Source organism: Kitasatospora sp. NPDC032757 (assembly GCF_055579305.1).
In genome coordinates this window covers 101239-156657 of record NZ_JBVINN010000013.1, presented here as the reverse complement: position 1 = coordinate 156657, position 55419 = coordinate 101239, and the positions used below count along the sequence as shown (strand labels likewise).

At 73.3% G+C, this 55419-nt stretch carries 50 protein-coding genes and 1 pseudogene (1 of these 51 only partly in view); 30 read left to right on the top strand and 21 right to left on the bottom strand.

From position 1 onward, the window contains the following. Nucleotides 1-181 carry the 3' end of a GTP 3',8-cyclase MoaA gene (gene moaA, locus ACZ5WK_RS17745; RefSeq protein ID WP_465548341.1) on the top strand. Its footprint begins 848 nt before the window's first position, so the window shows 181 of its 1029 coding nt (coding positions 849-1029); the start codon falls outside the window, past its left edge; its stop codon occupies nt 179-181. On the opposite strand, the gene ACZ5WK_RS17740 is transcribed toward moaA, so the two are convergent. After that, complete coding sequence (locus ACZ5WK_RS17740) at nt 182-1240, bottom strand: GlxA family transcriptional regulator (protein ID WP_465548340.1); 1059 nt, start codon at nt 1238-1240, stop codon at nt 182-184. 124 nt (nt 1241-1364) lie between these two features. On the opposite strand from ACZ5WK_RS17740, the gene ACZ5WK_RS17735 reads away from it, so the two are divergent. The 3 genes from ACZ5WK_RS17735 (at nt 1365) to ACZ5WK_RS17725 (ending at nt 4887) form a co-directional block, all read left to right on the top strand. Then, nucleotides 1365-2285 (top strand): NAD-dependent epimerase/dehydratase family protein, encoded by a 921-nt coding sequence (locus ACZ5WK_RS17735; protein WP_465548339.1) that lies wholly within the window; start codon nt 1365-1367, stop codon nt 2283-2285. Between the two features lie 118 nt (nt 2286-2403). Beyond that, on the top strand, nt 2404-3150 hold the full coding sequence (locus ACZ5WK_RS17730) for an HNH endonuclease family protein (protein ID WP_465548338.1): 747 nt from the start codon (nt 2404-2406) through the stop codon (nt 3148-3150). Between the two features lie 99 nt (nt 3151-3249). Beyond that, nucleotides 3250-4887, top strand: a complete 1638-nt coding sequence (locus tag ACZ5WK_RS17725; RefSeq protein WP_465548337.1) for an alpha/beta hydrolase — start codon at nt 3250-3252, stop codon at nt 4885-4887. 78 nt (nt 4888-4965) lie between these two features. Here ACZ5WK_RS17725 and ACZ5WK_RS17720 read toward each other — a convergent pair whose 3' ends face one another. Beyond that, nucleotides 4966-7290 (bottom strand): ArnT family glycosyltransferase, encoded by a 2325-nt coding sequence (locus tag ACZ5WK_RS17720; RefSeq protein WP_465548336.1) that lies wholly within the window; start codon nt 7288-7290, stop codon nt 4966-4968. Between the two features lie 235 nt (nt 7291-7525). Beyond that, the gene (locus ACZ5WK_RS17715; RefSeq protein WP_465548335.1) at nt 7526-8644 is read right to left on the bottom strand and encodes an alpha/beta hydrolase; all 1119 of its coding nucleotides are present in this window, start codon (nt 8642-8644) and stop codon (nt 7526-7528) included. 207 nt (nt 8645-8851) lie between these two features. Here ACZ5WK_RS17715 and ACZ5WK_RS17710 point away from each other — a divergent pair, with 207 nt between their 5' ends. Continuing rightward, nucleotides 8852-9805, top strand: coding sequence for a hypothetical protein (locus ACZ5WK_RS17710; protein ID WP_465548334.1), 954 nt, complete (start codon nt 8852-8854; stop codon nt 9803-9805). Between the two features lie 202 nt (nt 9806-10007). Here the strand turns inward: ACZ5WK_RS17710 and ACZ5WK_RS17705 are convergent, their stop codons facing one another. Next, a complete protein-coding gene (locus ACZ5WK_RS17705; RefSeq protein WP_465548333.1) occupies nt 10008-10652 on the bottom strand; it encodes a TetR/AcrR family transcriptional regulator in 645 nt (214 codons plus the stop codon). A 119-nt stretch (nt 10653-10771) separates the two neighbouring features. Here ACZ5WK_RS17705 and ACZ5WK_RS17700 point away from each other — a divergent pair, with 119 nt between their 5' ends. Beyond that, nucleotides 10772-11182, top strand: coding sequence for an ester cyclase (locus ACZ5WK_RS17700; RefSeq protein WP_396319213.1), 411 nt, complete (start codon nt 10772-10774; stop codon nt 11180-11182). Between the two features lie 253 nt (nt 11183-11435). On the opposite strand, the gene ACZ5WK_RS17695 is transcribed toward ACZ5WK_RS17700, so the two are convergent. The 3 genes from ACZ5WK_RS17695 to ACZ5WK_RS17685 form a co-directional block, all read right to left on the bottom strand. Then, nucleotides 11436-11846 (bottom strand): winged helix-turn-helix domain-containing protein, encoded by a 411-nt coding sequence (locus ACZ5WK_RS17695; protein WP_465548332.1) that lies wholly within the window; start codon nt 11844-11846, stop codon nt 11436-11438. After that, a complete protein-coding gene (locus ACZ5WK_RS17690) occupies nt 11843-12676 on the bottom strand; it encodes a hypothetical protein (protein ID WP_465548331.1) in 834 nt (277 codons plus the stop codon). The genes ACZ5WK_RS17695 and ACZ5WK_RS17690 overlap by 4 nt, the downstream gene beginning before the upstream one ends. Before the next feature lie 277 nt (nt 12677-12953). Then, nucleotides 12954-13688, bottom strand: a complete 735-nt coding sequence (locus tag ACZ5WK_RS17685) for a dienelactone hydrolase family protein (protein WP_465548330.1) — start codon at nt 13686-13688, stop codon at nt 12954-12956. Between the two features lie 275 nt (nt 13689-13963). Between ACZ5WK_RS17685 and ACZ5WK_RS17680 the strand changes: the two genes are divergently transcribed. Then, nucleotides 13964-15508, top strand: coding sequence for a putative Ig domain-containing protein (locus ACZ5WK_RS17680; protein ID WP_465548329.1), 1545 nt, complete (start codon nt 13964-13966; stop codon nt 15506-15508). A 250-nt stretch (nt 15509-15758) separates the two neighbouring features. Here the strand turns inward: ACZ5WK_RS17680 and ACZ5WK_RS17675 are convergent, their stop codons facing one another. Continuing rightward, entirely contained in the window at nt 15759-16376 is a 618-nt protein-coding gene (locus ACZ5WK_RS17675) for a hypothetical protein (protein ID WP_465548328.1), read from the bottom strand. Between the two features lie 225 nt (nt 16377-16601). On the opposite strand from ACZ5WK_RS17675, the gene ACZ5WK_RS17670 reads away from it, so the two are divergent. Beyond that, on the top strand, nt 16602-16859 hold the full coding sequence (locus ACZ5WK_RS17670; RefSeq protein ID WP_465548327.1) for a hypothetical protein: 258 nt from the start codon (nt 16602-16604) through the stop codon (nt 16857-16859). A gap of 378 nt (nt 16860-17237) precedes the next feature. Here the strand turns inward: ACZ5WK_RS17670 and ACZ5WK_RS17665 are convergent, their stop codons facing one another. Together ACZ5WK_RS17665 and ACZ5WK_RS17660 are read right to left on the bottom strand one after the other, a co-directional pair. After that, on the bottom strand, nt 17238-17822 hold the full coding sequence (locus ACZ5WK_RS17665; protein WP_465548326.1) for a DUF3885 domain-containing protein: 585 nt from the start codon (nt 17820-17822) through the stop codon (nt 17238-17240). Continuing rightward, the gene (locus tag ACZ5WK_RS17660) at nt 17819-18028 is read right to left on the bottom strand and encodes a hypothetical protein (protein ID WP_465548325.1); all 210 of its coding nucleotides are present in this window, start codon (nt 18026-18028) and stop codon (nt 17819-17821) included. Before ACZ5WK_RS17660 ends, ACZ5WK_RS17665 begins: the two co-directional genes overlap by 4 nt. A gap of 225 nt (nt 18029-18253) precedes the next feature. Here ACZ5WK_RS17660 and ACZ5WK_RS17655 point away from each other — a divergent pair, with 225 nt between their 5' ends. Beyond that, complete coding sequence (locus tag ACZ5WK_RS17655) at nt 18254-18835, top strand: SigE family RNA polymerase sigma factor (protein ID WP_465548324.1); 582 nt, start codon at nt 18254-18256, stop codon at nt 18833-18835. Then, nucleotides 18825-20054, top strand: coding sequence for a hypothetical protein (locus ACZ5WK_RS17650; protein ID WP_465548323.1), 1230 nt, complete (start codon nt 18825-18827; stop codon nt 20052-20054). The genes ACZ5WK_RS17655 and ACZ5WK_RS17650 overlap by 11 nt, the downstream gene beginning before the upstream one ends. A 46-nt stretch (nt 20055-20100) precedes the next feature. On the opposite strand, the gene ACZ5WK_RS17645 is transcribed toward ACZ5WK_RS17650, so the two are convergent. From ACZ5WK_RS17645 to ACZ5WK_RS17635, 3 genes are all read right to left on the bottom strand, one after another. Further along, complete coding sequence (locus ACZ5WK_RS17645; protein ID WP_465548322.1) at nt 20101-20811, bottom strand: aspartate/glutamate racemase family protein; 711 nt, start codon at nt 20809-20811, stop codon at nt 20101-20103. Nucleotides 20812-20943: 132 nt separating this feature from the next. Continuing rightward, entirely contained in the window at nt 20944-22806 is a 1863-nt protein-coding gene (locus ACZ5WK_RS17640) for a CocE/NonD family hydrolase (RefSeq protein WP_465548321.1), read from the bottom strand. A 253-nt stretch (nt 22807-23059) separates the two neighbouring features. Continuing rightward, nucleotides 23060-24022, bottom strand: a complete 963-nt coding sequence (locus tag ACZ5WK_RS17635) for a hydrolase (RefSeq protein ID WP_465548320.1) — start codon at nt 24020-24022, stop codon at nt 23060-23062. Between the two features lie 303 nt (nt 24023-24325). On the opposite strand from ACZ5WK_RS17635, the gene nicT reads away from it, so the two are divergent. Continuing rightward, nucleotides 24326-25447, top strand: a complete 1122-nt coding sequence (gene nicT, locus ACZ5WK_RS17630; protein WP_396319197.1) for a Nickel transporter NicT — start codon at nt 24326-24328, stop codon at nt 25445-25447. A gap of 183 nt (nt 25448-25630) precedes the next feature. Here nicT and ACZ5WK_RS17625 read toward each other — a convergent pair whose 3' ends face one another. Continuing rightward, nucleotides 25631-26617, bottom strand: coding sequence for a TrmB family transcriptional regulator (locus tag ACZ5WK_RS17625; protein ID WP_465548319.1), 987 nt, complete (start codon nt 26615-26617; stop codon nt 25631-25633). 359 nt (nt 26618-26976) lie between these two features. Here ACZ5WK_RS17625 and ACZ5WK_RS17620 point away from each other — a divergent pair, with 359 nt between their 5' ends. The 3 genes from ACZ5WK_RS17620 to ACZ5WK_RS17610 all read left to right on the top strand — a co-directional run bounded on the left by ACZ5WK_RS17620 (nt 26977) and on the right by ACZ5WK_RS17610 (nt 30586). Next, nucleotides 26977-27159, top strand: coding sequence for a hypothetical protein (locus ACZ5WK_RS17620; protein ID WP_465548318.1), 183 nt, complete (start codon nt 26977-26979; stop codon nt 27157-27159). A 37-nt stretch (nt 27160-27196) separates the two neighbouring features. Continuing rightward, entirely contained in the window at nt 27197-27472 is a 276-nt protein-coding gene (locus tag ACZ5WK_RS17615) for a hypothetical protein (RefSeq protein ID WP_465548317.1), read from the top strand. A 684-nt stretch (nt 27473-28156) separates the two neighbouring features. Then, nucleotides 28157-30586 (top strand): endonuclease/exonuclease/phosphatase family protein, encoded by a 2430-nt coding sequence (locus tag ACZ5WK_RS17610; RefSeq protein WP_465548316.1) that lies wholly within the window; start codon nt 28157-28159, stop codon nt 30584-30586. Nucleotides 30587-30658: 72 nt separating this feature from the next. Here the strand turns inward: ACZ5WK_RS17610 and ACZ5WK_RS17605 are convergent, their stop codons facing one another. Beyond that, nucleotides 30659-31612 (bottom strand): SGNH/GDSL hydrolase family protein, encoded by a 954-nt coding sequence (locus ACZ5WK_RS17605; RefSeq protein ID WP_465548315.1) that lies wholly within the window; start codon nt 31610-31612, stop codon nt 30659-30661. 323 nt (nt 31613-31935) lie between these two features. On the opposite strand from ACZ5WK_RS17605, the gene ACZ5WK_RS17600 reads away from it, so the two are divergent. From ACZ5WK_RS17600 to ACZ5WK_RS17570, 7 genes are all read left to right on the top strand, one after another. Beyond that, nucleotides 31936-33591 (top strand): FAD-binding dehydrogenase, encoded by a 1656-nt coding sequence (locus tag ACZ5WK_RS17600; RefSeq protein ID WP_465548314.1) that lies wholly within the window; start codon nt 31936-31938, stop codon nt 33589-33591. 135 nt (nt 33592-33726) lie between these two features. Then, nucleotides 33727-34368 carry a TetR/AcrR family transcriptional regulator gene (locus tag ACZ5WK_RS17595; RefSeq protein ID WP_465548313.1) on the top strand — a complete coding sequence of 214 codons (642 nt, stop codon included), beginning with the start codon at nt 33727-33729 and terminating at the stop codon, nt 34366-34368. 19 nt (nt 34369-34387) lie between these two features. Then, nucleotides 34388-36427, top strand: a complete 2040-nt coding sequence (locus ACZ5WK_RS17590; RefSeq protein WP_465548312.1) for a serine/threonine protein kinase — start codon at nt 34388-34390, stop codon at nt 36425-36427. A gap of 59 nt (nt 36428-36486) precedes the next feature. After that, nucleotides 36487-36660, top strand: coding sequence for a hypothetical protein (locus ACZ5WK_RS17585; protein ID WP_465548311.1), 174 nt, complete (start codon nt 36487-36489; stop codon nt 36658-36660). A 6-nt stretch (nt 36661-36666) separates the two neighbouring features. Continuing rightward, nucleotides 36667-37077: a (2Fe-2S) ferredoxin domain-containing protein gene (locus tag ACZ5WK_RS17580; protein ID WP_396319187.1), complete on the top strand. Its 411-nt coding sequence runs from the start codon at nt 36667-36669 to the stop codon at nt 37075-37077. Between the two features lie 198 nt (nt 37078-37275). Further along, the gene (locus ACZ5WK_RS17575) at nt 37276-37527 is read left to right on the top strand and encodes a hypothetical protein (RefSeq protein WP_148645711.1); all 252 of its coding nucleotides are present in this window, start codon (nt 37276-37278) and stop codon (nt 37525-37527) included. A 230-nt stretch (nt 37528-37757) separates the two neighbouring features. Continuing rightward, a complete protein-coding gene (locus ACZ5WK_RS17570) occupies nt 37758-39425 on the top strand; it encodes a purple acid phosphatase family protein (protein WP_465548310.1) in 1668 nt (555 codons plus the stop codon). A 172-nt stretch (nt 39426-39597) separates the two neighbouring features. Here ACZ5WK_RS17570 and ACZ5WK_RS17565 read toward each other — a convergent pair whose 3' ends face one another. Beyond that, complete coding sequence (locus ACZ5WK_RS17565; protein ID WP_405359475.1) at nt 39598-40080, bottom strand: peroxiredoxin; 483 nt, start codon at nt 40078-40080, stop codon at nt 39598-39600. Nucleotides 40081-40407: 327 nt separating this feature from the next. Between ACZ5WK_RS17565 and ACZ5WK_RS17560 the strand changes: the two genes are divergently transcribed. Next, nucleotides 40408-41496 (top strand): sugar ABC transporter substrate-binding protein, encoded by a 1089-nt coding sequence (locus ACZ5WK_RS17560; protein WP_465548309.1) that lies wholly within the window; start codon nt 40408-40410, stop codon nt 41494-41496. Nucleotides 41497-41590: 94 nt separating this feature from the next. On the opposite strand, the gene ACZ5WK_RS17555 is transcribed toward ACZ5WK_RS17560, so the two are convergent. Then, nucleotides 41591-41923 carry a YnfA family protein gene (locus tag ACZ5WK_RS17555; RefSeq protein WP_465548308.1) on the bottom strand — a complete coding sequence of 111 codons (333 nt, stop codon included), beginning with the start codon at nt 41921-41923 and terminating at the stop codon, nt 41591-41593. Between the two features lie 58 nt (nt 41924-41981). Further along, nucleotides 41982-43196 carry a pyridoxal phosphate-dependent aminotransferase gene (locus tag ACZ5WK_RS17550; RefSeq protein ID WP_465548307.1) on the bottom strand — a complete coding sequence of 405 codons (1215 nt, stop codon included), beginning with the start codon at nt 43194-43196 and terminating at the stop codon, nt 41982-41984. A 97-nt stretch (nt 43197-43293) separates the two neighbouring features. Here ACZ5WK_RS17550 and ACZ5WK_RS17545 point away from each other — a divergent pair. The 3 genes and pseudogenes from ACZ5WK_RS17545 to ACZ5WK_RS17535 form a co-directional block, all read left to right on the top strand. Then, nucleotides 43294-43710 (top strand): annotated as a pseudogene (locus tag ACZ5WK_RS17545) (winged helix-turn-helix transcriptional regulator); the annotation flags it as partial. A 331-nt stretch (nt 43711-44041) separates the two neighbouring features. Then, a complete protein-coding gene (locus ACZ5WK_RS17540) occupies nt 44042-44770 on the top strand; it encodes an SGNH/GDSL hydrolase family protein (protein ID WP_465548352.1) in 729 nt (242 codons plus the stop codon). A gap of 198 nt (nt 44771-44968) precedes the next feature. After that, nucleotides 44969-45280, top strand: coding sequence for a hypothetical protein (locus tag ACZ5WK_RS17535; protein WP_465548306.1), 312 nt, complete (start codon nt 44969-44971; stop codon nt 45278-45280). Nucleotides 45281-45340: 60 nt separating this feature from the next. On the opposite strand, the gene ACZ5WK_RS17530 is transcribed toward ACZ5WK_RS17535, so the two are convergent. Then, nucleotides 45341-46954 (bottom strand): DUF2079 domain-containing protein, encoded by a 1614-nt coding sequence (locus tag ACZ5WK_RS17530; protein ID WP_465548305.1) that lies wholly within the window; start codon nt 46952-46954, stop codon nt 45341-45343. A gap of 312 nt (nt 46955-47266) precedes the next feature. On the opposite strand from ACZ5WK_RS17530, the gene ACZ5WK_RS17525 reads away from it, so the two are divergent. After that, a complete protein-coding gene (locus ACZ5WK_RS17525; protein ID WP_465548304.1) occupies nt 47267-48163 on the top strand; it encodes a pentapeptide repeat-containing protein in 897 nt (298 codons plus the stop codon). Nucleotides 48164-48217: 54 nt separating this feature from the next. Here ACZ5WK_RS17525 and ACZ5WK_RS17520 read toward each other — a convergent pair whose 3' ends face one another. Then, the gene (locus ACZ5WK_RS17520) at nt 48218-48949 is read right to left on the bottom strand and encodes a tyrosine-protein phosphatase (protein ID WP_465548303.1); all 732 of its coding nucleotides are present in this window, start codon (nt 48947-48949) and stop codon (nt 48218-48220) included. A 282-nt stretch (nt 48950-49231) separates the two neighbouring features. Between ACZ5WK_RS17520 and ACZ5WK_RS17515 the strand changes: the two genes are divergently transcribed. Both ACZ5WK_RS17515 and ACZ5WK_RS17510 read left to right on the top strand, forming a co-directional pair. Further along, a complete protein-coding gene (locus ACZ5WK_RS17515; protein ID WP_465548302.1) occupies nt 49232-50083 on the top strand; it encodes an LLM class flavin-dependent oxidoreductase in 852 nt (283 codons plus the stop codon). A gap of 329 nt (nt 50084-50412) precedes the next feature. After that, nucleotides 50413-51051 (top strand): tetratricopeptide repeat protein, encoded by a 639-nt coding sequence (locus tag ACZ5WK_RS17510; protein WP_465548301.1) that lies wholly within the window; start codon nt 50413-50415, stop codon nt 51049-51051. Nucleotides 51052-51097: 46 nt separating this feature from the next. On the opposite strand, the gene ACZ5WK_RS17505 is transcribed toward ACZ5WK_RS17510, so the two are convergent. Further along, on the bottom strand, nt 51098-52006 hold the full coding sequence (locus ACZ5WK_RS17505) for an aminoglycoside phosphotransferase family protein (protein WP_465548300.1): 909 nt from the start codon (nt 52004-52006) through the stop codon (nt 51098-51100). A 63-nt stretch (nt 52007-52069) separates the two neighbouring features. Between ACZ5WK_RS17505 and ACZ5WK_RS17500 the strand changes: the two genes are divergently transcribed. Then, the gene (locus tag ACZ5WK_RS17500) at nt 52070-52660 is read left to right on the top strand and encodes a hypothetical protein (protein WP_465548299.1); all 591 of its coding nucleotides are present in this window, start codon (nt 52070-52072) and stop codon (nt 52658-52660) included. 128 nt (nt 52661-52788) lie between these two features. After that, nucleotides 52789-55272 (top strand): Tex family protein, encoded by a 2484-nt coding sequence (locus tag ACZ5WK_RS17495; protein ID WP_465548298.1) that lies wholly within the window; start codon nt 52789-52791, stop codon nt 55270-55272. Nucleotides 55273-55419: the final 147 nt, after the last annotated feature.

The following is a 55419-nucleotide window of genomic DNA, read 5'->3' as shown; positions in this document are numbered from 1 at the left end:
GCGCAACTGCCTCTTCGCCACCGAGGAGTCCGACCTGCGCGTCCTGCTGCGCGGCGGGGCCGACGACGACCGGATCGAGCGGGCCTGGCGCAACACCATCGCCCGCAAGGGCCCCGGACACGCCATCGACTCGGCCGACTTCGTCCGGCCCGACCGGCCGATGTCGGCCATCGGAGGCTAGCTAGGAGGTGCCCGGCCACTCGCTTCGCGTCAGCGCGCGGCGGGAACGGCCGGACGACCCCTGGTCCGCCGGCCCGGCGGGCCGCCGCCCCGGGCGGGCGAAGTGGGTGCGGTAGGCGCGCGGGGTCATGCCGACCCGCTGGAGCAGGTGGCGGCGGAGCGAGTCCGCCGTGCCGAAGCCGGTGCGGTCGGCGACCAGCTCGACCGGGAGACCGGTGGACTCCAGCAACTCACGGGCCCGCTCGATCCGTTGGGTCAGCAGCCACTGGAGCGGGGTGGTGCCGGCCTCGGCCAGGAAGCGGCGGTTGAGGGTGCGGACGCTGACGCCGGCGTGCGCGGCCAGGGCGGCCAGCGTCAGCGGCTCGTCCAGCCGCTCCAGCGCCCAGGCCCGGGTGCCGGCCAGCGAGCTGCCGTCCGCGGCCGTCACCGGGGCGGGCAGGGCCTGCTCCTGCCCGCCGTCGCGGACCGCCGAGACCACCGCGAGCCGGGCCACCGCGTTGGCCACCGAGGCGCCGTGGTCGGTGCGGACCATGTGCAGGCAGAGATCGATGCCGGCGGTCAGCCCGGCCGAGGTCAGCACCGGGCCGTCCTCGACGAACAGTGCCCGCGGACGGACCCGGACCGACGGGAAGCGATGGCCGAGCGCGCCCGCCTGCACCCAGTACGTGGTGGCGCTGCGCCCGTCCAGCAGGCCGGCCTGGGCGAGGACGAAGGCGCCGGTGCAGATGGAAGCGATCCGCGCGCCCCTGCCGGCGGCGGCGCGCAGGGCGGCCAGCACCCGTTCGTCCGCCTCGGCGCGGGCGCCGGAGCCGGTCACCATCACGGTGTCCGCCTCCGCCAGCGCGTCCAGGCCGTGCGGGACGACCATCTGGAGGCTGCCGGTGGAGGCCACCGGCCCGGGGTCGGCGGTGCAGACCCTCACCTCGTAGGCGGGCCGGCCGTCCAGTTCGGCGGCGCCGAAGACGAGTTCGGGGATCGAGAGGTCGAAGGCGGTCACCGGTGGCACGGCGACCACCGCGATCCGGTGCGCGTGCGTCCGCGTGGTCTTCGGTGACGGCATGGCCAGAACCTCCGGAAGCTTGGCAGCCGGGTTCCTGTTTCCCCACCGCGCCCGGCCGCAGAGTGGATCACGGCGGCGCGCCCCTGACGCCGCGACGCCACCCCTGGCAACTCCGGAGCATCCCATGGACTTCCACGTCGTCGTCGGCGCGGGCCCCACCGGCACCGCGACCGCCCGCAGGCTCGCCGATTCGGGCGAGGCCGTCCGCCTGGTCACCCGGCGCGGCACCGGCCCCGAGCACCCCGGCATCGAGCGGATCGCCGCCGACGCCACCGACGCCGACCGGCTCACCGTGCTCACCGAGGGCGCGGCCACCCTGGTCAACTGCGCGGCGCCGCCGTACCACCGCTGGCTGGAGGAGTTCCCGCCGCTGGCGGCCGCCCTGCTCGCCGCCGCCGAACGCACCGGCGCAGGCTACGTGCTGCTGAGCAACGTCTACGGCTACGGCCCGGTGGAGGGCCGGATCACGGAGGACCGGCCGGCCGCACCGACCGGCGGCAAGGGCGCGCTGCGGGCCGGTCTCTGGGCGGACGCGCTGGCCGCGCACCGGGACGGCCGGGTGCGCGCCACCGAGGTCCGGGCCAGCGACTTCCTCGGCGCGGGAGCCGGGTCCCTCTTCCAGTTCGCGGCCGCACCCGCCGTCGTGGCCGGCGAACCGGCCTCCTACCCGGCCGACCTGGACGCGCCGCACAGCTGGAGCTACCTCGGCGACGTGGCCGCCACCCTGGTCGCCGCCGGCCGCAACGAGGCCGCCTGGGGCCGGGCCTGGCACGTGCCCAGCACCAGCGAGGCGTCCGCCCGCACGCTCGCCGGACAGTTGGCGAAGGCGGCGAGCGCGCCCGAGCCACGGCTGACCGCGATGCCGGAGGCGGAACTGGCACGGCTGGCCGAGAACGACGAGATCCTGGCCGCGGTGATCGAGACGAACTACCTGCGCTACCGCCCACTGCTGCTCGACTCGGCCCGGACGGAGCAGGTGCTGGGCGTGTCGGCGACGCCCCCGGACACCGTTCTCGCCGAGACGGCGCGCTCGCTGCGGCGGTGACCCGCGCCGGGTGTGAGCTCCGCCATGCCCGAACGCTCCGCGCTGCGCCGCCTTGACGGGCTGTGGGGTGGCTGGTCTGCTGGTTCGCCGTCACCCACCCCCATCCCGGGAGCCCTCCGTGCCCGCCCGTCGCTCCGCCGTGTCGGCCGCCGCCGTCTTCCTGATACCCGTCCTGGCGCTGGCCGGCTGCTCCGGCACCGAGAAGCCCGACGCCGCCGCGCCGGCCGGTGGTGCGGGCACCAGCCCGCTGCGCAACCCCGACGGCACCAAGCCCGGCCTGGCGCCGCTCACCTCGCCGGAGGACCGGAAGGCCGGCCGGGACATCATCGCCGGGGTCACCACCGCCGCCGCCGGCCCCAAGGACGGCTACGACCGCAACGAGTTCGGCCCGGCCTGGACCGACAACGTGGACGGCGTCCCCGGCGGCCACAACAACTGCGACACCCGCAACGACCTGCTGGCTCGCGACGGCCGGGCGGTGGAGCGCAAGGACGGCTCGAACTGCGTCGTCACCGCGATGACCATCGACGACCCGTACACCGGAAAGACGGTCCGGTGGACCAGGCAGCAGGCCACGAAGATCCAGATCGACCACGTGATGCCGCTCTCCTACGACTGGCAGATGGGCGCGGCCACGTGGGACAAGGCCAAGCGGGTCCAGATCGCCAACGACCCGCTCAACCTCATCCCGGCCGACGGCTCGCAGAACGCCTCCAAGGGGGACTCCGGCCCGGCCACCTGGCTGCCCGCCGACACGACGATCCGCTGCGCGTACGCGGTCCGCTTCGCCCAGGTGTCGCGGAAGTACCAACTGCCGGTCACCGAGGCGGACAAGAGGACGATGCTCCAGCAGTGCGGCGGGTGAGGAAACGTTTCGCTGCCCTTTGTCCGCATTGGGCTTCCGGGCCGCGGCGAGAAGGTGACCGGTGTGATGAGAGGGTGATATTCGTGTGCGGTGTACTCGATGATCATCCGGTTCTCACGGCGCACGCTTCCCGCCGCCGTCGCCGCCGCCCTCCTGGCCGGCTGCACCAGTTCGGCCGGCTCCACCGGCGCCGCCTCCGGCACGCCGTCCCCGGCGGCCACCACGGGCACGCCCACCGCGCCGCCGACCACGTCGCCGGCCCCGACCGCCACGCCCACCCCGACGACCAGGCCCACCGGCGCGGCGGACCCGGCGCTCAAGCCGTTCTACGGCCAGCAGATCGCCTGGGCGCCGTGCGCCGACGACCCGACGACCGGCAAGGCCGACGAGTCGGCCGTGCAGTGCGGCACGCTCAAGGTGCCGCTGGACTACACGAGCCCGGCCGGTGAGACGATCGACGTCGCCGTCGTCCGCGTCCCCGCCGCCAAGCAGGACCAGCGGGTCGGCTCGCTGCTGGTCAACCCCGGCGGGCCCGGCGGCTCCGGCGTCGGCATGGTCAAGCGCAACCCGTCGCAGTTCGACGGTCCGCTCCACGACCGGTTCGACACGATCGGCTTCGACCCGCGCGGCGTCGGCCTCACCACTCCGTTGAACTGCCTGGACGACGGCACCCGGGACGACTGGGTCGTCACCGACACCCCCGGCCCCGACCACGGCAAGGTCCTCGCCGACGCCTGCCAGGCCAAGTTCGGCAAGCTGCTGCCCTTCGTCGGCACCCGCAACACCGCCCGCGACATGGACGTGCTGCGTGCGGCCCTCGGTGACCAGAAGCTCAACTACCTCGGCATGTCGTACGGCACCTACCTCGGCAGCCTCTACGCCGAGGAGTTCCCGGACCGGGTCGGCCGGCTGGTCCTCGACGGCGCGGTCGACCCGTCCGTCCCGCTGGTCCAGAACAACATCGCGCAGTACGCGGCGTTCGAGCGCTCGCTGGAGGCCTTCGCCGCCAACTGCACCACCAAGAGCGGCTGCCCGCTCGGCAAGGACCGGGACAAGGCCGCCGGGAACCTCGCCGACTTCCTCGACGGGCTCAAGGAGAAGCCGCTGACCACCGCGAGCGGGCGCAAGCTCACCGCCAACGCGGCCTGGACCGCCATGGTCGACGCCCTCTACGGCGACGAGCAGGGCTGGGAGTCCCTGCGCAACGACATCGGCTGGGCCATGGTCCGGGGCAAGGGCGACTACCTGCTCGCGCGTGCGGACAGCTCGAACCGCCGCGACAAGGACGGCCACTACAGCGTCTCCGCCGACGCCTACACCGCCATCCACTGCGCCGACGGCGCCACCGGGGTGCCGGTCGGCGACGACCTGCAGGCCGCGTACGCGGAGATCGCGGCGAAGGCCCCGCTGTTCACCCGGCACGAGCCGAGCTTCGAGCTGTTCGACCCCGACTGCCGTTCCTGGCCGTTCCGTTCCGCCGAGAAGCCCCACCCGATCACGTCCAGGAGCGACGCCACGATCGTCGTGGTCGGCTCGACCGGCGACACGGCGACGCCCTACGCCTGGGCCGAGAAGCTCACCGCCCAGCTCGGCAACGCCGTCCTGCTCACCCGCGAGGGCGAGGGTCACACCGGCTACGGCTGGAGCACGTGCATCCGCACCTCGGTGGACGCCTTCCTGGTCGGCGGGAGCCTCCCCGCCGCCGGAACGCGCTGTGCGAGCGACGCGGCCGAGTGACCGGCTGACAACACGAAGGGGGCGCACCGCCCGGAAGCGGCGCGCCCCCTTCGGCGTCTTCAGGACCTGGGGCCCGCGTCAGGAACCGGGGGCCTTCGTCAGGTCGTAGAACGTCGAGCCGCCCACCGTCTCGGCGGTGTAGTGGCTCTCCACCCAGTTCTCGATCAGGGCGGTCTGCGACTCCTGGGCCTCGCCGGTGGCGCCGCCGCCGACCGCCCGGCGGGAGCCGCTGCCGATGAACCAGTGGATCCTGCCCTCCTGCACGTACTGCCGGAAGGCGCTCAGGCTGAGCGAGGGGTCGGTGCCGTTGAAGCCGCCGAGGGCCATCACCGGGACGCCGGAGGCGAGTTGGTAGCTTGCGGCGTTCTGCGAGCCGCTGGTCGCGGCGGCCCAGGTGTAGTGGTCGGCGTCCCGGGCGAGCGCCGCGGCGGCCTCGTCGCTCACCTTGGCGCCGTTCAGCAGCCCGCCCATGCCGCCCATGCCGCCGGGTGCGCCGCCCGTCGTGCCGCCGAACGCGCCGCGCTCGCCACGGCCGTCGGTGCCGGGCCGGCCGCCCTGGCCGCCGCCTTGGCCGCCCGGCACCATGCCGGGTGCTCCGCCGGGCACGCCGCCCTGGCCGGGCGTGAACTGGCGGCCGTTGATGGCAGGTTGGCCACCGGGTGGCAGGCCGCGCATCCCGCCCGGGCCCATGCCCCTGCCGCCCGCGACCGCCGGGCCGGCCGTCACGATCGACCCGGTGTGCGGCGTGTTCACGGTGTCGACCGCGTATGCGGCCGGGCCGCCGAGCGCCGCCGCCAGGCCCACCGCTCCCGCCACCGTGGCGAGCCGGCCGGGAACGCGGCCGGGGAGGCGGCGCGCCAGCGGCCCGGTCAGCAGCAGCGCCGCCGCGGCCAGGAGCCCGCCGGCCGGCACCGCCCAGCGCAGCCACGGCAGGAAGTGTGCGCTGCGCCCGAGCAGCACGTGCGCCCAGACCGCCGTCACCGCCAGGGTGACCGCCAGCACCGCCGCGTACGGCAGCCGGTGCCGGGCCCGCCAGAGACCGTCCGCGCCCATGCCGACCAGTGCCGCGACCGCCGGGGCCAGCGCCACGGTGTAGTACTGGTGGAAGATGCCGGACATGAAGCTGAAGGTCAGCGCGGTGCAGAGCAGCCAGCCGCCCCAGACCAGGAACGCCGCGCGGGCGGTGTCCGTCCGGGCGTGACGGCGGGTCGCCCAGAGGCCGGCCAGCAGCAGGATCAGTGCGGCCGGGATCAGCCAGGCGATCTGGCCGCCGATGTCCCCGTCGAACATCCGGGTGATGCCGGTCTCGCCCCAGCCGCCCATGGCCCTTCCGCCGCCGGGTGGGGCGTCCGTTCCGGCGGGGAGCCTGCCGCCGCCGCCCACGCTGCCGGTCTCGTTGCCGTTGAGGCGGCCGAGCCCGTTGTAGCCGAAGGTCAGCGAGAGGAAGCTGTTGTCCTGCGAGCCGCCGACGTAGGGCCGGGCCGAGGCCGGCACCAGCTCGACGACGGCGACCCACCAGCCGCCCGCGGCCACCATGGCCAGCCCGGCGGCCAGCAGCTGGCGCACCCGGCGCCAGAGGCCGGCGGGCGCGACCACCAGGTAGACCAGCGCGAAGGCGGGCAGGACGAGGAAGGCCTGGAGCGTCTTGGTGAGGAAGGCCAGCCCGAACATCACCCCGGTGAACACCAGCCACCGGGTGCCGGCCGCCTCGACCGCCCGCACCAGCCCGTACGCGGCGAGCGTCAGCAGCAGCACCAGCAGTGCGTCCGGGTTGTTGAAGCGGAACATCAGCGCCGCCACCGGGGTCAGCGCCAGGGCGGCGCCCGCCAGCAGGCCGCCGAGCGGGGCGAAGCGGCGGCGCACCGTCGCGTACAGGGTGCCCACGGTGGCGACCGCCATCAGCGCCTGCGGGGCCAGCACCGACCAGGAGGAGAGGCCGAAGACCCGGGCGGCCAGTGCCATCGGCCAGAGCGAGAGCGGCGGCTTGTCGACGGTGATGAAGTTTCCGGCGTCGGAGGAACCGTAGAAGAACGCCTTCCAGCTCTGGCTGCCGGCCTGGACGGCCGCCGAGTAGAAGGAGTTGGCCCAGCCGGAGGCGCTCAGGCCCCAGAGGTAGAGGACGGCGGTCGCGGCCAGCAGCGCCAACAGCGCGGGCCGCGCCCAGCGCGGGTCGTCCGCGCGGCCGCGCCAGACGCGGGCCGGCAGCGTGCGCAGCCGCCCGGCCCAGGAGGCAGGGCCCTTGGGGCCGGCGGGCGGCAGCGGGAACTCCGGGAAGAGCGGTCCGGCCGGCGGGTCTGCGTCCGCGGGGGCGTCAGTGGCCGGCTGCGGCACCTCCGGCGGCGGGTGGTTCGCGGCCTCGGGCCACGGTTCGCCGGCCGGAGGGGAGAAGCTGGTCGTGGTCATGGACGCTACGCTCGGCCGCGCGACTGAGAGGACCGTGAGACCTGACTATGAGGGGTCTGTGATCCCTGCGGAACCACTCGGAGGGGCTACCGGAGGGGCCGCCGGGAGGGCACTCGGGGGCGCTCGGGGCATCGGAGGGGCTGCCGGCGGGGCACCGGGGCCGCTGACGGGCACGGGGGCCGCGGGGCGGGCGGGACACCGGGCCGCCCCGGGGTGCCGGGGCGCGGGGCCGGGCTCAGGCCGCCTGGGGCATCGTCAGGTGCTTGCCCAGCCACTCCAGCGCGGGCGGGATCTCCCGGGTCCAGGTGTGGAAGTTGTGCCCGCCGGTGTCCAGGGTGATGGTGGAGAGCTTGGTCGGCGCCTTGAACGACTTCACCATCTCCTGGGTGGCGGCGTAGTTGTTCTCGTCGTAGGCGGTGCCCAGCAGCAGCGACACGGGTGCGGCCGGCTTGTTGTGCAGCCGCCACAGCAGGTCGTTCTCCTGCTTCAGCTGCCCGTTGCCGGCGAAGAGGTCGCCGGTGGTCTCGTCGATCGGAGCGGTGTAGTAGCCGGAGAGCGAGACGGCGGCCGGGTACGAGTCGGGCTTGCGCAGGGCGAACTTGAGCGCGCAGTAGCCGCCGGTCGAGTTGCCGATGACGGCCCGGTTGGACGGGTCGGTGCCGAGCCGGTAGGCGGTGGCGAGTGCCTTGGGCAGGTCGCTGGTGAAGAAGGTCTCCACCTGAGGGCCGTTGGGGACGTCCACGCACTCGGTGTCCCGGTTGCTGACGAGGGTCGGGCGCAGCATCACGAGGACGGTCGGCGGGAGCTTCTTCTGGTCGATCGCCTCCAGGGTGGAGGCGGGGTACTGCATCAGCGAGATCAGCTTCTCCGGCGTGCCGGGGTAGCCGGCCAGGACCAGCGCCATCGGGAACTTCCGCTGCGCGTACTCCGGCTGGAAGTACTGCGGCGGCAGATAGACGAAGCCGTCGGTGCTCAGGCCGCTGACGGCTCCTTTGACGGCGACCTGGTGGATCAGGCCGACGCGCTCCGGGTTGGAGCCCTGCTCCGCGTAGAACTTCTGCTCGCCGGTGATGGCGACGGCGGCGTTCGGCTGGTGGTCCACCACCGTGCCGGGCCCGCCGTTGGTGCCGAGCAGGTCGGTCCAGGAGCTGTAGAAACCGAAGTAGCTGTTGGCGATCAGGCCCATCGCGACCAGCACCGCGAGCTGGGTGGCGAGGAAGGCGCCGATCCGCCCGAGCCAGGCCTTCCAGCTCCGTCCGCCGAATCTCGGCCAGAGCCACATCGTGGCGGCGAACACGCAGATCGCGACGACGGAGGCGATGATCTGGAGCGGGAGTCCCGTGAGGCTGAACACGAGCCCGATCGTAGTTGACCGCGTCCCCCGCTCTGCGCGCCCCCATGTGCGCCGGTCCCGCGCTTCTGTGCGCCTCTTGTGCGCCCTGTTGACCGCGTCCCCCCGGCTCGGGATCATGTCGGCGGGGATTGCACGGAGCGTGCATGAGAGCTCACAGGGCCCGGGTCACGGGACCGACGGGCCAAGGGACCACACCGGGGGAGCGGCATGAAGTCCTTCACCAAGGCCGGCCTGGCGGCCGGCGCCGCGCTGCTGCTGGCAGCGTGCTCCAGCGGGGGATCAGGGGGTACCGACGGGATCGGCCCGGGGCCGGGGAAGACCGACGCGCCCTCCGCGAGCGCCACCCCGACACCCACGCCGACCCCGACCCCGACCAGGCCGCCGTACGGGCCGGTGCTGACGGGCTACATCGACCCGGTCAGCACCGCGCTCGGCAAGCTCAACGCGTCCGCGAGCCTCGACGCCTTCTCCACGGCCCTCCAGGAGGCCGCCGCCGCGGCCTCCAAGGCCGGCAGCGGGCTCGGCCTCGCCGACGAGCCGGCCACCGTCACCACCGCCCAGCGCCAGCTGGTGGTGGCCCTCGGCCAGCTCTCCACGGACCTGACCAAGGTGCGCAGCGACATCAAGGCGAAGAACGTCTGCGCCACCACCTCCGCCTTCGCCGAGGTCGGCCAGTCCGAGGGCCTCAAGGGGGTGCCCGCCGCGCTCGCCCAGATGACCGCGGCCGGCTACCCCGCCACCTTCAACGTCCCGCAGGCGCCGCAGCTCCAGACCCGCACCCTGGAGAACGGCACCCTGGTCCGCCAGGGCCGCCTCAAGGGCGAGGGCGTCCTCAACGTCGACAACGGCGGCAGCTCCGACGCGGTGGTCTCGCTCGCCCAGAACGGCAAGTCGATCCACTCGGTGTACGTCGGCAAGGGCAAGAAGGCGTCCATCGAGGGCGTCGAGGACGGCACCTACGACGTGTACTTCGCCGGCGGCGTCGACTGGGACCCGTCGCTCAAGGCGTTCACGCAGAGCTGCGACTTCAGCAAGTTCGACGACACCATGGCCTTCGAGACCGGTCGTACCTACACCTCGTGGTCGATCACCCTCCAGCCGACGGTCGGTGGCAACGCCAAGACCAGCGACGTGGACGAGGGCCAGTTCCCGCAGCCGTAGGCCGTGTGAGGTCGCGTCGGTGGCGCCGTCGGCCGGACAGGCCGGCGGCGCCACTGTGCCGGGTGCGCCCCCTCCGGCGCTGCGGTTCCCGGGGCGGGCGGTTCCGGTTTCGGACGGGTCGCGTGTCCGGGGGGTTCCGGCCCCGGATGGTTCCCGGATCGGTGGATCCGGGAGCGGGTGGTCCGGCGCCGGATGGTCCGGGCTATCCGAAGGCCGGGGCGAGGGTGCGGGCGACCGTCTCCACCGGGGGGAGGTGACGGACCGCGGCCTCGCCGAGCAGGTGGGTGTGGAGGGCGCGCTGGTGGGCCGCGCCGACGAGGAGGAGGGCGGCGGCCGCCGGGTCGAGCGCGGCCGGGAGCCGGCCGGCGGCCTGGCGGGTGCGGAGGGCGTCGGCGACGGCCCCGAGGGCGAGGTGCGGGCCGATCTCGCCGCCGCGCTCGGCGAGCAGCCCACGCAGCTGGGCGTCGGACTGGACGGCGCCGAGGATCGGCATGATCCGGCGGTAGAACTGTTCGAGCCGGGTGAGCAGGGCGGTGAGGTCGGCCTGGAGGTCGCCGCCGGACCCGTTCTCCGAGCCGCTCCCGGGACCGCCCCCGGGGCCGTCCTCGAAGGTGCCCAGCACGGCCGTCGCGTCGGCGAAGGCCGGCAGGTGCAGCCCGACGACGGCCTGGAGCAGGCCGAGCCGGTCACCGAAATGGTAGAAGATGCTCGACTCCGCGACGCCCGCCCGGCGCGCGATCTCCTTGGTGGACAGCGCCAGTCCCGCGTCCCCGAGCACCTCCTCGGTCGCCTTGAGCACCGCTTCCCGTACCCCGGTCGAGGGTCGACCCCGTCGTGCCTGGGCCATGCCCGGCCTCCGTCTCTCCGTGCCGTCCCGACTACTTGAGTAATCGCTCAGGAAGAGGTTAACTTACTGATGGATCACTCAGTAATCAGCTCGGTCATCCACCTCGGGAGGGAACCCGCATGACCACCGTCGAGTACCGCAAGAACGCGATCCGCCGCCTCTACAAGGCACTTGAGGCCGGTGACGTGGACGTCGCCGACGAGCTGTTCACCGCCGACTTCGTCACCAGCGAAGGCCGGCACCAGAACGTCCGCGGCCCGCAGGGCTTCAAGGACGCCATACGCGAGGTGCACGCCACCCACGCCGACCCGTCGTTCGAGATCCTCGACCTGCTGGGCGAGGGCGACGACGTCGCCGTCCGCTGGCGCATGACGGCCACCCACTCCGGCCCGCTGATGGGCATCCCGGCCACCGGCAGGCGCGTCAGCATGGAGGCGTTCGCCCTGTTCCGCTTCGTCGGCGACCGCATCAGCGAGCGGCACGCCGTCATCGACCGGCTCGGCCTGGTGCAGCAGCTCAAGGGCGAGTGACCGGCGCCGGGCGTGCGACCACGCCCGTCGCTGCCCGCCGGGCGTTGCCGACTGTGGGTGCTACCCGCGGAGCACCAGCGGCAGCGGCCTCATGAACCGTCTCCGTCCCCGTGCGCCATCCGGTCGGCGGTGCCGGCGACCGGCCGACTCCCTTGGGGTGGCGGCCGGTTGGTGATCACGGTGGCGGGGGCGGGCGCGGGGGTGGCGACCGGCCGGCTCCGGTCGGACGATGACCGGAGCCGGCCCCGCACGGTCATGCCTCGGTCGGTTCCGGCCACGGGCGGGAGGAGTCCAGTCGCTGGACGAGTTCGCGCAGAGCCCTCAGCTCGCGTTCCAGTGCCTCGGCCCCCCGTGCGGTCAGGGTGACCCAGGTCCGCGGGCGGCGGCCGGCGTAGCCCTTCGCGACCTCGATCAGGCCCGAGTCCTCCAGTACCTTGAGATGCCGGGACAGGTTGCCGTCGGTGACGCCGAGCTGACCCTTCAGGTAGCCGAACTCGACGCGGTCGGCCTCGCGGCTGATGGTCAGGACCCCGAGCCGCACGCGCTGATGGACGGTGTCATCCAGGTCCTGGGTCGGGTGGGGGCCCTCGGGTTCGCCGGCTTCCCGGCCCTGGTCCCCGGCTTCATCCTGGCCCCGGCCCCCGGGCGCGTCGGCAATGCTCATGAGGCGACCGTACTCGACGCGTCCGAGCCCGCCGTGGCCCGACCGCGGGCCACCGCCCGCTGCGCCAGCCAGGCCGTCAGCAGCACGGCGGCCAGCAGGAACGCCTTCAGCTGCGGGTCGTCGGCCCAGCCGGTGCCGTCCGACTGCACCCACGGGATCCAGCTGCTGCCCCAGGACGCCCCGAGGTAGGCGGAGAGCAGCGCGATGTGGGCGAGGGCCGCGCCCACGACGATACGGCTGCGCTCGGCCAGGCCGAGGACGAGCAGTCCGACCCCGACGGCGTACCACGGCGAGGTGTAGCTGTTCTCCAGCACGGAGAGGGTGAAGGGCTGGTTCCGGAGGAACAGCAGGGCGAGCAGGACGGAGGCGACCAGACCGGTGGCACCGAGACCCCCGACGGCCCAGGCGGCACGGCGGGGCACGATCCCGCGCTCCTCGCCGCGCAGCCGGTACCAGCGCGCGAGGACGAGCCACGCCAGCGGAAGCACCGCGAACCAGATGCCCCAGGCGACGAAGCGGAGCACGGATCCGTCGAACTCGCCCGCCTGGCAAGGGGCGTCGGGCGCGTGGGACACGCAGAGGCCGGTCAGCTCCGCGTAGGCGAAGGCCGGGTAGGAGCTGACGTCGCGGGCGTTGGAAGCGAAGTTGAACGCCTGCCGGGCGACCGGCACGGCCGCCAGCGAGAGCAGGCCGAAGGCCAGCAGCGGCACGCCCGAGCCGTGGAGCCGGGTGCGGGCGCGAGCCCGGAGCGCTTCCGTTCCCGCCAGTAACTCGGCGGCCCTCACCGGGTCTTGCGGACCGACTGCGGCGATCTGATCGGGTGTTGTCATGGCCTACCCCCTGGTTGTCGCGCCGTGCCGGCGCGGAGCGGACGGCGAGCGCTCCGTGCTCGCCGTCTGCGTCAACTTTGCAGTGCAAAGTAGATGGCAGTCAAGAGCTGATGGCATGACAAACTACTGTGCACAGCGGTGAGATGAGGCGGCCGATGTGATGGCGAGGGCCGGTTCCCGCCGGGAGCCGGGGACAGGAAAGGCCCCGACGGTGATCCGTCGGGGCCTTCCGGGGCGACTCCGCGGGGGTGGCACAGCACCCCCACGGCGAGTCCGCCTACAGGTACGTCTGCAGCGCCGCGTACACCCGGCGCCAGGCGTCCGCGCCGGCCTCCGGGTCGTAGTCGGCGGGGCGGTCGGAGCAGGCGAAGCCGTGGTTGGCGGCGGGGTAGGTGACGAGGTCGTGCGGGACCTTGGCCTCGGTGAGGCGCTCACCGGCCTGCTCCCACTCCTCGGCGGGGATGATGTGGTCCAGTTCGCCGCGGAAGCCGAGCAGGAACACGCCGTTGGCGGCGATCCGCTCGCTCGTCTCCAGCGGCGGGACCGGGCCGACCAGCGGGAAGCCGCTGTTGAGGAGCCAGCCGGGGTAGAAGACGGCGGCGAGTTCGAAGCGCAGCTCGGTGGCCGCGCGCACCGCGATGTGCCCGCCCATGCTGAGCCCCAGGAAGGCGACGCCCCGGCCGCCGGCCTCGGTGCGGGCGGTCGCGAGGGCGGCCGCGGCGTCCGCGACCAGCTCGTCGCGGTCGAGCGCGCGCATCAGCACCAGGCCGGACTCGCGTTCCTCGGCCGTGTAGCCGAGTTCGGTACGCCGGGCGTTGCGCCAGTAGTAGTCGGGTGCGATGGCGACGTACCCGGCCGCCGCCAGTTCGGCGCAGGTGTCGCGGACGTAGGCGTTCACGCCGTACAGCTCGGAGCAGACGACGACCGCGCCCCGGGCCTCGCCCTCCTGCGGGCGGTGGATGTAGGCCTCGACGCCGTCCGGTTCGCCGAGCGCTTCCCACTGACCGGTCATCAGTTCCCCCGTGTTGCTTGTCGATAAGTGCCGCCCAGCATCCTAGACGGTGCCCGTGGGCGGCTGGGGGAGTGAGTGGGGGCCGGTGGGCGGCCGGGCGGCCGGGCGGGCGGCGGTCGAGCGGCCGCAGGGTGGCCGGCGAGCGGCCGGGCGAGTGGAATTCCGGTGGCGAGTTCTGCAGGCATGGTTGACGCATTGAAGTGGTCATGGCACTTTCGTGCGGCGCGGGCGTCCGCAACCGGTCGTACGCCCCGCAATCCCCCACAAGGAGAGCCATGTTCAGAAGATTTGCCGCCCTCGTCGGCGCGGGCGCAGTTGTCGCGGGTGGGCTCACCCTGGCCGCCACCCCCGCGCAGGCGGTCCAGGCAGGCGACCTGACGTCCACCATCGCGCTGAGCAACTGCTCCGCCTCGCTGGTGCGTTACCCCTCATCGGTCGACACCGACCGGGCCATGATGCTCACCAACGGCCACTGCCTGCCGACGATGCCGGCGGCCGGGGTGGTCATCCAGAACCAGAGCGCCAGCCGGAGCGGCACGCTGCTCAGCTCGTCCGGCTCGTCACTCGGCACCGTCCAGGCGGACAAGGTGCTGTACGCGACGATGACCGGCACCGACGTCGCCCTGTACCAACTGACCGACACCTTCGGTTCGGTCACCAGCAAGTACGGCGCCACCGCCCTCACCATCAGCGACACGCACCCGGCCGACGGCTCGGCGATGTACATTCCCTCGTCGTACTGGAAGCAGGTGTGGAACTGCTCGATCAACGGGTTCGTCCCCACCCTGCGCGAGGACGCGTGGACCTGGCACGACTCGATCCGCTACAGCACCGGCTGCAACACCACGCACGGCACCTCCGGTTCGCCGATCGTCGACGCCGCGACCAAGAAGATCGTCGGCATCAACAACACCGGCAACGACGACGGCGAGATGTGCACGCTCAACAACCCGTGCGAGGTGGCGGCCGACGGCACCACCAAGGTCACCAAGGGCCAGAGCTACGGCGAGGAGACGTACTGGTTCACCACCTGCCTCGGCAACGGCCGCGTCATCGACCTCAACGTCAGCGGCTGCCTGCTCACCAAGCCGGCCGGCAGCGGCGCCGTCTCGGTCGCCAACCCGGGCAACCAGACCAGCGCACTGAACGTTCCGGTCAACCTCCAGATCGCGGCGAGCGGCGGCACCGCACCGCTCACCTACTCGGCCGCCGGGCTGCCGGCCGGGCTCTCGATCAACGCGTCCACCGGCCTGATCACCGGCACCGCGACGACGGCGGGCACGTCCACCGTGACGGTCACGGTCAAGGACGCGGCGGGCAAGACCGCCACGGCGACCTTCAGTTGGACGGTCAGCCGGGTCGACGGCTGCACCCCGGCCCAGCTGCTCGGCAACGCCGGCTTCGAGACCGGCGGCGCCGCCCCGTGGACCGCCACCAGCGGCGTCGTGGACAACAGCGCCTCGCAGGCCGCCCACGCCGGCTCCTGGAAGTCCTGGCTGAACGGCTACGGCTCGACCCACTCGGACAACCTCTCGCAGACGGTCACCATCCCGCCCTTCTGCAGGGCGTCGCTCAGCTTCTACCTGCACGTCGACACGGCCGAGACCGGCACGACGGCGTACGACAAGCTGACCGTCACGGTCAACGGCACCGCGCTGAAGACCTACTCCAACGTGGACGCGGCCGCCGGCTACCAGCTGCGGACCTTCGACCTCTCGTCCTACGCGGGCCAGTCGGTGACGGTCAAGTTCGCCGGCACCGAGGACTCCTCGCTGCAGACCAGCTTCGTGATCGACGACACCTCGATCCAGACCAGCTGACGCCTTCGCGGTAACCCCTCGTGGCCGCCCGGTCCTTGACTGGGCGGCCACTCGCGCTCGACGGCCGGGCGCGCGGCTTCGGGGGCGACCGGCTGGGCCGGGCGCCGCATCCGAGCCTTCGGGCCGGCCACCACTCGTGGTAGCTCGCGGGAACGACGCCGTCCGCACACTGACATCACATCATCGAGCCTCAAGAACCGCTCAACTTCCGCGTGAACAGGTCGAGTCCATGACAGCTCCCGGGGGGCTGCTACTCCGTGACCTTCAGGGCCAGCGTCCGGGCGCCGTACTCGACCCCCGAGACCTGGTAGCCCACCCGCGTGTCGCCGAGCGGCGCGTACGCGGCCACCACGTAGAAGGCCTGGTTGAGGCCCTCCCCGTTCACGGTGATGGTCCGCTCGACCTCGCAGCGCGCGTCGTCGTCCCCCTCCCACACGACCTGGAGCACGCTCCCCGCCTTCAGTACCCCCATCGCCGGGACCACCACCGTGACCTGGGCCATGCGCCCCAGTGCGAGCGCGCCCTCCCACGCCCCCTCGACCAGCGGCGCCGGCATGAGGAGTTCCGCGGCGCTCACGGTGAGGCGGAACGCCGTGAGGTCGTCGCCCCAGGCGGCGGTGACCTCCACCTCGCCGGGCGCCTCCCCGGCGACCAGCTCCACGGCGGCGAACCCGTCCTCGTCGGCCTTGACCGTGACCGTCGCCCCCGCCGCGCCGCCGAGCGAGGCGGCTCCGGAGACCGTAAACGTCACCTCGGCCTCCGGCGCCGGCATCTCGTCGGTGAAGGCCCGCACCCTCAGCGCGTCCGGGAACCGCGACCCGACCGGCGCCGTCCAGCCGTCCCCGCCAACGATCTGAACCCTGTCCACGGTCGTCACCCTGCGCCACCCCATTCTGCTGCTGCCGGCTCCTGCTCTTGCGGACGGATCATTTCATCCGGCGAGTCTCGGACTGGCCGTCAGAACCGAATCCCGACCGGCCGAGCGAAGCGGAGGCGGAGGGTTTCGGCCACCCTGACCGTCCGGAGGTCCGGCGAGCCGATCACCTTCCGGGGCCGGGGGGATCAGCAAGTCCACGTTGCACGGCCGGCTTACGTGGGCGGCGTCCCGGCCGGGGCGACCGCCGCGGCCGTCAACCTGACCGCGACCGGGACCACGGTGCCCACCCACCTCACCGCCTGGGCCGGCGGCGGCGCCCGACCCGGCACCAGCAACCTCAACGCCACCCCCGGGCTGGACGTCCCCAACCACACCACGATCCCGGTCGATGCGCAGGGCCGGTTCGACCTCGCCAACAACGCCGGGACGACGCACGTCGTCGCGGACCTCTTCGGCTACTACCGGAACCAGTAGCGCGCGCACGGGTGTTCCCGCCGTCGCGGGCCCCGGGGAAACCGCCCGGAGGAACTCTCGGACCGACCTGCAACCCGGACCGGGGCCGGACGTCCAAGGAACAGCGGTGCATCCGGAACCACCGGACCACCGGACTTACTTGGGGGGAACCAAGCATGCCCGTCCGCAACACGACCACCCTCGCCCCTCACGGCGCTCGCCCTGACCGTGCCCGTCCTGGCCGTCTCGCCGGCCGTCGGCGCCCCGCCGGCGGCGTCGGGCTGGTCCGACGGCGTCACCGACCCGGCTGGCTTCGTGGGCATGGCCCCGACCCGGATGCTGGACACCCGCACCGACAACACGCCGTGGCAGTCCCGGCCGGCCGGGACTGTCACACCGTCAGAGCCCCTGCGGGTGGCGGGAGAGCCAGCCGGCGTGGCGCTCGCGGAGCCGGTCGCGCTCCTCGGTGCTCGCGAGCAGGACGTCGGCGCCGCCGTCGTACGGGTGGTGGATGCGCTCCGACTGCGTGTCGGTGATCAGCACGTCGGCGGCCGCGTCGTCGGCGACGTCGCGCAGCAGCCGGTCCAGGCGGCCGGGTCGCCAGGCGTGCCGGGTGACGTAGAGGTGCTGGTGGGTGCGGAACCCCGGGTCGGGATCGTCCGTCACGAGCAGCGTCTGCCAGTGGTCGGCGGGCGGCCGGTGCCGTGGTGCGTCCGGCCCGGTCGTCCACGTGGAGGTGACGACGTGGACCTCCCGCCCGGCGAACAGCTCGTCCAGGACGGTGTTGTACCGCTCCAGGACGACGGCGTACTCGCCCTCGTCGTCGGGGTAGCGCTTCGACTCCGGGAGGCTGTGGAAACGCACCCAGAGCTCCGGGTACGGGTCGCTGACCATGTGCCCGATCGGCGGGCTGTCGGGCCACCGGCGGTGCCAGAGCCCGCTCAGCTCCGGCTGCGCGTCGTGGATCAGCTGCGGGAGGTTCACGCCGTCGCCCCCTCGGCCGCACCGACCGGGAAGCCGGCACCCGGCGCGGCGTACTCCACGGGGCCGCCGGACCGGGCCGCTGCCCGTGCCACCGCCGACGCCGGGGTGAGGGACCGTCCGACGTGCGTGACGATCAGCCGGGCGGCGCCGGCCGCACGGGCGGTGTCGCCCGCCTCCTCCGGGGTGTGGTGGACCGGGTCGTCCACGGTGGGGTACGGGGTGGCGCTGCCGAGGACGGTGAGGCGGAGGGGGCGCCGGTCATCCGGGGAGTCTAGAACGCCTGCTCCCCAGGTGGCGTGCGTTTCCGGAGGGCCTGTGCCCCCCTCCGATCCGGTGGCGCGGCCCGGTGCAGGAGCGGCGTGGGACATGCTGTGTGAAAGTTCTCGTCCGAGGGCTGCCACATGACCGCGGGTCAGCGGCGTTAGAAGGTCATGAGTCAAACACCGAGCGCGGACACCCCGGCAGAGCCGGCGCCGCCCGACTTCCCGGCCTTCGTCGCGTCACGGGGGCGGTACCTCCTGCGCACCGCCTTCCTGCTCACCGGCGGCGACGCCCACCTCGCCGAGGACCTCGTGCAGGAGGCGCTCGGCCGGATCTTCGTGAAGTGGCGCAAGGTCTCCCGCCTCGACAACCCGAGTGGGTACGCGCAGACCGTGCTGGTCAACACCTTCCTGTCGTACCGCCGCAAGCGCAGCAGCTCCGAGCGGGTCACCGACACCGTGCCCGAGACCGCCGTGGACGGCCCCGACCCGGCGCTGCGGCTGACGCTGTTGCGGGCGCTCGGCGAGATACCGGCGCAGGACCGGGCGGTGCTGGTGCTGCGGTTCTGGGAGGACCGCAGTGTCGAGGAGACGGCCGCGACGCTGCGGCTGAGCAGTACGGCCGTGCGCTCGCGCAGCAGCCGGGCGCTGGCCCGGATGCGCGCCGCGCTCGGCGACGACCTGGGCGTCGGAGCGGGTCGCGCGCCCCAGGACCCGACCACCGAGAAGGCGGTGCTTCGCCATGCCCTTTGAAGACGACTTCGCCCTGGCCCTGCGCGACGCGGCCGAGTTGGCGCCGGAACCCGTGAGCCACACCGCCCTTGCCGCCGGAGCCGAGCGGCGCGGCCGCCGTGGGCAGCAGCGCCGGCGGGCCGCGGTGGCGGGCGGGTTGGCGGTGCTGCTGCTCGCCGCGGGCGGTGTCGCGGCCCTCGGCGGCGGTGTGGTGAACGCCGGTCCGGCCGGCCCGCCGCTGCCGTCGATGTCCGCCGACGAGGTGGTCACGCTGGTCACCGGTCTGCTGCCGGAGGGGAAGGTGACCGTGCTGAACGCGGGCGGCACCGGTGAGGGCAAGCTGCCGGGGCACGAGTACGGGACCGGCGCGACGCTGCTGTTCGACGACGGCAAGGGGGCGAGCATCTTCTACTTCAGGGTGGAACGGACCGAGTTGACGCCCGAGGCGGGCGCGGTCTGCATGGACCCGTTCTCCACGCCACAGGACTCCTGCGACCGCGCGACGCGCCCGGACGGCTCCGTCGTGGTGATCGACAAGCTGCGGAGCAGGCCCCCCGAGGGAGACCACCGGGAGTGGCGGGCGACCTGGGCGGCCCCCGACGGCCGGCGGGTCAGCATCACCGAGTACAACGGTCAGCCTGCCACGCCCAACCGGGATGCCCCGCCGCTCGATGCCGACCAGCTGACCGCCCTGCTGACCTCCCCGGCCTGGGAGCAGGTCTTCGCCGCGCTGCCGCTGCGGCCCGACGCACCCAAGCCGCAGAAGACCTCCGCCCCGCCGAGCACCGAAGCGACCCCGTCGGTGGCCGAGGTGGTCGCCAAGCTGGTCCCGCTGCTCCCGCCGGGGACCACCCAGTCCGAGGTGAAGGGCGGTGGCGCCGCCAACGTGCTGGTGACCTCCGAGGGCCGCGCCAGCCTGCTGTCGGTGTCGGTGGGACCGCCCGGCGCCAGGGGGCGGGAGGACAAGCGGTACGCCGAGTCGGAGGGCTCGGCCGGCCCGCTGGCCGTGCGGGAGAAGCGGGCCGACGGCAGCACCGTCGTCGTCAACCAGTTCGGTAACGGCAAGACCGCCACCCAGCCGGTCCTGCACTGGACGGCCGCCGTGTACTACGCGGACGGCCGACAGGTGATGATCTCCGAGCAGAACGGTGAGAACGGCTACACCGCCCGGCCCGGGACCCCGGCCCTGAGCCTCGACCAGCTCAAGGCCATCGTCACCGATCCGGTCTGGCGGTCCTGACCCGCCGTCGGCGTCGCCCTGTCACAGGGGAGCAGGGCGGCGCCGGCTAGCGCACGTCCCCGAGCACGTCCCCGAGCGCCGCCTCGACGGCGGCCTCGGCGTGCAGGCGGGCGGTCGGGAAGAGCGGCACGGGGCTGTCCTCCTCACCGACCAGCAGCTCGATCTCGGTGCAGCCGAGGATCACGCCCTCGGCGCCGGCGGCGACCAGCTCCTCGATCACCCGCCGGTATCCGGCGCGCGACTCCTCGCGGACGACGCCCAGGCAGAGCTCCTCGTAGATCACCCGGTGGACGAGGGCGCGCCCGTCCGCGTCGGGGACGAGGACGGTGAGGCCGTTCGCCTCCAGCCGGCCCCGGTAGAAGTCCTGCTCCATGGTGAACGCCGTCCCCAGCAGGCCGACCCGGCGCAGCCCGGCGGACCGGACGGCGTCGGCGGTCGCGTCGGCGAGGTGGAGCAGCGGGACGGAGACGGCGGCCTCGACCTGGTCGGCGACCCGGTGCATGGTGTTGGTGCAGATCAGCAGCAGCTCGGCGCCGGCCGCCTCCAGCGAGCGCGCCGCATCGGCGAGGACCTCGCCCGCCTCCGTCCAGCGGCCCTGCGCCTGGAGGCGTTCGATGGCGGCGAAGTCGACGGAGTAGAGCACCAGCCGGGCGGAGTGCAGGCCGCCGAGCCGCTCGCGGGTGAGCTGGTTGAGCGTCCGGTAGTACTCGGCGGTGGACTCCCAGCTCATGCCGCCGATCAGGCCCAGTGTCTTCATGGGCACATATAAACATTGCTGGGCATTATCGGTAAAGATATAAGGATTGCTTTCCGCTCCTGTGCTGCCCGCACGGGGGAGCCGGGCCGGAGGGCAGACAGGGGCCCGGCGCCTCTGTCCCGGCGGGTCGGGCTACGTCGCGCCACGGGGGATCTGCTGCTGCCAGTCGCGGGTGAAGACGACGTCGCCGGCTTCGAGGGCGGTCAGGCGGGTGTGGGCGAGGAAGTGGGTGGGGGTGCAGCGGAGTTCGGTGCGGGTCTGGAGGGTGACGTCCCAGCCGATGGCGGGGCGTTCGAGGCGGACGGTGAGGTCGGTGCGGGCCTGGGCGCTGGTGGGGGTGGCGCTGAGGATGCGGTACGCGGTGACGGTGTGCTCGTCGCGGACCAGGCCGTCCGCCTGGGTGCGGGTGCCGTCGGTGGCGGGGGAGAGCTCGGTGCGCCACTCGTGGCGGGCGATGTCGTGGATGGTGAGGCGCTCCGGGCGGGCGGTGAGCGGCTCGGTGGTGTGCACGGGCGGCGGGAGCGGGAGGGTGGGCGAGGCGAACGTGACGGGCGCGGCGCCGGAGTCGGCGGCGAGGTGGCGGACGGGGAGGGTCAGGGTGCTGTGGGAGGGGTCGAGGCCGAAGCCGGCGGGCTCGGGATCGGGCCAGAGCCACGGCCAGTAGGTGGAGGAGAGGGCGAGCCTGAGGCGGTGGCCGGGCGGGACGGTGTGGCCGGCGGCGGCCAGCTCGACGGTGACGTCCGGCGTTTCCGGGGAGGTGACGAGGGCGCCCCGGGTGACCAGGGTGGAGGTGCCGTCGGGGGCGACGTCGCAGAGGCGGGCGACGACCAGGCCCGCGACGGCCGAGGGGCGCAGCCGCAGCCGCAGGGACGGGGCGCCGAGCAGTTCGAGCGGTTCGGGCAGCGGCTGGGAGTCGAAGCAGACGGAGCGTCCGTCCTCCTCCCGCTGGTCCGGCGCCCGGTCGGCGGGGCGGCCGAGCGGGATGTACGCGCCGGCGTTGAGGCCGGTGTGCTGGGGGGAGCGGACGGGGACGTAGCGGTCGTCGGAGGCGGTGCCGGCGGTGCGCAGCGGCCCGTCGAGGCCGTAGTGGATGTCGCGGACGTCGGGGGAGGGCCAGGCCTCCTCGCCGGTCCAGCGGGTGCTGATCCAGCTGCGCAGGACGGGGGTCTTGAGGGCGCCGGTGTCGATGTCCCGGAGCCAGTGGTCCCACCAGCGGAGCGTCTCGGGGAGGATCTCGTCGGGCAGGCCGTGCGGCCAGGGGCCGAGGACGGCACGGACCGGGACGGGGCCGGAGGAGAGCAGGCGCAGCAGCAGCGTGCAGGACGGGTCGCCCCAGCCGGCGACGGCGAGGGTGGGGACGGTGGCGGTGCCGGGCGGGTCGTCGGGCGGGGCGTCGGCGATCCAACCGGGGAGGGCGGGTTCCAGGGCGGCGAGCCGTTCCTGCCACCGGGGCCGCCAGTCGTCGCCCAGGTACTGCGGGTCGGGCGGGCGGGCCGCGTCGGCGAGGTGGGCGGTGGCACGGGTGTGCAGGTCGGCGGCGGGGACGGCACCGCCGGGGCGCAGGCCGGTCTCGGGGCAGGCGGCGACGACGGCGTGGACGGCGTCGGGGGCGTGGGCGGCGAGCCGCAGGGCGGTGGCGGCGGCGGGGCCGGTGCCGAGCAGGCCGGTCCGGCCGCTGGACCAGGGACGGTCGGCGATCCAGGCGAGGACGGCGGCCCCGTCGGCGAGTTCGGTGGCGTCATCGGGTGCGCCGCCGGAGTTGCCGTGGCCGCGCCGGTCGACCCGGACGCAGGCGTAGCCGTGGCCGGCGTACCAGGGGTGGCGGCGGGCGTCGTCGGTGGCGGTCCAGTCGGTGAGGCGCCCGGTGGAGTACTCCAGCAGCGCGGGCACGGGGTCGTCGGTCACCGGGCGCCAGAGACGGGCGTACAGCTCGGTTCCGTCGGGCAGGGGGACGCGTACGTCCTCCCGGAGGGTGCGGTAGGGGTACGAGGGCATGGCCGCTCCCATCGGGTCCCGGGAGTCCCGGGTCGGCGGGCGCCCGGGTGGGGCGGGGTTCCCGCTCGGCGGGCCACGGTGCGGGGCGGGCCGGGTGGCCCGCCCGCGCCGCAGGCGTCAGCATTCCGACCCTAGGGGAGGATGCCGCCGATTTCCTGGTGAGCCGGGGTTCCCGGGTCTGCCGGAGCCGCCCGGTCGGCCGGCGCCGCCCGGCCCACCGGCGCCGCCCGGTCGACCGGGGTCGGCCCCGTCGTCACGCCTTGCTGAGCCAGGAGGTGGCGTTCAGGGCGAGGGCGGCGTCGGTGCCGGCCGGGTCGTCCCAGCCGTTGAACAGCTTGTTGCCGCTCTGGCCGGTGCCGTCGTCGATGGGCGAGCTGTCGCCCCAGATGGCGACCCGGCCGCTGCCGTAGGTGCTGGTGACGAAGAACGCGCCGGTGTTGCCGCTGGAGCCGGTCCGGTAGACCAGGCCCTTGACCGTGGGGTTGTCGGCCGGCTTGAGGGTGAAGGTGGTGCCATTGCGCAGGATCGAGCCGGTGACGGTGCCGAAGGGGCCGTGCAGGACGGGGTCGGTGGCGGAGCCGGCGGCGCGCGGGTTGTCGGTGGTGATGTTGAGCAGGTCGACCGAGAACCCGAAGGGGTCGTTGTTGTTCACCCCGTTGTTGGTGAGCAGGTCGTTGATGATCGCGGGGGAGTCCCAGCCGTCGTTGTTGCGGTCGCTCTGGGTGTGGTCGGAGATGAGGAAGAGCCCGCCGCCGTTCTGGACGAAGCGCATCAGGGCGGCCTTCTCGGCCGAGCTGAACCGGATGTTCGGCTCGGGGATCACGAAGGTGTCGAAGTTGGCCAGGTCGAGCGCGGCACCGGTGCCGTAGCTGATGGTGGAGCCGGCCGGGAGGGTCTTGAGGCTGTACTGGCCGGTCTTCTGGAGGGCGACGCCCCAGGCGGAGAGGGCGCCCGTCCAGCTCTTCTCGGTGGTGGGGTTGGCGTTCTGGGCCAGCGGGTCCGGCTGGGCGCTGGAGATGATCCAGTCGGCGTTGCCCGCGGTCTCGGCCTTGCTGTTGTCGAACAGCACGCGGTGGGGGGTCGCACTGACGGCGGCCGTGGTCGAGGTGGTGGCGACGGCGGTGGGGGTGGCCGAGGCGGTGGGGGCGAGGCCCGTGAGGCCGGCCACGAGGAGGGCCGGGACGGCCAGGGCGGCGGCCGTTCGAATGCGGATCATATGCCGTTCCTCCGTGGGGAGTTGAGGGTTCGGCGCCCGATTATTCGCGCGTAGAACTTGAGTATCCGCGCGTAGACGGGGTGGTGAAAGGCTTGGGAGGTTACGGATATTTGTACGGTGCATGACGATCTCTGGGAGGGTGTGCGCCTTTCCCGGTCGCACCCCCCGCAGCCTGGCGCGCCCCCCTCGCGCGCCTCTTTGCATTCGTTCGCCGCGCACCCGTAATTGCGCATGACTTGCAAGTACTTCACTTCCGGGGGAAAGATGGCCCAGCTCCGCACGTTCCCCCGAAAGGACGACACGATGTCCAGCCCCGCCGCAGGTGCCACCGCCGTCAGATGGCGCGACCGGCTCACCCGTGAGGAGTGGATCCGCCTGGCCGGCATGGGCGGCTTCATCCTCGCTCTGCACGTGATCGGCTGGTTCACCCTGCTCGCGGTCATCGCGCCCGAGCACTACGACGTCGGCGGGCAGGTGTTCGGCGCCGGCATGGGCCTCACCGCCTACACCCTCGGCATGCGGCACGCCTTCGACGCGGACCACATCGCGGCCATCGACAACACCACCCGCAAGCTGATGGGCCAGGGCAAGCGCCCGCTCTCGGTCGGCTTCTGGTTCTCGCTGGGCCACTCGTCGATCGTCTTCGGCCTCTGCGCGCTGCTGGCCTTCGGGATCAAGTCCCTCGCCGGGCAGGTCGAGACGGACGACTCCACCCTGCACGAGGCCACCGGCCTGATCGGCGTCACCGTCTCCGGAACGTTCCTGCTCCTGCTCGGCCTGATCAACCTGGGCGCCTTCAACGGCATCCTCAAGGTGTTCCGCAAGATGCGGGAGGGCGAGTACGACGAGGCCGAGCTGGAGGCGCAGCTGGAGAAGCGCGGCTTCATGAACCGCATCCTGGGCCGGGTGACCAGGGCCGTCACCAAGCCGTGGCACATGTACCCGGTCGGACTGCTCTTCGGCCTCGGCTTCGACACCGCGACCGAGGTCTCGCTGCTGGTCCTGGCCGGCGGTGCGGCGGCCTTCCAGCTGCCCTGGTACGCCCTGCTGGTGCTGCCGGTCCTGTTCGCGGCGGGCATGAGCCTGCTGGACACCATCGACGGCTCGTTCATGAACTTCGCCTACGAGTGGGCGTTCTCCAAGCCGGTCCGGAAGATCTACTACAACCTGACCGTCACCGGCCTCTCGGTGCTGGTCGCGCTGGTCATCGGCTCGATCGAGCTGATCGGGCTGCTCGGGGAGAAGCTGGACATCACCAGCGGGCCGGTCGCCTGGATCGGCGAGCTGGACCTCAACCTCGTCGGGTACGCCATCGTCGCCCTGTTCGTGCTCACCTGGGCGGCGGCCATCGCGTACTGGAAGCTCGGCAAGGTCGAGGAGAAGTGGTCGGCGGGGCTGGCCGCGGCGGCCACCGAGTCCGACTAGGTCCTGCGCGGCGAGAGTAGGTCCTGCGCGGCGCGACGAGGGCCCGCCGGCCCGGTGAACCCCGGGCCGGCGGGCCCTCCGCCGTTTCCGCGGCGGACGCGGCGTGCCGGGGGGACGCCGCGGGTGCCGGAACGGCCGTGGCGGCTTCCGGACGGGATGCGGCGGAGCGGGGGCGGCGCCCGGCTACAGCCAGCCGCGCTGCGCAGCCTTGAGGCCGGCCTCGAACCGGCTGGTGGCGTCGAGCCGCTCCATCAGGGCGGACATCTGGCGGCGGACGGTGCGGACCGAGATCCCGAGCCGCTTGCCGGCGGCCTCGTCGGTCAGGCCCGTCCCGAGCAGCCGGAGCAGGTCGCTCTCGGCCGGGGTGAGGCCGGTGTCGAGGTGGGTGGGCTGGTCGTCGCCGAGCGGCACGGCGGTGGCCCAGGCCTGTTCGAACAGGGCGACGAGCGAGGCGACCAGCCCCGGCTCGCTGGTGCAGAGCGCCCCGAACCTGGTCCGGGTCGGGTCGATCGGGACGACGGCGGTGTGGCGGTCGAACACCAGCAGCCGCGGCGGCAGCAGCGGCGCCGTCCGGACCTGGCCGCCGAGCCCGGTGAGCCACTGCGCGTACGCGTGGGTGGCCTGGTCGTTGCGGACGCTGTCCTGGTAGAGCGTCCGCATGACGACGCCGCGCGCCAGCGCGTCCTGGTCGAGCGGACGGGCGGCGTCCATGCTGGCCTGGGACTGCGCTCCGCCCGAGATCGCGGCGAGGAACTCCTCCTGCAGGTCGCGCGCCAGCGTTTCGAGCTTGACCTGGATCGCGTCCATCCCGACCAGCCGCTCGGTGGCCTCCGAGGTGGTGTTGGGCAGGAGGTCCGCGTAGGCGGCGACGGCCTGGGCGACGGCGGCCTTGCTGGCGACCAGCTCCTGCTGGCGGCGGGCGAGGTCGTTCTCCTGGCGGCGGATCACGGCCTCCAGGCCGACCGCCGGATTGACCGGGCGCAGGGCGCCGAGGACCTCCTGGGAGGGGCGCAGCAGCGTCAGGTCCGCGAGCTGGTCGAGGGCCTCCCGGACGGCGGTCTCGGAGAGGGCGAGCCGGTGGCACAGGTCGGCGACCCGGCACCCGGGCTCGGCCAGCATGGCTGCGTAGACAGCTTCCGCCGTCGGGTCCAGTCCCAGTGCCTCGAGCACGCTTCCCCCCGGACTCGGCGATGGGCGGCCCGGCCGAGATGGCCGCCTGCATGATTCTCACAGTTCGCACATGTGTGTGCAAGGCGATCTGACGATGCATCGGTGGGGCGGAGCGGGCGGAGCGGGCGGAGTGGGCGGACGGGGTGGGTGGGGTGGGTGGGGTGGCGACATGCTGCCTGGCCGGATGATGCCTCGGGGAAGGTCTTCCGGGGTGCTGGTCCGGACCAGCAGGATGTGAATCGCCGAGCTGCGGGGGCGCCGGGCCCCGCAGCCGGTGGGGCGGCGGGGACCAGACCGCCGTCCGCTCGAGGCCCGGCGGACGAACAGACTGACGAACCATCACACAGGGGGTTGTTTCCATGCGGATCACCGCTCGCGTTCTCGGTGTCCTCGCGGCTGCGGCAACGGTGGCCACGCTCGCTCTGCCGGCCGCCACCACCTCCGCGGCGCCGGCCGCGGCTCCGGGCGTGTCCGCGGCGGGCGGCGCCGGCAGCGGCGGCCCGACCGACCCGGGCAGCATCAGCTGGGACGACTTCAAGTGACCGACGCCGTCGGCGCCGGACCCTTGAACCGACCCCGATGCACATCGTCCGCCTGACCCTCACAAGCCCCGACCGGCAGCTGTTGACCGATGCGGACGCCCACGTCCTGAAGGACGTGCTCTGGGCCCATGCCGATCCCGGCGGCGGCCTGGAGCACGTCCAGTCGAGGGCCGGCCGGGACTCGATCGACCTCGTCGTCTTCACCAGCGGGGGGAGCGGCGACGACGCTCCCGCCCATTCGCTGGCCATGTGTTCCGCGGCCCTCTCGTGCTCCCCGGCTTTCCAGTCCTGGCGCGTGTCCGTCGCCGGCTGAAGTCGCCGGCCGAAATCGTCCCGGCCGAAAGCCGCCCGCCGAAATCGTCCCGGCCGAAACCCTCCCGGCGGGCCGGAATTCCGCAGGCCGTCCTTTTCCGGCGATCCGGCCACGGGTGGGGTTCCTCCGGGCCGGCGGGCGGCAGGCGTCGGAGAGGCCCGACGGGCGCGCGAAGAGGGCGGCCGCGCCGCCACCGGTCCGCACCGCCGGCGGCATCGGTGACCTCGCGGCGGTGGGATTCGGACCCGGGGCAGACCGGAAGGCCCTGCCTCGGCAAGGGCACCGGCAATGGCCTGAGCTCCCGCACCGAGATCGGCTCCGGCGGCTGGCAAACGGGGGTCGGACGGCGTCGGCCGGGCGGGGTTCGGTGCGGCGGGTCCGCAGGCCGGGGGACTTTCCCGGCCTGCGGGCCCGCCGCTGTGCGGGCGTCAGGGCGGCCGGTGGTGCCGAAAGTTCACCACCGGGGACTTGTCGCGTCATTTTCTACGCGCGTATCTTGAGCGCTGCGGGGGCGCTTCTCGACTCCCGTGCCTTTTTCTACGCGAGTAGCGCACGGTGTGCGCCTGCCCCACCCACTCTCTGACCCACCCTCACGGCCCGGCGGCCCCATGTCCGCCGGGCGAACGTGCCGCCCCCGTTGCCGTGCCGCCGTGCGCCCACGGCAGACCAAGGAGTCCCGCCCAGGTGACCACGTCCCCCGCTCCCCGCACCCGCTCGCGCCGCGCGCTGCTCCGTGCCACCCTCCTGCCGGCCGGCCTGGCCGCCTCGCTGGTGCTCGTCCCGCTCCCGGCCGCCGTGGCCGCGCCCTCGGCCGACGCGGTGATCGCCGAGGTGTACGGCGGCGGTGGCAACTCCGGCGCCACGCTGAAGAACGACTTCGTCGAGCTGGCCAACAAGGGCGGCGCCGCCTTCGGCCTGGACGGCTGGAGCGTCCAGTACATATCCGGCACCCCCGGGGCCAGCACCCAGTGGGGGGTCACCCCGCTGACCGGCGCGATCGCCCCCGGCGGGCGCTACCTGGTCGGCGAGGCGGCGGGCGCCGCCGGCACCGTCGACCTGCCCACCCCGGACGCGGCCGGCTCGCTGGCCCTCTCCGGCACCAGCGGCACCGTCGCCCTGGTCCGCGGCACAGACCCGCTGACCTGCAAGACCGCCGCCGACTGCGCCGCCGACCCGCGCGTGCGCGACCTGGCGGGCTTCGGCACCGCCGTGGTCCACGAGGGCTCGGCCTCCGCCGCCGGCGCCTCCAACACCGCCTCGGTGGCCCGCCGGGCCGGCCTCGCCGACACCGACGACAACGCGGCCGACCTCGCCGCCGGCGCTCCCACCCCGACCAACAGCAAGGGCGAGGTCGCCGAGGGCACCACCCCGACCGGGCCGACCGAGCCGGGCACCGTCCGGATCCACGACATCCAGGGCACCACCCGCCTCTCCACCCGGACCGGCAAGACCGTCGCCGGCGTGCCCGGCATCGTCACCGGCGTGCGCGGCTACGGCTCCAAGGGCTTCTGGATCCAGGACCCGAACCCGGACGCCGACCAGGCCACCAGCGAGGGCATCTTCGTCTACACCGGCAGCGCCACCCCGGCCGTCAAGGTCGGCGACTCGGTGCTGGTCACCGGCAAGGTGACGGAGTACTACCCGAGCTACAACGGCGGCTCGCAGTCGCTGACCCAGCTGACCAACCCGGCCGTCACCGTGGTCTCCTCCGGCAACCCGCTGCCGGCGCCGGTCGTCGTGGACACCCGTAACATCCCCGGCACCTACACCCCGCAGGCCCCGGCCGGCGGCACCATCGAGTCGCTCCCGCTGAACCCCGAGAAGTACACCCTCGACTTCTACGAGTCGCTGGAGGGCATGCTCGTCGAGGTCAAGGACGTCCGCGTGGTCCAGGCGACCGACAAGTACAACGAGCTCTGGGTCGCCGCCGACAAGCAGGACCAGAAGAGCCAGCGCGGCGGCGTGCTCTACGAGTCGTACGCCGAGCCCAACGTCGGCCGCCTGATGGTGCAGCAGCAGGCGCCCGTCAGCCGGCAGCCGTTCCCGGTCGCCAACGTCGGAGACGTACTGACCGGCACCACCAGCGGCCCGCTGGACTACAACCAGTTCGGCGGCTACACCCTGGTGGCGGGCGCCCTCGGCGCGCTCCAGGACAACCACCTCCAGCGCGAGGTGACCGCCCCGGCCACGGACCGCGAACTCACCGTCGCCACCTACAACGTGGAGAACCTGGCCCCCGGCAACCCGGACTCCAAGTTCGCCGAGCTGGCCCAGGCCGTCGTCACCAACCTGCGCTCGCCCGACGTCGTCGCCCTGGAGGAGATCCAGGACAACAACGGGGCCGCCAACGACGGCACGGTGGACGCGAGCGTGACGGTGGCCAAGTTCATCGCCGCGATCAAGGCGGCCGGCGGCCCCGCGTACGACTGGCGCTCGATCGACCCGGAGAACGGCAAGGACGGCGGCGAGCCCGGCGGCAACATCCGCCAGGTCTTCCTCTTCAACCCGCAGCGGGTCTCCTTCACCGACATCCCCGGCGGCTCCACGACCTCCGCGGTGGACGTGGCCGGCACCGGCGCGGCCACCGCGCTGACCGCCTCGCCGGGCCGGATCGACCCGGCCAACGAGGCCTGGGCCAACAGCCGCAAGCCGCTGGTGGGCCAGTTCTCCTTCCGCGGCAAGAAGGTCTTCGTCATCGCCAACCACTTCAACAGCAAGGGCGGCGACCAGGGCATCGACAGCCGGTTCCAGGCTCCGACCCGCAGCTCCGAGGAGCAGCGGATCAAGCAGGCCACCGTCGAGCAGGCCTTCGTCGCCAAGCTGCTGGCCGCTGACAAGGAGGCCAAGGTGGTCTCGCTCGGCGACTTCAACGACTACCAGTTCTCGCCCGCGCTCGCCGCGGTCACCAAGGACGGCGTGCTGCGCGACCTGGTGAACGAGCTGCCGGAGAAGGAGCAGTACTCGTACGTCTACCAGGGCAACTCGCAGGTGCTGGACCACATTCTGGTCAGCCCCGAGGTCGGGTACGCCAAGTACGACGTGGTGCACATCAACAGCGAGTTCGCCCGGCAGGCGAGCGACCACGACCCGCAGGTCGTCCGCATCAAGCCGTAGTGCCCGCGGCATGACCGAGGGGGCGGTGACCGGGGTCCGGTCACCGCCCCCTCGGGGCTTTCCGCGGCTGTGTCAGCGCAGTGCGGCGAGCACCGCGTCCGCCATCACCTTCTCGCCGGTGGCGTTCGGGTGGAACGGGACGGCCGGGGAGCCGGGCAGCGCACCCTCGATCCAGCGGTCGTCCGAGCAGACGTCGTGGCCGGCGGTCGGGGTGGCGGTGTCCACGTAGGTGGCGCCGTTGGCGGCCGCGGTGGACTTCAGCATGGCGTTCAGCCGGCCGAGGATGCCGTACATGTACTCGACGTCACCGGCGGTGACGGGCTGGCGGAGGAAGCACTTCGAGCCGTCGGCGGGCAGCACGGAGGGGTAGCCCACCAGCAGCACCTTGGCCTTGGGGGCCTTGCTGTGGATGCTCTTCAGGGTGTCGGCGATCTGCGGCCTGGCGGTGGCGATCCGGTCGGCCAGGTCGTCGTTGCCGTACTGCCAGGACCAGCTGGACCAGTCCCAGTAGCCGTGGTGGAAGACGTCCTTGCAGGGCGTGCCGAGCGGGTTGACCACCGCGCCGGCGATGCAGACGCCGACCAGCTCGCCGAGGCCGAGGTCGGTGGCGCCGAGGTCGTTGCCGCCGATGCCGAGGGTCACCAGGTCGGTGTCGGCGGTGACGGCGTCCAGCTGGGGGTCGTTGACCCGGATGAAGGCGTCGTACTGCGGCTGCGTCATCGCCTTCACCTTGGCGGCGGCGCAGGTGACGTCGGTGTACGCGCCGGCCTTGAGGGCGGCGGCCACCAGGTGGCCGTAGTTGCGGTCCGACCGCAGGCAGAGGCCGGCGGACTGGCCGGGCACGCCGGCGCCGGCGGCGTAGGAGTCGCCGAGCGCCACGTAGTGGTGGGGCGCGGGGGTGGCGGCCTGTGCGCTGGTCGAGGTCAGGGCGAGCGCGGCGCCCAGCGCGGCGGCGCCGAGCAGGGCGGACTTCCGGGCCGGCCGGGTTTCGCGGGGGGTGGGGAGTTTCCGGGCAGGGCGGAGCACGGTTCCTCCTGGGGGAGAGAAACGACGGTGGGTGGGGGTCGTGCGAGCCGGGCCACAGCTACTACTCACAAGTAAGTTACTGTCAGGTTTCGCATGCGTCCAGACATTGCGCGGAAATTTCCGAAAAACCGTCAGAAGTATTTCCGAATTACGCTCCAGTGCGTATCGAAGGTATTTCCGAAACGACCCGGAGCGGAATTCGCGCTGCTGCTTGTCACCGTCCCGACCCCGTCGGCGCGTGTTACCGACCGGTTGACGCTCCCCGTCACAGGCCGCAGTATCGGGCGCACGCGCACCGCCGGAGCACCGATGGAGGACCCCGTATGGCCCTGGACGCCGACGTCATCGTCATCGGAGCCGGACTGGCGGGCCTTGCCGCGACCGCCGAACTCGCCGACGCCGGACGGAAGGTGATCCTGCTCGACCAGGAGCCCGCGGCCTCCCTCGGCGGCCAGGCGCACTGGTCCTTCGGCGGTCTGTTCCTCGTCGACTCGCCCGAGCAGCGCCGGATGCGGATCCGCGACTCCCACGCGCTCGCCCGGCAGGACTGGCTCGGCACCGCGGGCTTCGACCGCCCCGAGGACGCCTGGCCGCGCCGCTGGGCCGAGGCGTACCTCGACTTCGCGGCCGGTGAGAAGCGGGCCTGGCTGCACGGGATGGGCGTGCGGTTCTTCCCCGTCGTCGGCTGGGCCGAACGCGGCGGGCTGCTCGCCGACGGGCCCGGAAACTCCGTGCCCCGCTTCCACATCACCTGGGGCACCGGACCCGGCCTGCTCGAACCCTTCGTCCGCCGGGTCCGGGAGGCGGCCGCGCGCGGACTGGTCGACCTGCGCTTCCGCCACCGGGTCACCGGGCTCGCGGCGAACGCCGGGGTCACCGACACGGTGACCGGCGAGGTGCTGGTGCCCAGTGCGGTGGCCCGCGGCGAGGCCAGTTCGCGCGAGGTGGCCGGCTCCTTCGAGCTGCGCGCCCAGGCCGTGATCGTCACCTCCGGCGGCATCGGCGGCAACCACGACCTGGTCCGCAAGGCCTGGCCCGCCCGGCTCGGCACCCCGCCCGACCGGATGCTCTCCGGCGTCCCCGCCCACGTCGACGGACTGATGCTCGGCATCACCGGCGAGGCCGGCGGCAACCTCATCAACGGCGACCGGATGTGGCACTACACCGAGGGCATCGAGAACTGGGACCCGATCTGGGCCCGGCACGGCATCCGCATCCTGCCCGGCCCCTCCTCCCTCTGGCTGGACGCGCGCGGGCACCGGCTGCCCGTCCCGCTCTTCCCCGGCTTCGACACCCTCGGCACCCTCGAACACCTCCGCTCCACCGGGTACGACCACACCTGGTTCGTGCTCAGCCAGAAGATCATCGAGAAGGAGTTCACCCTCTCCGGCTCCGAGCAGAACCCCGACCTCACCGGGCGCTCCCTGCGCGGCGTCCTCGGCCGCGCCCTGCCCGGAGCCCCCGGCCCCGTCCGGGCCCACCTGCGGCACGGCCCCGACTTCGTGGTCGCCGGCAACCTGCCCGACCTCGTGCGCGGCATGAACGCCAAGACCCGCGAGGCGCTGATCGACCCCGACGAGCTGCGCCGCACCGTCGAGGCCCGGGACCGGCAGCTCGCCAACCCGTACGCCAAGGACCTCCAGATCACCGCCATCCACGGCGCCCGCCGCTACCTGGGCGACAAGCTGATCCGCACCGCCGCGCCGCACCGCCTGCTCGACCCGGCCGCCGCGCCGCTGATCGCCGTCCGCCTGAGCATCCTGACCCGCAAGTCGCTCGGCGGGCTGGAGACCGACCTCTCCGCCCGGGTGCTGCGGCCCGGCGGCGAGGTGCTGGACGGCGTCTACGCGGCGGGTGAGGCGGCCGGCTTCGGCGGTGGCGGCGTCCACGGCTACCGCTCCCTGGAGGGGACGTTCCTCGGTGGCTGCCTCTTCTCCGGCCGCACGGCGGGCCGGGCGGCGGCGGCCGCGACGGCGTAGGGCTCCAGGGGGCCGGGGCCCGCCAGACGCAGCGTCAGAAGTGGAGTTCCGTTCTAGATAAATTCTCCAGTTCTGCTCTATGCTGGCCGAGTTGGCGGTCGAGGCCGTGGTGTGACGGGTCGAGCGGAGGCGGACATGCCCCCCAAGCAGCAGCGGGGTGAGGCCACCGTGGAGTTGCTGTTGACCAGTGCGTTGCGGGTGTACGCGCAGGCGGGCCAGCAGGGGTTCACGGTCACCGCGGTCACCGCGGCGAGCAGGGTCAGCCCGGGCAGCCTCTACCACCACTTCGGGAGCTTCGACGGCCTGGCCGCCGCGCTCTACATCCGGTGCATGGAGCAGCTGTTCGACGAGATGATCGTCGCGCTGCAGCGCAGCCGTACCGCGCGCACCGGGGTGCGGGCGCTCGTCCAGGCCTATCTGCGCTTCACCGAGGAGCACCGGGACGCCGCCCTCTTCCTGCACGCCTCCGCCTACTCCGGTTACCTCGCCGCCCGGGCCGAGCAGATCAAGGCCGCCAAGACGGCCAAGCTGGCGGTGATCGGCGCCTGGATGCAGCCCCGGATGGAGCGGGGCGAGATCCTGCCCGTCCCCGGCCCGCTGGTCGAGGTCCTGGTGATGGGACCGGTCGCGGAGGCGGCCCGCCGCTGGCTGTCCGACACCTACGAGTTGGACCTCGGTGAGGTCGCGCGGATCCTGCCGGAGAGCATCTGGCGTTCGCTGCGGCCCGACCGGCCCGGCACGACCGGTGCCGACGGGGCCGAGGGTGGGGAAGACTGATGGCAGGACGAGCTGAGTCATGGACGACCCGTCGGGGCGGGGATTCGCGAGAGGGCAGGTTATGACTGGTCGGGGGGCCGTACTCGGAGGTCGCTACAGACTGACCGAGTGGATCGGCGGCGGGGGCATGGGTGCCGTCTGGCGCGCCGACGACCGAATACTGGGGCGGCAGGTCGCGGTCAAGGTCCTGCACGCGGGGCTGCTGGAGGAGGGGACGTTCGCCCGGCGGTTCCGGCGCGAGGCCCAGCTGCTCGCGGCGATCAGCCACCCGGGCATCGTGGAGGTCCACGACTACGGGGAGAGCGGTGGCGCGGACGAGGGCGGCGCCCAGGGCGAGCGGATCGCCTACATCGTGATGGAGCTCGTCGAGGGGCGGCCGCTGGACAAGGTCCTCGCCGAGGGCGGTCCGATGGCGCCGGAGCAGGCCCTGGGCCTGCTCGCGACGGCGCTCGACGCCCTGCACGCCGCGCACCAGCAGGAGATCGTGCACCGCGACGTCAAGCCGTCCAACCTGATGCTGGGCGCGGACGGCCGGGTGACGGTGACGGACTTCGGCATCGCGCGGGCGCTCGTGAGCACCACGCTCACGGCGACCAACGTGGTGATCGGCACCGCCCTGTACATGGCGCCCGAGCAGGCCGGCGGCGGGGGCGTCACACCCGCCTCCGACCTCTACTCGATCGGCGTGGTCTGCTACGAACTGCTCACCGGCACACCGCCGTTCACCGGCGAGAGCGTGGTCGAGGTCGCTCTCAAACACGTCCAGCAGCCGGCGCCGGAGCTGCCGGAGGAGTTCCCGCGGGAGGTTCGGGAGTTCGTGGCGCGGGCCCTGGCCAAGCAGCCCGGCGACCGGTTCGCCGACGCGGCCGCCATGGCGGCCGCGGCACGGGCCGCGGTCGGCGACCGGTCGGTGCCGGTCGCGGCGGTCGTGCGTCCCGTCCCCCCGGCCGCCCCCGAGGCCCCGGCGGCCGGCGACGCAGGCGTCGAGGTCGCCAGGGTGGAGCCCCGGACCAGCCCCGAGCCCGCCGCGCGCCGGACATGGCGTCGCTTCCTGGTGCCGATCGTCGTCCCGGTGGTCGTCACCACGAGTGCCGCCACCGTCCTGCTGGTCGAGCGGGGGCCGTTCCAGTCGCAGGCGCAGACCCCCGGCGGGCAGCCCGTTGCCTCGGTGTCGGCACCCGCGGTCAGCGGCCCGCCGACGGCCGGCACGCCGCCGACCGAGCCGGCCCCGACCACGCCACCGGCGGGGGAGACGACGCCGGGCACGCCGCCGGCGGCGCAGCCCGAGGCCACCCCGGCGCCGAACAGCGATGGTCAGCCCGTGGCGCCGGCTCCGAACGCCGGTGGCCAGCCCGTGGCCCCGGCGCCGAAGCCCGGTGGCGGGGCGGCGGCGGGCGGCACCGGGTCGTCGGGTGGTTCCGGCGGATCGGGCGGCACCGCGCCGAAGACGGGCGGCGGCAGCGGCGGCGGAGGCAGCAGCGCCGGGGGCGGCAACGCGGGTGGCGGGGGTGCACCCGCACCCAACCAGCCGCCCCCGCCCGCCCCGGCGCCCACCCAGCCCGCCCCGTCGGCGCCCGCGCCCAACCAGCCGCCGTCCAATCCGCCGGCCTCCAAGCCGCCGACGCCGACCGTGCCGCCCGGGTGCGGTGGCGCGAACTGGGGCGCCATCGTCAACGTGGCCGACGGCCAGGCGCTCGGCCTGGCCACCGACAGCCCGTCGGCGGGCGCGGCGGCCGTCATGGGCGGGACGACCGCCTACGGCTGGGTGCGCTCGGCGCCGGACCCGGGCGGCTGGTACCAGATCTACCCGTGCAACCTGAGCAGCCCGGCCCTCGTCCAGGACGCCGACTTCTCGAACCGGTCGAGCCAGAAGGTGCTGCTCTCGTCGGGGTTCAGCTTCATGAAGAGCTGGTCCGTGGTCGGCGCGGGCGCCTCGGGCACCTACTACCTCAAGAACTACATGGGGTCGACCTGCCTGACCGACAACGGCGCGGGCGCGCAGGTCACCATGACCACCTGCACCCCGGGCAACAAGTACCAGCAGTGGCGGATCCCCTGAGCCGTCGAGCCGGTCGGGCGGCGGCCCGGCGCCGGCCGCCGGGTGCGGGGGGCCGCCCGGTGACCGCCCGGGCGTTCGGCACCGTGCCGGCGGCCCGGGACGTGGCAGGTACGCTGCCGTTGCCGCTCGGCGTCGCCGGGCACGAGGGCTCCACCGTGATCGTCGGCCGCAACGGCCTGCGGTTGCCGCGCGAACGGGCGCGGCAACGGGCCCTGCCGAACGAGGAGGGGTGAGAGGCGATGAGCCGTCGGGACCGTGAGCGTGCCGGGACGAAGGGGCCGGCCGCCCCGGTGACCGTCACCGTCTGCCGGGGCTGCTGCTGCGGCACCCAGGAGAAGCACCCCGGCGTCGACCACGCCGGCCAGTACGAGCGGCTGCGCGAGGCGGTCGGCGCGGCGGGCAAGGTCCGGGCCGTCAAGTGTCTGGACGCGTGCGCGCACTCCAACGTCGTGGTGGTCGGCCCGTCCAGCGAGGGCCGCGCGGCGGGCGGCCGCCCGGTCTGGCTGGGCTGGGTGCTGGCGGACGACATGGTCGAGGAGGTGGCCGAGTGGGTGCACGCCGGCGGCCCCGGCCTCGCCGAGCCGCCCGGGCTGCTCGACCTCCAGCAGATCAGCGTCTCCCGCCGGGTGCGGGACGGCCTGCCGGGCTGAGCCGGTGCTGCGTTGTACGGACGGCGGGCCGTCCGGCGCCGGACGCGGGCGGGCCGCTGCCGGCCGTGGGACACCCGGTGCTGATCGCGGGCCGGCCCGTGCCGGCCGCCGGCTGGTCGCGGGCCGGTTCCGGGGCGGTCCGCGCGGTTGGCCGGGGCACTACCATTTCCTGGGGCGCCCCGGCTTGGGAGGAATCACGTGACCACGGTCTGCCGTATCTGCGCGGGCACCGGCCGTACCGCCGGGCTCAGCTGCCGCACCTGCCAGGGCACCGGCACCACCGAGGTCGGCGGCGGGGGCGGCAACTGCTTCCTCTGTGACGGCACCGGCGTCTACGTCCGCTACCGGGTCGACGCGGCCGGCGCCAAACACGCCTACCGCGACGAGATCTGCCGCACCTGCGACGGCACCGGCAACCGCGCCCCCTCCACCTGGGACGAGGCCTCCTGACCGGCTGACGGCGTGACCGCCCGGCCGGGCTGACGGCGTGACGAGCTGAACGGCCGGCACGTGCGGGTGCGTCAGGGACCGGGCCGGGAGGGATGATCCCGGCCGGTCAGCACACGCACCGAGGCTTTGCCGAAGCATGGTCGAACATTGGCGTTCGACTGACCGGCACGCCGGTGCCCGTTCACCGCGCGTCCGTGTGCGGTCTACACACCGCTGGAAGAGTCCCGCCCATGGATATCCCCAACATGGGCGTGCCCGCGAAGCTCGCCGACCGCATGAGCATGGCCGAGCAGCACGAGTACCTGCGGGCCCGCTTCTCCCGCCGCCGGATGCTGCGTGCCGGTGCCGTCACCGTCGGCGCGCTGGCGGTGGGCGGTGCGCTGGGCAGCGGCACCGCGACCGCCGCGCCGGCCTCCCCGCAGCTGCTGACGGGCGGCACGGCCGACGGCGTCGACGGATCGCTGGTCGCCCCGATCGGCCGTCACCTCGCCTTCGGCCCCGAGCCGGACACCCAGTTCCGGGTCTCCTGGCAGGTCCCGGCCCCGGTGAAGAAGCCGTTCCTGCGCTACGGCCGGCACCCGTGGGACCTCAGCCAGAAGGTCCAGGCCGAGGTGCGCGCCCTGCACACCCCCGCGCTGACCCCGACCGGCCAGCCGGTGGACCAGTACTACCTGCACGTGGCGCTGGAGGACCTCCAGCCCGACACCACCTACTACTACGGTGTCGGCCACCAGGGCTTCGACCCCGCCTCGCAGCAGGCGATCTCCACCCTCAGCACCTTCCGCACCGCGCCCTCGCGCGACCACCGCTGGGGCAAGGTGTACGAGCCGTTCACCTTCACCGCCTTCGGCGACCAGGGCGTCAGCGCGCACGCGGCCGGCAACGACCACGTCATCCTGGCCCAGAACCCGGCCTTCCACCTGCACGCCGGCGACATCTGCTACGCCGACCCGGCCGGCTCCGGCACGGACCCCGACAAGGCGCGGTACGACGCCAAGACCTGGGACGCCTTCCTGGCGCAGACCGAGACGGTGGCGTCGAAGGTGCCGTGGATGGTCTCCTACGGCAACCACGACATGGAGGCCTGGTACTCGGCCAACGGCTACGGCGGCGAGAACAACCGCTTCTACCTGCCGGACAACGGCCCGGACCCGCGTACCGTCCCCGGCGTCTACTCCTTCCGCTACAAGAACATCGGCGTCATCTCGCTGGACGCCAACGACGTCTCCTACGAGATCCCGGCCAACCTGGGCATCTCGGCGGGCAAGCAGACCAAGTGGCTGCAGCGGACCCTGAAGGACCTGCGGGACGACGAGACCATCGACTTCGTCGTGGTCTTCTTCCACCACTGCGCCTTCTCCACCACGGTCGCGCACGCCTCCGAGGGCGGGGTCCGCGAGGCGTGGGTGCCGCTGTTCGAGAAGTACCGGGTGGACCTGGTGATCAACGGTCACAACCACGTCTACGAGCGCACCGACGCGATCCTCGGCAACAAGGTCTCCAAGGCGGTGCCGAGCGGCGCCACCATCGAGCCCGCCACCGACGGCGTCGTCTACGTGACGGCGGGCGCGGCCGGCCGCAGCCTGTACAGCTTCGACGCCCCCGACACCTACGAGGGCCACGAGCACCGCCTCGACTCGGTGGACACCTTCCACTTCGCCAAGGGCGGGGTGAAGGTGCCCGAGAAGGTCGAGTGGTCCCGGGTCCGCTACACCGGCTACTCCTTCATCAAGGTCGACGTCACCCCGGCCCACCTGGGCCAGAAGTCGTCCATGAAGGTGACCGCGCTGGCCGAGAACGGCACGCAGGTCGACCACTACACCATCCTGCGCAAGGTCGGCGAGGGCTGGGACAGCAAGACCGACGACGACGGCGAGGGCGGCGGCTGGGGCTGGTAGGCAGCCCGGAGCCGCTCCGGTGGCCCGGCCGGGAGCCCCCGGCCGGGCCACCGGCGTATCCGCGTGAGCGGATCACCACCGGCGGATCGGCGTCGGCGGACCAACCGCTCGCGCGTCCCCGCCGGTGGATCAGGGTCGGCGGACCAACCGCTCGCGCGTCCCCGCCGGTGGATCAGAGGGAGGCCAGCTGCTCCGCGAGGGTGTCGCTGTGCTGGAAGGTCAGCCCGGCCAGGGCGACGTGCTTCCAGCGGACCGTGCCGTCGCCGTCCAGGACGAACACCGACCGGCGCAGCCCGAGCCCGGGCACCGCGATGCCGTACGCGCGGACCACCGTCCGCTCCGGGTCGGCGAGCAGCGGGAAACCGAGGCGGTGCTTGCGGGCGAACTGCTCGTGGCTGTCCAGCCCCTGGGGGCTGATGCCCCACACGGTGGCGCCGAGCCCGCGGAACCGGTCCAGGTCGGAGCTGTACGAGCAGAGCTGCTTCGTGCAGACCGGGGTGTCGTCGCCCGGGTAGAAGACCAGCACCAGCGGGCTGCCCTTCGCCTCGGCGAGCCGGTACTCGCGGCGCTCGGCGGTGCCGCTCTGCTCGTCCAGCAGGAGTCCGGGCAGGGTGAACTCGGGCGCGGGGGCGCCCACCTCGGGTGGTTTCGCCATCGTCGTCTCGTCCTTCGCTAGCGGCGGCGCGGTCGCGCCCACCCTATGTCCGGCCGGCGCCGGGAAGACGGCCCGGCCGGCGGCCTCCCGAGGTCCGTGAATTCCGCCCCGATGGCCTTTCCCTGTTGAAGAGTTGACGCATGAGGGTGGCGGTGTCGTGACCACCATCGTCACTGTCTGCGCCGATGTCCGCACAATCTTCACTTCATAACGAATCGAGCAGCTGGATAACGAGTTGTCCATTCAGTTATTGACGGGAGTGCCAGTCGGGGATTGACTCCGTCCTCTGCCGCAACGCCGCGGCGCAGTCAGGAGGCACGCCCCACCATGAAGAGAACGACCCGTCGCGCGGCCGCAGGCACGGCAGCCGTGTCGCTGGCCTTCGCCCTCGCAGCCTGCGGCCAGAGCGACGGAGGAACCCGGTCCGACGGTGTGGGGAGCACGACCGTCGGTCTGCTGCTGCCCGAGAAGACGTCCTCCACCCGGTACGAGGCCTTCGACAAGCCGTTGATCGAGTCCACGGTCGGGTCGCTGTGCACCGGGTGCGTCGTCGACTACGCCAACGCGGACGGCAACGAGGGCGCCCAGAAGCAGCAGTTCGACGACCTGCTGGCCAAGGGCGTCAAGGTCATCCTGCTCGACCCGGTGAACGCCAAGGTCACCGCTCCCTGGGTCGAGGCCGCCGCCGCCAAGGGCGCGAAGGTCATCGCCTACGACCGGCTGGCCGAGGGCAAGGTCGCCGCGTACGTCTCCTTCGACAACCAGCGCACCGGCGAGATCCAGGGCCAGGCCCTGCTGGAGGCGCTCGGCCCGAAGGCCTCCGCCGCCTCGGTCGTGATGATCAACGGCGCCGAGTCCGACCCCAACGCGGCGATGTTCAAGGCCGGCGCGCACCGGGCGCTCGACGAGAAGGTCAAGAAGATCGTCTACGAGCAGTCCGGCGAGTGGAAGCCGGAGGTGGCCACGGCGAAGATGAACGAGGCCATCCGCACCCTCGGCAAGGACGGCTTCCAGGCCGTGTACGCCGCCAACGACGGCATGGCCGCCTCCGTCATCGAGGCGCTGAAGGCGGCCGGGATCAGGAACGTCCCGGTCGGCGGCCAGGACGCCTCCCTCGACGCGGTGCGCCGGGTGATCTCGGGCGAGCAGGCCTACACCATCTACAAGCCGTACAAGCCGGAGACGGACGCCGCGGGGAGCATCGCCGTCCAGCTGCTGAAGGGCATGGACATCAGCTCCTCCGCCAGTGCGGCGGTCGACAGCGGCGGGCTGCGCATTCCCGCGCTGCTGCTCACCCCGATCGTGGTGACCAAGGCGAAGGTGCAGGCCACGGTGGTCGGCGGCGGCCTGTACAAGGCCACCGAGATCTGCACCCCGCAGTACGCGGACGCCTGCGCGGCGGCCGGCGTCAAGTAGCGGGCAGGCGGGCAGGCAGGCAGGCGGGCAGGCAGGCAGGCAGGCAGTCAGGCGGGCGGGCGGTGCCGGGGGCCGGCGCCGCCCGCCCGCCCGGTCAGCGGCGGGGGCCGTACATGATCACGGCGACCCCGGCCAGGCAGATCAGCGCCCCGGCCACGTCGTAGCGGCTCGGCCGGAACCCGTCCACCGCCACGCCCCAGAGCAGCGAGCCGGCCACGAAGACGCCGCCGTACGCGGCCAGCACCCGGCCGAAGTGACTGTCCGGCTGGAGCGCGGCGACGAAGCCGTACCCGCCGAGCACCACCACCCCGATCCCGGCCAGCCACCACGGCCGGGACTCGCGAACGCTCTGCCAGACCAGCCAGCAGCCGCCGATCTCGGCGAGTGCGGCGAGGGCGAACAGGGCGGCGGAGCGAAGGACGGTCATGGCCGCCAAGCCTACGAGCCGTACGGGTTGCCCCGGCGCCGGAACCGGCGGCGGGGCGTCAGACCTGGCGGTAGCTGGTGAGGAAGCGGCCGATGCGGTTGATCGCCGTCTCCAGGTCGTCGGCGCGGGGGAGGGTGACGAAGCGGAAGTGGTCCGGCCGGGGCCAGTTGAAGCCGGTGCCCTGGACGACGTGGATCTTCTCGCGGAGCAGCAGGTCCAGCACGAACTGCTCGTCGTCGACGATCCTGTGCACGGCCGGGTCCAGCTTGGCGAACGCGTACAGCGCGCCCTTGGGCTTGACGCAGCTGACGCCGGGGATCTCGTTGAGCGCCTTGAACGCGACGTCGCGCTGCTCGGCGAGCCTGCCGGTGGGCAGCACGAGGTCGTTGATGGACTGATGGCCGCCGAGCGCGGCCTGGACGGCGTACTGGGCCGGGACGTTGGGGCAGAGCCGCATGCCGGAGAGCATGGTGAGCCCCTCCAGGTAGTCCGAGGCGAGCTGCTTGGGCCCGGAGACGACCAGCCAGCCGCTGCGGAAGCCGGCCACCCGGTAGGACTTGGAGAGGCCGTTGAAGGTGAGGGTGAGCACGTCCTCGGCGAGGGCGGCCAGGCAGTGGTGCTCGGTGCCGTCGTAGAGGATCTTGTCGTAGATCTCGTCGGCCAGGACCATCAGGTGGTGCCGGCGGGCGAGGTCGAGGATGCCCTCCAGCAGCTCCTTCGGGTAGACCGCGCCGGTCGGGTTGTTGGGGTTGATGACGACGATGGCCTTGGTGCGGGCGGTGATCTTGGCCGCGATGTCGTCGAGGTCGGGGTACCACTCGGCCTGCTCGTCGCACGCGTAGTGGACGGCCTTGCCGCCGGCCAGCCGGACCACGGCCGTCCAGAGCGGGTAGTCCGGCATCGGGACGAGCACCTCGTCGCCGTCGTCCACCAGCGCCGTGACGGCCATCTGGATCAGCTCGGAGACGCCGTTGCCGAGGTAGACGTCGTTGACGGTGATCCCGTTGACGCCGCGCTGCTGGTAGTACTGCACGACGGCGCGACGGGCCGGCAGGATGCCGCGGGAGTCGCTGTAGCCGTGCGCGTTGGGCAGGTTGCGGATGATGTCCTGGATGATCTCTTCCGGCGCCTCGAAGCCGAACGTCGCCGGGTTCCCCGTGTTCAGCCGCAGCACGCTGTGCCCGGCCTCCTCCAGGGCGTTGGCCCGGTCGACCACCGGGCCCCGGATCTCGTAACACACGTCCGTCAGCTTGCTGGACTGCCGAAACTCCATCTGCGGCCTCCCGACCGTCACCCCGCATGGTTCCTGGTTGCTTTGTTCTACCAAGTAAGCACTTGGAAAGTCCAACCTTTTGGCTATGCTGATCCACATGTCACGCCGAAGCTACGACCAGTACTGCGCCGTCGCCCGCGCCCTGGACGCGGTGGGGGAGCGCTGGAGCCTCCTGATCGTCCGTGAACTCCTGGCCGGCCCGCGCCGCTACACGGACCTGCACGCCGACCTCCCCGGCGTCTCCACCGACATCCTCGCCGCGCGGCTCAAGCAGCTGGAGGGCGAAGGCCTGGTCCTGCGCCGCCGGCTGGAACGCCCCGCCAACGCCACCGTCTACGAGCTCACCGAGCGCGGCGCGACGCTGCGTCAGGTGGTCGACGCACTGGGGGTCTGGGGCCTCGGAGCCCTCGGCGAGCAGCGGCCGACGGACGCGGTGCGCGCGCACTGGGTCACGGGGGCGGTCGCGGAACGGCGGGTAGTGGCAGAGGCCGGGCGCCAACCGGCAGGAGCCGGGCACGAGTCGACCGCTGCCACGGTGGTGCCGGCGGGTTAGGCCCGCCGGGGAGGCGTTCACCGTGAAGACGCCCTTCGAGGCGCCGACGGCCTGACGGCCGCGGTGGTCCCACGGCCGGGGCGGGCGGCCGCCCGCCGGGCCGGAAGAGGGGGAGGCCTGCCGCGGCGAGCCGGGGCGCTGCGCGTACGATCGTCGGGCCATGGAGAACACAGCGGAGAAGAGCGCGCCCACCGCGCCCACGACCCCCACCGGAGACCCCGCTCACGCCGGTCACACCGGCCACACGGGCTACGCCAGTTACCTCGCCCTCGGGGACTCCTTCACCGAGGGCATGTGCGACGAGCTGCTCCCCGACGGCCACTACCGCGGCTGGGCCGACCGGGTCGCCGACCGCCTCGCCGCCGAGCAGCCCGCCGGTGCCTTCCGGTACGCCAACCTCGCCGTCCGGGGCAAGCTCATCGGCCAGATCCACGACGAGCAGCTGCCCGCCGCCACCGCGATGGGCGCCGAACTGGTCACCCTGGCCGGCGGCCTCAACGACGTGCTGCGCCCGCGCTGCGACATCGCCCGGGTCGAGGACCTGCTCGGCCGCTCCGCCACCGCGCTGCGCGCCACCGGCGCGACCGTGGTGATGTTCACCAGCACCGACCCCACCCGGCGGATGGCCGGCAGCGCCCGGCTCCTCCCGGCGATCCTGCGGATGAAGGCCTTCGTGCACGAGCTCGGCCAGGACCCGGGCATCGCGGTGGTCGACCTGTTCTCCGCGCCCTGCTTCGACGACCGCCGGCTCTGGGCCGAGGACCGCCTGCACTTCTCGCCCGAGGGCCACCGCCGGGTCGCCGAGGCGGTGCTGGAGTCGCTCGGCCGTCCGGCCTCGTCCGACTGGCGTGCCCCGCTGCCGGCCGCCGCGCCGCGCAGCCGCACCGAGAAGCTGGCCGCCGACGCCCGCTGGGCCCGCACCCACCTCGGCCCCTGGGTCGGCCGCCGCCTCACCGGGCGCTCCTCCGGCGACGGCCGGCCGCCGAAGCGCCCGGAACTGGGCCCGTACCGGGGTGCGTGAGGTCTCCGGGCGTGTGACGCCCCGGATGCTCGCCGGACATAGGGGTCCCAGTCGGTTGCGGCCGTGCGCCGCGGGAGAAGTCGGCAGGAACATGCCGGAATGAGCGGCTCCGCTGTCGTGCCGATCGGTCGTGGGCGTCGAATTGGCGTGTCCGGAAGTCCTCCGGCAGTTGACGGATCACCCGAGGAGCACACGAACATGCGCACTCTCTTCAAGGCCGCGGGCATCGCGGTGGGCGCGACCGCCCTGGCCCTGTCGACCCCGGTCGTGGCCGGCGCGGCTCCCGCGCCCACCACCTCCGCCACCCCGCCCTCCTGCGTGGTCGCCGAGACCGGCATGGTCGACCAGTACACCGGCTATGCCAGGGCCACGAACAACTGCAGCACCACCCAGCGGGTGAAGTTCTACTACCTGGCCTGGCCCACCACCTGTCTGACGCTCGCCCCGGGCGCGAGCGGCGAGATCCACGGCGTCGGCGGCCCCATCGGCTTCGGCATCCAGAGCTGCTGACACCCCGGCCCGCCGCCGCGTCCCGTGCGGTGGCGGGCCCTCGCCCGTGTGGCGGGATCGTCAGCCCCGGAAGAGGTTGTGCCCCACGTCGCTCGGCACCTCGTCCTGGTACGGGGTGCTGCCCGGCCCGGGGACGTGCTCGCCGGGCACCGGCTCGGAGCTCTCCCGGTGCAGCAGCACGACGCCGTCCTCGGCCCAGATCTGCCGGTAGCCGTGCGCCAGCAGCAGCTCGATCCGGGCCGCCTGCTCGCGGTCGGTCTTGAACGGGAACGCGCGCTTGTCCGAGCGGATCAGCACGTACTCGCGCCCGCGCGGCTTCTCGTCCACCAGCACCACGTCGGTACGGGCGGAGAGCCGCGGCGCGGCCTGGTTGTCGGCCTCGACGGTGGCGCCGTCCGGAATCTGCCCGGCGCCCCGGAGCAGTGCCGCCCCGCTGGGCTTCGCCTCCCAGTAGGCGGGGACGAACAGGTTCGCCGCCCCCAGCGGCAGCGCCGCCGCGACCGTCACGGCCGCCGCCGCCACGCCGAGCCGGCGGGTCAGCGCGCCGGCGTGGCAGCGGCCCAGCACCTCCAGTGCGGCCACCAGCAGGATCGGCCAGAGGAACGCGTCGTAGTGCCGGGCGATCGACCAGTGGTTCGGGTTGCTGGAGAGCACCCGCTCCGCGAGCAGCGGGACGGCGCAGAGCACCGTCGCCGAGCGGAGGGGGAGGAGGAACAGGGTGCCGAAGATCCAGAGCAGCAGCAGCGGCTTGAGCGGCGCGTCGAACAGCGTGGAGAAGAGGAGGGTCGGGTCGCCGAGGACGTTGGAGACCGCGGAGCCGCCGTCCTTGCCCAGCGACTGGTAGTTCCAGTAGTAGCCCGGCACCCCGCCCATCGCCGGGATCAGCCAACCGATCGCGACCGCGGCCGCCAGCGGCCCGCCCAGCAGGAGACCGGCGCCCCAGCGGGCGGTCTGCCGGCGGCGCCGGCGGTCCTCGTCCCGGCGGGCCCGCAGGAGCAGGACCAGCCCGTACGCGCCGACCGCGAGGCCCATGTCCTCCTTGGTGCAGCAGAGCAGCAGCCCGGCCAGCGCGGCCGTGCCGTAGCGGCGGGCCATCCCGCGCTCCAGCATCAGCAGGGTGAGCGGCACGGCGAACGCCACCTCGTGGAACCCGCCGCGCGAGGCCACCAGCAGCGGCCAGCCCAGCCCGTACGCGAGCCCCGCCAGGTCGGCGGCGCGGCGGGCGGTCCGCGGGTCGGCGTCGGCGAAGCAGCGGTCCGCCACCCGGCGGATCAGCGGCACGCCGGCCGCGAAGCAGAGCGCCTGGCCGAGCAGGAGGGAGCGCGGGTCGTCCCAGAGCCAGTAGAGCGGTGCCATCAGCGCGATCACCGGCGAGAAGTGGTCGCCGAGGAGCGAGAAGCCCGGGGGGAACTCGTGGTGGAAGCTCTTCAGCGACGACACCGGCAGACCGAAGTGCGCGTAGCCGCGTACGCCCTGGTCGAAGATGCCGAGGTCGAAGCCGCCCAACTGGAGGGTGGTCCACTGCTGGGCGGCGATGCCGAGGCAGACCGCGAAGCAGAGCAGGGTGAGGGCGGTGGTGCGGGCGCCGGGGGAGAAGCGGGGGGTCGCGGCCGGCGCAGCCGGGACGCCGGTGTCCTCGGTGTCCGGGTACGCCGCCACGTCGTGCCGGGACATGCCTGCTCTCCTCCAGTGATCGGTTGCCGACCGGTTGGCGATCGGGCGCCGCCCGGGCTGACCGGTGGCTCCGGGTGTCTGCGGTGCCCCCGATTTCCGTACAGACCGAACCGACACCGGCCGACCACACTAACGGACTGCTCTGAGCGCGCCGCCGGTTCCCGGGTGAGCGGGCCCCTGGTTCCCGGTCCGCCGCGGACGCGGTGGCGGTGTCGGTACGCTCTACCGGGGCCCCGGACCAGCCGGGAGCCCGTCGTCCGGAGGAACCCCAGCACAGTGACCGAGCCCACGCCTGTTTCCCCGACTGCGCCCGTGCCCGCGCCGCTGAACCTGCTGGCCGACTGCGGGAGCTGCTTCGGGCTGTGCTGTGTCGCGCTGCCGTTCGCGGCCGGCGCCGACTTCGCCGTCGACAAGTCCGCCGGCACCCCCTGCCGCAACCTCCGGACGGACTTCGGCTGCGGCATCCACGCCCAGCTGCGCGACCGGGGCTTCCAGGGCTGCACCGTCTACGACTGCTTCGGCGCCGGCCAGCACGTCTCGCAGGTCACCTACGGCGGCCGGAGCTGGCGTGAGGCGCCGGCGGACGCGCAGCAGATGTTCGAGGTGTTCCCGGTGGTCCGGCAGCTGCACGAGCTGCTCTGGTACCTCACCGAGGCGCTCGCCTTCGCCCCGGCCCGCCCCGTCCACGCCGAACTGCGCCGGGCCCTGGAGGAGACCGCGAGGCTCGCCGCCGGCACGCCCGAGGAGATCCTCGCGGTCGACGTCCCCGTCCACCGTCAGGGCGTGGCCGAGCTGTTGCTCAAGGCGAGCGAACTCGTCCGCGCCGCCGTCCCCCGCCGACGCGAGCACCGGGGCGCCGACCTGTTCGGCGCCCGCCTGCGCGGCGCGGACCTGCGCGGCGCCAACCTGCGCGGTGCCCTGCTGGTCGCCGCCGACCTCTCCGGCGCGGACCTGCGCCTCGCCGACCTGATCGGTGCGGACCTGCGCGACGCCAACCTCGCGGGCGCCGACCTCACCGAGGCGCTCTTCCTCACCCAGGCCCAGCTCAACGCCGCGCGCGGCGACGCCACCACCCGGCTGCCGGAGTCGCTCACCCGCCCCGGCCACTGGCCCGCCACGGCGCCCGCTGCCGCGGCAGCGGCCCACCCCGGCCGCAAGCAGCAGGCCGGCGGCCGGCCCGCCCGGTCGGGGCGCCCCCGCCGGCGCTGAACGCCGGGGGCGGCCGGTCGACCCCCGGCCTGATCCGCTACCCGGCAGGGTCCGCTACCCGGCGAGCAGTCGCTCGCGCAGATCGCCGATCAGCTCCTCGCCGATGCCGAGTTTCCCGGTGGCATAGGCGCGCACCGAGCCGTGGGCGCGGGTCAGATCGGCGAGCACGTGGCGGATCACGTCCTCCGGTGCGCGCCCGAACCCCGGCCAGCGCAGCGCGCGCCCGGGGTTGGAGGCGTGCCAGTCGGCCACCAGCTGCGGGGTGGCCAGCTCGGTGAGTGCGAAGTCCGCAGCCACGTCGTCCTCGGAGACCCCGACCAGGGTGAGCACCAGTGCGGCGATCAGCCCCGTGCGGTCCTTGCCCGAGGCGCAGTGGAACACCACCGGCCGGTCGGCCGCGGCGATCACCTCCAGCACCTCCCGGATCTCCACCACCCCGTCCTCGGCCACCTCGGCGAACCGGTCGGCCAGGTACCGCCAGGGGTCGAGCTCCGGGTCGATCTCGGCCTGGTCGTACGGCCGGTGCTCGATCGAGAGGTTGTGGTACGCCACCCCGTCCAGCTCGGCTATCCGCCCCCGGCGGGCGATCTCCCAGGGGTAGCGCAGGTCGATCACGGTCCCGATGCCGAGTGCCCGGAACCGTTCCAGGTCGTCGGGGGAGGAGAGCTTCCCGAGCGAGTCCGAGCGGTAGAGCCGGCCCCAGCGGGTCGACCGGCCGTCAGCTGTCGAGTAGCCGCCCAGGTCACGGAAGTTGCAGAGGCCGTCGAAGGCGAGGTGGCGTGTCATGCCCGCACCCTATCGAGCGCCTCCACGCCAACTCCCGGGCCGGGAAGCCGAACCGGCCCGCTTCCCGCCCAGGGAAGTCGAACCGGCCGGCTACCCGCCCCGGGACCTGTCCCGGAAAAGGCGTTGCCCGGTGGTGGCCGCCGTGCGTACGGTGGCCGCACTCTGACGAGATCAACGCTCTCTGGAACGAACGCCGCAGAACGGGAGCAAGCCCGCGCACAGCGCGCGGTGCCACGGAGGGGCGGTACGCACATTCCGCATGCCCTCCGGAGGTTTCACCCCATGAAGATCGGCCTCGGCCTTCCCGTCGACGACCCCGCCCAGCTGCTCACCTGGGCCCGGCGCGCGGACGCGGGCCCGTTCAGCACGCTCGGCCTGCTCGACCGGCTCGTCTACGACAACCCCGAACCGCTGATCACCCTCGCCACCCTGGCCGGAGCGACGTCCCGCATCCGCGTCCAGACCGAGGTGCTGATCGCGCCCCACCACAACACCGCGCTGCTCGCCAAACAGACCGCGACCCTCGACCGCCTCTCCGGCGGCAGGCTCACCCTCGGCATCGGCGTGGGCGGCCGCGAGGACGACTGTCGCGCTGCCGGTATCGACCTGCGCCGTCGCGGCCGCCGCCTCGACGAGCAGATGGCCCTGCTGCGCCGGGCCTGGTCCGGTGAGCCGTACGGCGAGGAGATCGGCCCCATCGGGCCCGCGCCCGCGACGCACGGCGGCCCGGAGGTGCTGTTCGGCGGCTTCGCACCGGCGGCGATCGAACGGGTCGGCCGGTTCGGGGACGGCTTCCTCGGCGCCGCGCTGCCGCCGCAGATCATGGACGGCCTGTACCGGCAGGCCGAGGCGGCCTGGGAGCGGCACGAGCGCCCCGGCCGGCCCCGGCTGGTCGCCCAGACGTCCGTGGCGCTCGGCCCGGAGGCCACGGTCGAGAGCGCCCGCCGCAACCTCCACGACTACTACGCCTTCACCGGCCGCGCCGAGTACATGGCCAACAGCCTGCTCACGACGCCGGAGGCGATCCGGACGACGGCGGAGGGCTACCGCGCCATCGGGGCCGACGAGGTGGTGCTGTACTGCTGGGCCTCGGACGCCGACCAGGTCGACCGGCTCGCCGACGCACTGTTCTGACGGTCGGGGCCACCCGGGCGGTTCGCTTTCCGCGCGCCGCCCGGGGCCACCCACACCGTGCTCCGCCCGCGCGTGCCCGAACACCTCCTCATCGACCTGCTGTTCGAGCACTCGGCCCCGGCCGGTCTCCGTATCGAGGTGTACGACCTGGGCCTCCCTGTGCCCGGCCGGCCGCTCGGACTTCCCGGGTGACTTGGGCCCCGGGCTCCGCCTCGTCCGCGAACTCTCCTCCGCCTGGGGCCACGAGCTGAGCGAGGGCGACCTCGCCACCACCCTCCTCTGGGCCCGGCTCGACCCGCCATCCTGCTGAACGGCCTAGGCTCACGGCCATGGACGAGCGAATCGAGCGGGCCCAACTTCTCTGCGACCGTGCCACCTTCGGTGGTGAGACGGACGTCCTTCCCGCCGCCGACCGCGAGCTGGACGCCGTCGAAGCGGACCTCGCGCTCGCCCGGGGGCGTGTCCTCCACGCCCGGTTCCTTCAACAACGCGCCGCCGAAGCCGCCGAATTGGCGTTCTTCGAGCGCGCGTCCCACCTCTACCGTGCCCTCGGCGACCAACGCGGCGAGGCCGAGGCAGAGTTCTGGACCGGCGTCTACCACCAGGTGGCCCAGGGGGACCACGACTCCGCCCTCCCCTCCCTCCACCGCTCGCGCGACCTCGCGACCGCCGCCGGCGACCACCGCACGCTCTCCTACGCGTTGCGCCACCTCGGCATCGCCGCCCATATGGCCGGGGAGCTGGACGACGCCCGCGCCTTGCTGGAGGAGTCCACGCGGCTGCGGCGCGAACTCGGCTTCCCCGCGGGCGTCGCCGCCAACCTGGTCGGGCTCGCGTACCTCACCGCCGGCGAGGGGCGCCCCGGCGAGGCGCTCGCGCTGCTGGACGAGGCCGCCGCCCTCGCCGCCGGCGCTGATGCGATGGCCGTCCTGCGGTCGGCGGACGAGGCGCGCGCGGCCGTCGGCTGAGGCGGCGGCGGGCCGGAGAATCAACTGCCCGGACCGGTCCCGAAGTTCACACGCTGCGGTCGGCGAGCACCTCGCGGATGACATGGCGGGAGTTGGCGGCCAGGGACGGGTTGGTGGAGCGGTAGTAGGGGAGTTGGATGAGGGCGATGGAGAGGGCCCAGGCGCGGCCGCGTTCCCAGGTGGCGTCGTCGGTGGCGAGGGCGGCGCGGAAGACGGGGCGGGCGGTGGCGGGCAGGAGGTTCCAGGCGGCGATGAGGTCCACGGTCGGGTCGCCGACGCCCATCAGGCCGAAGTCGATGACGGAGGTGAGGTGTTGGTCGGCCAGCAGCACGTTGCCGGGGGAGAGGTCGCCGTGCATCCAGGCGGGCCGGCCGGCGGGTTCGGGGAGGCGAAGCGCCTTGTCCCATACGGTGGTTGCCGCTTCGGTGTCGATCGTCCCGGTCAGCCGGCCGATCGCGGCGCGGGTGGCGGCGTCCCGGGCGGCGAGCCGGCCGCCGCGGGAGGACGGCGGGGCGCCGGCCGGGTCGGCGGTGCGCAGCGCGGTGACGAACGCGGCGAGGTCCTGGGCGAGTCGCAGGGGTGCGGTGACCGATCCGAGGACCGGGTTGGCGCCGCCGAGCCAGCGCACCACCGACCACTCCCACGGGTAGCCGGCGGCCGGGCGGCCGTGGGCGAGCGGTGCGGGGATCGGCAGCGGCAGGTGAGGGGCCAGTCGCGGCAGCCACTGCTGCTCACGGGCGACGCTGTCGGCCGCCCAGCTCACCCGGGGCAGCCGGACGGCGAGTTCGGGCCCGAGCCGGAACATCGCGTTGTCCGCCCCGGCGGAGGCGACCCGTTCGAGCGGGAGCCCCCTCCACTGCGGGAACTGGTCGGCGAGCAGCCGCCGCACCAGGGCGGCGTCGATGTCCGGTTCGTCGTCGTGCGGGCGGTTGTGCATCCGAGCGGCAGCGCACATGCCCGGCACTGTACCGCCGGGTGCGGCAGCGGTTGGGTGAATTTCGAACACTAGGGTGAGGTCATGAGAGCTGGGTGGGACCGTTGGGTCATGTGGGGGGCGCTCGGGGGCGCGGTGGCGCTGGGCGCCGCAGTACTGGTGGGCCGGCTCCACCGGCGCTCGGGCGGGCTGCTGGTGTTGCGGGAGTGGCTCGACCATCCGCTGCTGTTCGGGACGTTGGTGCTGGCACTGCTCTTCGTGGCACTGGTGTCCGCACGGGGGAAGGTCTGGGCCCGCAGCGTGCTCGGCGTCGTGGTGGTCACGTTGGGCCTGTTCACCGTGCCGTTCTGGTTCCTCTACAGCGTCCTCTCGGACGACCTCACCACGACGCGCAACGAGGCGGCGCCCGGCCGGCCGGACCGCCGCCTGGTGGTCCAGGAGGGTCTGTCGGGATTGGGTCCGGACCCGCTCTACTACGTCTACGTCGACGACGGTTCCGGCCTGGCCACCCGTCGCTGGGAGGTCGCGTTCATCGACGGCGACTTCAACGGCGTCGAGGCGCTCACCTGGACCGGCCCGGACCAGTTGCGCCTGGTGACGGCGGACAAGCAGACCCACCTGATCAGGATCGCCGACAACGGCCGCCCGGAGCCGACCATCAACGACCGCTCCTGACGAACACCCGCACGCGGCAGCCCGCGCCACGCCCGGTGGCGGCGGGTGCGTCCGGGAGGTGTCGCCGGGCACCTGCCAGAATGCAGGGACATACGGGGACAGCAACTCTGGAGAAGGTGACCGGCTTCGTGACCACGCCAGTCGAACAGGCGGCCAAGCAGGCCCAGCAGGCGATCGAGCGGAAGATCGCCGAGGAACTGGGCGTTCGCGACGGGCAGGTGAAGGCGGCGGTCGAGCTGCTGGACGGCGGGGCGACCGTGCCGTTCGTGGCCCGCTACCGCAAGGAGGTCACCGGCTCGCTCGACGACGCGCAGCTGCGCACGCTGGAGGAGCGGCTGCGCTACCTGCGCGAGTTGGAGGAGCGCCGCACCGCCGTCCTGGAGTCGATCGGGTCGCAGGGCAAGCTGGACGACGCGCTGCGCGCGCAGATCCTGGCCGCCGACTCGAAGGCGCGGCTGGAGGACATCTACCTGCCGTACAAGCCGAAGCGGCGCACCAAGGCGCAGATCGCCCGCGAGGCCGGGCTGGAGCCGCTGGCCGACACGCTGCTCGCCGACCCGGCGCAGGACCCGGCCGCGCTCGCCGCGACCTACCTGAACGAGTCGGTGGCGGACGCGGCCGCCGCGCTGGAGGGCGCGCGGTCGATCCTTGTCGAGCGGTTCGGCGAGGACGCGGACCTGGTGGGCTCGCTGCGCGAGCGGATGTGGACGCGGGGCCGGCTGGTCGCCACCGTCCGCGAGGGCAAGGAGCAGGACGGCGCCAAGTTCGCCGACTACTTCGACTTCGCCGAGCCGTACACCAGGCTCCCCTCGCACCGGATCCTGGCGATGCTGCGCGGTGAGAAGGAGGAGGTGCTGGACCTCGATCTCTCCCCGTACGACGGCGAGGAGGCCGGGGACCTCCCGGGCGCGAACGACTACGAGCAGCGGATCGCCGCCCGCTTCGGCGTTGCCGACCGCGGCCGCCCGGGCGACAAGTGGCTCGGCGACACCGTGCGTTGGGCGTGGCGCACCCGGATCCTCGTCCGGCTCGGCATCGACCTGCGCGGCCGGCTGCGCCAGGAGGCCGAGGACGAGGCGGTGCGCGTCTTCGCCGCCAACCTGCGTGACCTGCTGCTGGCCGCCCCGGCCGGCACCCGCGCCACGATGGGCCTGGACCCGGGCTTCCGGACGGGCGTGAAGGTCGCGATCGTGGACGCCACCGGCAAGGTGGTCGCGTACGACACGATCTACCCGCACCAGCCGGCCAACAAGTGGGACGCCTCGATCGCCACCCTGGCCGCGTTGGCGAAGAAGCACGCCGTCGACCTGGTGGCGATCGGCAACGGCACCGCCTCGCGGGAGACCGACAAGCTCGCCGAGGACCTCATCAAGCGCCACCCGGAGCTGAAGCTGACCAAGGCGATGGTCAGCGAGGCCGGCGCCTCGGTCTACTCGGCGTCCGCGTTCGCCTCGCAGGAGCTGCCGGAGCTGGACGTGTCGATCCGCGGCGCGGTCTCGATCGCCCGCCGCCTCCAGGACCCGCTGGCCGAGCTGGTCAAGATCGACCCCAAGTCGATCGGGGTCGGCCAGTACCAGCACGACCTGAGCGAGGTGAAGCTGTCCCGCTCGCTGGACGCGGTGGTCGAGGACTGCGTCAACGCGGTCGGGGTGGACGTCAACACGGCCTCGGCGCCGCTGCTGACCAGGGTCTCCGGCATCACGGGGACGCTCGCCGACAACATCGTCGCGCACCGGGACGCCAACGGCCCGTTCCGCACCCGCAGGGCGCTCAAGGACGTCGCCCGGCTCGGCCCGAAGGCCTTCGAGCAGTGCGCGGGCTTCCTGCGCATCCCGGACGGCGACGACCCGCTGGACGCGTCCAGCGTGCACCCGGAGGCGTACCCGGTGGTGCGCCGGATCCTGGCCGCGACCGGCGGGGAGCTGCGTGGGCTGATCGGCAACGGCACCGCACTGCGGGCGCTGCGGCCGGGCGACTTCGCCGACGACACGTTCGGTATCCCGACGGTCACCGACATCCTCGGCGAGCTGGACAAGCCGGGCCGTGACCCGCGCCCGGCGTTCCGCACCGCGACCTTCAAGGAGGGTGTTGACAAGATCGGCGACCTGGAGGTGGGCATGGTGCTGGAGGGCGTGGTCACCAATGTCGCGGCCTTCGGCGCCTTCGTGGACGTGGGCGTCCACCAGGACGGGCTGGTGCACGTCTCGGCGCTGTCGAAGACCTTCGTCAAGGACCCGCGCGAGGTGGTCAAGCCCGGTGACATCGTCACCGTCCGGGTGACGACCGTGGACGTGCCGCGCAAGCGGATCGGGCTGACTCTGCGGCTGGACGACGAGGTCGGGCGCGAGCGGGGCGGCGACCGCGGCGGCTCCCGGGGTAACGACCGCGGGAATGACCGCGGGAATGACCGGGGCGACCGGGGTGCGAGGCAGGGGCGCCCGCCGCGCCAGGACCGGCGCGGTCCGGGCGGTGGCTCGGCCGGCGGCTCCGGCGGCTCCGCCGCGGGCGGCCAGGCTGCGCCGGCCAACAGCGCCATGGCCGACGCGCTGCGCCGGGCCGGGCTGACCGGCGGCTCCGGTTCCGAGGGCGGCCGCCGCTCCGGGAGGCGCTGAGCCCCGCGGAGGACGGCAGACGGCGGGCCGGTCGGGGACGGCAGACGGCGGGGGGGGGGGGGGGGGGGGGGGGGAGGGGGGGGGGGGGGGGGGGGGGGGGGGGGGGAGGGGGGGCGCCGTTTTTTCTTTTGCCTGTTTCCCTTTGTT

Bases quoted from the DNA above. Each gene is read 5' to 3' on its own strand.
- ACZ5WK_RS17740 (WP_465548340.1), bottom strand. From the start codon at position 1,240: ATGCCGTCACCGAAGACCACGCGGACGCACGCGCACCGGATCGCGGTG.
- ACZ5WK_RS17735 (WP_465548339.1), top strand. From the start codon at position 1,365: ATGGACTTCCACGTCGTCGTCGGCGCGGGCCCCACCGGCACCGCGACC.
- ACZ5WK_RS17725 (WP_465548337.1), top strand. From the start codon at position 3,250: ATGATCATCCGGTTCTCACGGCGCACGCTTCCCGCCGCCGTCGCCGCC.
- ACZ5WK_RS17720 (WP_465548336.1), bottom strand. From the start codon at position 7,290: ATGACCACGACCAGCTTCTCCCCTCCGGCCGGCGAACCGTGGCCCGAG.
- ACZ5WK_RS17710 (WP_465548334.1), top strand. From the start codon at position 8,852: ATGAAGTCCTTCACCAAGGCCGGCCTGGCGGCCGGCGCCGCGCTGCTG.
- ACZ5WK_RS17705 (WP_465548333.1), bottom strand. From the start codon at position 10,652: ATGGCCCAGGCACGACGGGGTCGACCCTCGACCGGGGTACGGGAAGCG.
- ACZ5WK_RS17700 (WP_396319213.1), top strand. From the start codon at position 10,772: ATGACCACCGTCGAGTACCGCAAGAACGCGATCCGCCGCCTCTACAAG.
- ACZ5WK_RS17695 (WP_465548332.1), bottom strand. From the start codon at position 11,846: ATGAGCATTGCCGACGCGCCCGGGGGCCGGGGCCAGGATGAAGCCGGG.
- ACZ5WK_RS17690 (WP_465548331.1), bottom strand. From the start codon at position 12,676: ATGACAACACCCGATCAGATCGCCGCAGTCGGTCCGCAAGACCCGGTG.
- ACZ5WK_RS17685 (WP_465548330.1), bottom strand. From the start codon at position 13,688: ATGACCGGTCAGTGGGAAGCGCTCGGCGAACCGGACGGCGTCGAGGCC.
- ACZ5WK_RS17680 (WP_465548329.1), top strand. From the start codon at position 13,964: ATGTTCAGAAGATTTGCCGCCCTCGTCGGCGCGGGCGCAGTTGTCGCG.
- ACZ5WK_RS17655 (WP_465548324.1), top strand. From the start codon at position 18,254: ATGAGTCAAACACCGAGCGCGGACACCCCGGCAGAGCCGGCGCCGCCC.
- ACZ5WK_RS17650 (WP_465548323.1), top strand. From the start codon at position 18,825: ATGCCCTTTGAAGACGACTTCGCCCTGGCCCTGCGCGACGCGGCCGAG.
- ACZ5WK_RS17645 (WP_465548322.1), bottom strand. From the start codon at position 20,811: ATGAAGACACTGGGCCTGATCGGCGGCATGAGCTGGGAGTCCACCGCC.
- ACZ5WK_RS17640 (WP_465548321.1), bottom strand. From the start codon at position 22,806: ATGCCCTCGTACCCCTACCGCACCCTCCGGGAGGACGTACGCGTCCCC.
- ACZ5WK_RS17635 (WP_465548320.1), bottom strand. From the start codon at position 24,022: ATGATCCGCATTCGAACGGCCGCCGCCCTGGCCGTCCCGGCCCTCCTC.
- nicT (WP_396319197.1), top strand. From the start codon at position 24,326: ATGTCCAGCCCCGCCGCAGGTGCCACCGCCGTCAGATGGCGCGACCGG.
- ACZ5WK_RS17620 (WP_465548318.1), top strand. From the start codon at position 26,977: ATGCGGATCACCGCTCGCGTTCTCGGTGTCCTCGCGGCTGCGGCAACG.
- ACZ5WK_RS17615 (WP_465548317.1), top strand. From the start codon at position 27,197: ATGCACATCGTCCGCCTGACCCTCACAAGCCCCGACCGGCAGCTGTTG.
- ACZ5WK_RS17600 (WP_465548314.1), top strand. From the start codon at position 31,936: ATGGCCCTGGACGCCGACGTCATCGTCATCGGAGCCGGACTGGCGGGC.
- ACZ5WK_RS17595 (WP_465548313.1), top strand. From the start codon at position 33,727: ATGCCCCCCAAGCAGCAGCGGGGTGAGGCCACCGTGGAGTTGCTGTTG.
- ACZ5WK_RS17590 (WP_465548312.1), top strand. From the start codon at position 34,388: ATGGACGACCCGTCGGGGCGGGGATTCGCGAGAGGGCAGGTTATGACT.
- ACZ5WK_RS17580 (WP_396319187.1), top strand. From the start codon at position 36,667: ATGAGCCGTCGGGACCGTGAGCGTGCCGGGACGAAGGGGCCGGCCGCC.
- ACZ5WK_RS17570 (WP_465548310.1), top strand. From the start codon at position 37,758: ATGGATATCCCCAACATGGGCGTGCCCGCGAAGCTCGCCGACCGCATG.
- ACZ5WK_RS17565 (WP_405359475.1), bottom strand. From the start codon at position 40,080: ATGGCGAAACCACCCGAGGTGGGCGCCCCCGCGCCCGAGTTCACCCTG.
- ACZ5WK_RS17560 (WP_465548309.1), top strand. From the start codon at position 40,408: ATGAAGAGAACGACCCGTCGCGCGGCCGCAGGCACGGCAGCCGTGTCG.
- ACZ5WK_RS17555 (WP_465548308.1), bottom strand. From the start codon at position 41,923: ATGACCGTCCTTCGCTCCGCCGCCCTGTTCGCCCTCGCCGCACTCGCC.
- ACZ5WK_RS17550 (WP_465548307.1), bottom strand. From the start codon at position 43,196: ATGGAGTTTCGGCAGTCCAGCAAGCTGACGGACGTGTGTTACGAGATC.
- ACZ5WK_RS17540 (WP_465548352.1), top strand. From the start codon at position 44,042: ATGTGCGACGAGCTGCTCCCCGACGGCCACTACCGCGGCTGGGCCGAC.
- ACZ5WK_RS17535 (WP_465548306.1), top strand. From the start codon at position 44,969: ATGCGCACTCTCTTCAAGGCCGCGGGCATCGCGGTGGGCGCGACCGCC.
- ACZ5WK_RS17530 (WP_465548305.1), bottom strand. From the start codon at position 46,954: ATGTCCCGGCACGACGTGGCGGCGTACCCGGACACCGAGGACACCGGC.
- ACZ5WK_RS17520 (WP_465548303.1), bottom strand. From the start codon at position 48,949: ATGACACGCCACCTCGCCTTCGACGGCCTCTGCAACTTCCGTGACCTG.
- ACZ5WK_RS17515 (WP_465548302.1), top strand. From the start codon at position 49,232: ATGAAGATCGGCCTCGGCCTTCCCGTCGACGACCCCGCCCAGCTGCTC.
- ACZ5WK_RS17510 (WP_465548301.1), top strand. From the start codon at position 50,413: ATGGACGAGCGAATCGAGCGGGCCCAACTTCTCTGCGACCGTGCCACC.
- ACZ5WK_RS17505 (WP_465548300.1), bottom strand. From the start codon at position 52,006: ATGTGCGCTGCCGCTCGGATGCACAACCGCCCGCACGACGACGAACCG.
- ACZ5WK_RS17500 (WP_465548299.1), top strand. From the start codon at position 52,070: ATGAGAGCTGGGTGGGACCGTTGGGTCATGTGGGGGGCGCTCGGGGGC.